General features: G+C 32.6%; 59 protein-coding genes (2 of these 59 running past the window's edge). 39 read left to right on the top strand and 20 right to left on the bottom strand.

What is annotated here, in order from left to right; translation table 11 throughout:
- The 4 genes from DK508_RS01125 to DK508_RS21400 form a co-directional block, all read right to left on the bottom strand.
- On the bottom strand, positions 1-1,154 hold the 5' portion of the coding sequence (locus DK508_RS01125; RefSeq protein ID WP_109298893.1) for a sensor histidine kinase. 640 nt of this gene lie to the left of the window's left edge; 1,154 of the gene's 1,794 nt are visible here — the first part of the coding sequence; its start codon is at positions 1,152-1,154; the stop codon falls past the left edge of the window.
- Positions 1,155-1,157: 3 nt separating this feature from the next.
- Positions 1,158-1,610, bottom strand: a complete 453-nt coding sequence (locus tag DK508_RS01120) for a hypothetical protein (protein WP_109298892.1) — start codon at positions 1,608-1,610, stop codon at positions 1,158-1,160.
- 10 nt (positions 1,611-1,620) lie between these two features.
- On the bottom strand, positions 1,621-2,760 hold the full coding sequence (locus DK508_RS01115; protein WP_160114510.1) for a hypothetical protein: 1,140 nt from the start codon (positions 2,758-2,760) through the stop codon (positions 1,621-1,623).
- Between the two features lie 202 nt (positions 2,761-2,962).
- Complete coding sequence (locus DK508_RS21400; RefSeq protein WP_109298890.1) at positions 2,963-3,154, bottom strand: hypothetical protein; 192 nt, start codon at positions 3,152-3,154, stop codon at positions 2,963-2,965.
- Positions 3,155-3,198: 44 nt separating this feature from the next.
- Between DK508_RS21400 and DK508_RS01105 the strand changes: the two genes are divergently transcribed.
- Positions 3,199-3,585 carry a nucleoside triphosphate pyrophosphohydrolase family protein gene (locus DK508_RS01105; RefSeq protein WP_109298889.1) on the top strand — a complete coding sequence of 129 codons (387 nt, stop codon included), beginning with the start codon at positions 3,199-3,201 and terminating at the stop codon, positions 3,583-3,585.
- A gap of 54 nt (positions 3,586-3,639) precedes the next feature.
- Here DK508_RS01105 and DK508_RS01100 read toward each other — a convergent pair whose 3' ends face one another.
- Positions 3,640-4,707 carry a branched-chain amino acid aminotransferase gene (locus DK508_RS01100; RefSeq protein ID WP_109298888.1) on the bottom strand — a complete coding sequence of 356 codons (1,068 nt, stop codon included), beginning with the start codon at positions 4,705-4,707 and terminating at the stop codon, positions 3,640-3,642.
- A 179-nt stretch (positions 4,708-4,886) separates the two neighbouring features.
- Between DK508_RS01100 and DK508_RS01095 the strand changes: the two genes are divergently transcribed.
- From DK508_RS01095 to DK508_RS01085, 3 genes are all read left to right on the top strand, one after another.
- Positions 4,887-5,390 carry a DUF4920 domain-containing protein gene (locus DK508_RS01095; protein ID WP_109298887.1) on the top strand — a complete coding sequence of 168 codons (504 nt, stop codon included), beginning with the start codon at positions 4,887-4,889 and terminating at the stop codon, positions 5,388-5,390.
- On the top strand, positions 5,390-6,076 hold the full coding sequence (gene mnmD / locus DK508_RS01090; protein ID WP_109298886.1) for a tRNA (5-methylaminomethyl-2-thiouridine)(34)-methyltransferase MnmD: 687 nt from the start codon (positions 5,390-5,392) through the stop codon (positions 6,074-6,076). The genes DK508_RS01095 and mnmD overlap by 1 nt, the downstream gene beginning before the upstream one ends.
- A 99-nt stretch (positions 6,077-6,175) precedes the next feature.
- On the top strand, positions 6,176-7,081 hold the full coding sequence (locus DK508_RS01085) for a TIGR01777 family oxidoreductase (RefSeq protein ID WP_109298885.1): 906 nt from the start codon (positions 6,176-6,178) through the stop codon (positions 7,079-7,081).
- 51 nt (positions 7,082-7,132) lie between these two features.
- Here DK508_RS01085 and DK508_RS01080 read toward each other — a convergent pair whose 3' ends face one another.
- Complete coding sequence (locus DK508_RS01080) at positions 7,133-7,807, bottom strand: YceI family protein (RefSeq protein WP_109298884.1); 675 nt, start codon at positions 7,805-7,807, stop codon at positions 7,133-7,135.
- Positions 7,808-7,968: 161 nt separating this feature from the next.
- Between DK508_RS01080 and DK508_RS01075 the strand changes: the two genes are divergently transcribed.
- The 15 genes from DK508_RS01075 to DK508_RS01005 all read left to right on the top strand — a co-directional run bounded on the left by DK508_RS01075 (position 7,969) and on the right by DK508_RS01005 (position 22,974).
- Complete coding sequence (locus DK508_RS01075; RefSeq protein WP_109298883.1) at positions 7,969-8,514, top strand: nucleotide exchange factor GrpE; 546 nt, start codon at positions 7,969-7,971, stop codon at positions 8,512-8,514.
- Between the two features lie 6 nt (positions 8,515-8,520).
- Positions 8,521-9,630, top strand: a complete 1,110-nt coding sequence (gene dnaJ, locus DK508_RS01070; RefSeq protein ID WP_109298882.1) for a molecular chaperone DnaJ — start codon at positions 8,521-8,523, stop codon at positions 9,628-9,630.
- A gap of 252 nt (positions 9,631-9,882) precedes the next feature.
- Positions 9,883-10,812, top strand: a complete 930-nt coding sequence (locus tag DK508_RS01065; RefSeq protein ID WP_109298881.1) for an ABC transporter ATP-binding protein — start codon at positions 9,883-9,885, stop codon at positions 10,810-10,812.
- On the top strand, positions 10,805-12,106 hold the full coding sequence (locus DK508_RS01060; protein ID WP_109298880.1) for an ABC transporter permease: 1,302 nt from the start codon (positions 10,805-10,807) through the stop codon (positions 12,104-12,106). The genes DK508_RS01065 and DK508_RS01060 overlap by 8 nt, the downstream gene beginning before the upstream one ends.
- Positions 12,107-12,108: 2 nt before the next feature.
- Positions 12,109-13,002, top strand: a complete 894-nt coding sequence (locus DK508_RS01055) for a mechanosensitive ion channel family protein (protein WP_235016240.1) — start codon at positions 12,109-12,111, stop codon at positions 13,000-13,002.
- A 42-nt stretch (positions 13,003-13,044) separates the two neighbouring features.
- Positions 13,045-13,947 (top strand): DUF6268 family outer membrane beta-barrel protein, encoded by a 903-nt coding sequence (locus tag DK508_RS01050; RefSeq protein ID WP_235016239.1) that lies wholly within the window; start codon positions 13,045-13,047, stop codon positions 13,945-13,947.
- Entirely contained in the window at positions 13,947-15,110 is a 1,164-nt protein-coding gene (locus DK508_RS01045) for a sigma-54 dependent transcriptional regulator (protein ID WP_109298879.1), read from the top strand. Before DK508_RS01050 ends, DK508_RS01045 begins: the two co-directional genes overlap by 1 nt.
- 44 nt (positions 15,111-15,154) lie before the next feature.
- Positions 15,155-15,676 (top strand): hypothetical protein, encoded by a 522-nt coding sequence (locus DK508_RS01040; protein WP_160114509.1) that lies wholly within the window; start codon positions 15,155-15,157, stop codon positions 15,674-15,676.
- 108 nt (positions 15,677-15,784) lie between these two features.
- On the top strand, positions 15,785-16,663 hold the full coding sequence (locus DK508_RS01035; protein ID WP_109298877.1) for a PPK2 family polyphosphate kinase: 879 nt from the start codon (positions 15,785-15,787) through the stop codon (positions 16,661-16,663).
- Between the two features lie 40 nt (positions 16,664-16,703).
- The gene (locus DK508_RS01030) at positions 16,704-18,092 is read left to right on the top strand and encodes a M20/M25/M40 family metallo-hydrolase (protein WP_109298876.1); all 1,389 of its coding nucleotides are present in this window, start codon (positions 16,704-16,706) and stop codon (positions 18,090-18,092) included.
- Between the two features lie 24 nt (positions 18,093-18,116).
- The gene (locus tag DK508_RS01025; protein ID WP_109298875.1) at positions 18,117-18,875 is read left to right on the top strand and encodes a peptidase E; all 759 of its coding nucleotides are present in this window, start codon (positions 18,117-18,119) and stop codon (positions 18,873-18,875) included.
- Between the two features lie 76 nt (positions 18,876-18,951).
- The gene (locus tag DK508_RS01020; protein WP_109298874.1) at positions 18,952-19,812 is read left to right on the top strand and encodes a GNAT family N-acetyltransferase; all 861 of its coding nucleotides are present in this window, start codon (positions 18,952-18,954) and stop codon (positions 19,810-19,812) included.
- A gap of 10 nt (positions 19,813-19,822) precedes the next feature.
- Positions 19,823-21,220, top strand: coding sequence for an aminotransferase class V-fold PLP-dependent enzyme (locus DK508_RS01015; RefSeq protein ID WP_109298873.1), 1,398 nt, complete (start codon positions 19,823-19,825; stop codon positions 21,218-21,220).
- 225 nt (positions 21,221-21,445) lie between these two features.
- Positions 21,446-22,411 (top strand): M66 family metalloprotease, encoded by a 966-nt coding sequence (locus tag DK508_RS01010; RefSeq protein ID WP_160114508.1) that lies wholly within the window; start codon positions 21,446-21,448, stop codon positions 22,409-22,411.
- Between the two features lie 29 nt (positions 22,412-22,440).
- A complete protein-coding gene (locus DK508_RS01005) occupies positions 22,441-22,974 on the top strand; it encodes a hypothetical protein (protein WP_109298871.1) in 534 nt (177 codons plus the stop codon).
- Positions 22,975-23,020: 46 nt separating this feature from the next.
- Here DK508_RS01005 and DK508_RS01000 read toward each other — a convergent pair whose 3' ends face one another.
- A complete protein-coding gene (locus DK508_RS01000) occupies positions 23,021-23,386 on the bottom strand; it encodes a hypothetical protein (RefSeq protein ID WP_109298870.1) in 366 nt (121 codons plus the stop codon).
- An 86-nt stretch (positions 23,387-23,472) separates the two neighbouring features.
- On the opposite strand from DK508_RS01000, the gene DK508_RS00995 reads away from it, so the two are divergent.
- The 4 genes from DK508_RS00995 to DK508_RS00980 all read left to right on the top strand — a co-directional run bounded on the left by DK508_RS00995 (position 23,473) and on the right by DK508_RS00980 (position 26,939).
- A complete protein-coding gene (locus DK508_RS00995; RefSeq protein ID WP_109298869.1) occupies positions 23,473-24,843 on the top strand; it encodes an MATE family efflux transporter in 1,371 nt (456 codons plus the stop codon).
- 103 nt (positions 24,844-24,946) lie between these two features.
- A complete protein-coding gene (locus DK508_RS00990; RefSeq protein ID WP_109298868.1) occupies positions 24,947-26,032 on the top strand; it encodes an OmpA family protein in 1,086 nt (361 codons plus the stop codon).
- A gap of 72 nt (positions 26,033-26,104) precedes the next feature.
- Complete coding sequence (locus tag DK508_RS00985; protein ID WP_109298867.1) at positions 26,105-26,332, top strand: hypothetical protein; 228 nt, start codon at positions 26,105-26,107, stop codon at positions 26,330-26,332.
- 28 nt (positions 26,333-26,360) lie between these two features.
- The gene (locus DK508_RS00980) at positions 26,361-26,939 is read left to right on the top strand and encodes a phosphatase PAP2 family protein (protein WP_109298866.1); all 579 of its coding nucleotides are present in this window, start codon (positions 26,361-26,363) and stop codon (positions 26,937-26,939) included.
- An 11-nt stretch (positions 26,940-26,950) separates the two neighbouring features.
- Here DK508_RS00980 and DK508_RS00975 read toward each other — a convergent pair whose 3' ends face one another.
- Entirely contained in the window at positions 26,951-29,191 is a 2,241-nt protein-coding gene (locus tag DK508_RS00975; protein ID WP_109298865.1) for a penicillin-binding protein 1A, read from the bottom strand.
- Between the two features lie 47 nt (positions 29,192-29,238).
- Positions 29,239-30,759, bottom strand: a complete 1,521-nt coding sequence (locus DK508_RS00970; protein ID WP_109298864.1) for a BCCT family transporter — start codon at positions 30,757-30,759, stop codon at positions 29,239-29,241.
- A 340-nt stretch (positions 30,760-31,099) separates the two neighbouring features.
- Here DK508_RS00970 and DK508_RS00965 point away from each other — a divergent pair, with 340 nt between their 5' ends.
- Together DK508_RS00965 and DK508_RS00960 are read left to right on the top strand one after the other, a co-directional pair.
- Positions 31,100-31,384 carry a hypothetical protein gene (locus DK508_RS00965; RefSeq protein WP_109298863.1) on the top strand — a complete coding sequence of 95 codons (285 nt, stop codon included), beginning with the start codon at positions 31,100-31,102 and terminating at the stop codon, positions 31,382-31,384.
- 346 nt (positions 31,385-31,730) lie between these two features.
- Positions 31,731-33,002, top strand: coding sequence for an acyloxyacyl hydrolase (locus DK508_RS00960; RefSeq protein WP_109298862.1), 1,272 nt, complete (start codon positions 31,731-31,733; stop codon positions 33,000-33,002).
- 1 nt (position 33,003) lies between these two features.
- On the opposite strand, the gene meaB is transcribed toward DK508_RS00960, so the two are convergent.
- Together meaB and DK508_RS00950 are read right to left on the bottom strand one after the other, a co-directional pair.
- Entirely contained in the window at positions 33,004-34,080 is a 1,077-nt protein-coding gene (meaB, locus tag DK508_RS00955) for a methylmalonyl Co-A mutase-associated GTPase MeaB (RefSeq protein WP_109298861.1), read from the bottom strand.
- A 74-nt stretch (positions 34,081-34,154) separates the two neighbouring features.
- Positions 34,155-34,718: a DUF2911 domain-containing protein gene (locus DK508_RS00950; RefSeq protein ID WP_109298860.1), complete on the bottom strand. Its 564-nt coding sequence runs from the start codon at positions 34,716-34,718 to the stop codon at positions 34,155-34,157.
- Between the two features lie 535 nt (positions 34,719-35,253).
- On the opposite strand from DK508_RS00950, the gene DK508_RS00945 reads away from it, so the two are divergent.
- From DK508_RS00945 to DK508_RS00930, 4 genes are all read left to right on the top strand, one after another.
- Positions 35,254-35,799, top strand: a complete 546-nt coding sequence (locus tag DK508_RS00945; RefSeq protein ID WP_235016238.1) for an RNA polymerase sigma factor — start codon at positions 35,254-35,256, stop codon at positions 35,797-35,799.
- Entirely contained in the window at positions 35,783-36,400 is a 618-nt protein-coding gene (locus DK508_RS00940) for a hypothetical protein (RefSeq protein WP_109298859.1), read from the top strand. Before DK508_RS00945 ends, DK508_RS00940 begins: the two co-directional genes overlap by 17 nt.
- Complete coding sequence (locus tag DK508_RS00935) at positions 36,381-37,751, top strand: hypothetical protein (RefSeq protein WP_160114507.1); 1,371 nt, start codon at positions 36,381-36,383, stop codon at positions 37,749-37,751. The genes DK508_RS00940 and DK508_RS00935 overlap by 20 nt, the downstream gene beginning before the upstream one ends.
- A 389-nt stretch (positions 37,752-38,140) precedes the next feature.
- On the top strand, positions 38,141-38,779 hold the full coding sequence (locus tag DK508_RS00930; protein ID WP_109298857.1) for a hypothetical protein: 639 nt from the start codon (positions 38,141-38,143) through the stop codon (positions 38,777-38,779).
- Positions 38,780-39,245: 466 nt separating this feature from the next.
- On the opposite strand, the gene DK508_RS00925 is transcribed toward DK508_RS00930, so the two are convergent.
- Positions 39,246-39,596: a DUF6249 domain-containing protein gene (locus DK508_RS00925; protein WP_109298856.1), complete on the bottom strand. Its 351-nt coding sequence runs from the start codon at positions 39,594-39,596 to the stop codon at positions 39,246-39,248.
- A gap of 100 nt (positions 39,597-39,696) precedes the next feature.
- Here DK508_RS00925 and DK508_RS00920 point away from each other — a divergent pair, with 100 nt between their 5' ends.
- The 6 genes from DK508_RS00920 to DK508_RS00895 all read left to right on the top strand — a co-directional run bounded on the left by DK508_RS00920 (position 39,697) and on the right by DK508_RS00895 (position 44,008).
- Positions 39,697-40,332, top strand: coding sequence for an RNA polymerase sigma factor (locus DK508_RS00920; RefSeq protein ID WP_235016237.1), 636 nt, complete (start codon positions 39,697-39,699; stop codon positions 40,330-40,332).
- Positions 40,316-40,714, top strand: coding sequence for a hypothetical protein (locus DK508_RS00915; RefSeq protein WP_109298855.1), 399 nt, complete (start codon positions 40,316-40,318; stop codon positions 40,712-40,714). The genes DK508_RS00920 and DK508_RS00915 overlap by 17 nt, the downstream gene beginning before the upstream one ends.
- A gap of 94 nt (positions 40,715-40,808) precedes the next feature.
- Complete coding sequence (locus DK508_RS00910) at positions 40,809-42,137, top strand: NAD(P)/FAD-dependent oxidoreductase (protein WP_109298854.1); 1,329 nt, start codon at positions 40,809-40,811, stop codon at positions 42,135-42,137.
- 62 nt (positions 42,138-42,199) lie between these two features.
- Positions 42,200-42,892 (top strand): peptidoglycan DD-metalloendopeptidase family protein, encoded by a 693-nt coding sequence (locus DK508_RS00905; protein WP_109298853.1) that lies wholly within the window; start codon positions 42,200-42,202, stop codon positions 42,890-42,892.
- A gap of 172 nt (positions 42,893-43,064) precedes the next feature.
- The gene (locus DK508_RS00900) at positions 43,065-43,403 is read left to right on the top strand and encodes a PadR family transcriptional regulator (RefSeq protein WP_109298852.1); all 339 of its coding nucleotides are present in this window, start codon (positions 43,065-43,067) and stop codon (positions 43,401-43,403) included.
- Complete coding sequence (locus DK508_RS00895) at positions 43,400-44,008, top strand: hypothetical protein (protein WP_109298851.1); 609 nt, start codon at positions 43,400-43,402, stop codon at positions 44,006-44,008. The genes DK508_RS00900 and DK508_RS00895 overlap by 4 nt, the downstream gene beginning before the upstream one ends.
- A gap of 76 nt (positions 44,009-44,084) precedes the next feature.
- Here DK508_RS00895 and secA read toward each other — a convergent pair whose 3' ends face one another.
- The 3 genes from secA to DK508_RS00880 form a co-directional block, all read right to left on the bottom strand.
- Positions 44,085-47,441: a preprotein translocase subunit SecA gene (gene secA, locus DK508_RS00890; RefSeq protein WP_109298850.1), complete on the bottom strand. Its 3,357-nt coding sequence runs from the start codon at positions 47,439-47,441 to the stop codon at positions 44,085-44,087.
- A 233-nt stretch (positions 47,442-47,674) separates the two neighbouring features.
- Complete coding sequence (locus DK508_RS00885) at positions 47,675-47,896, bottom strand: DUF2795 domain-containing protein (protein ID WP_008272287.1); 222 nt, start codon at positions 47,894-47,896, stop codon at positions 47,675-47,677.
- Positions 47,897-48,034: 138 nt separating this feature from the next.
- On the bottom strand, positions 48,035-48,610 hold the full coding sequence (locus DK508_RS00880) for a cob(I)yrinic acid a,c-diamide adenosyltransferase (RefSeq protein ID WP_109298849.1): 576 nt from the start codon (positions 48,608-48,610) through the stop codon (positions 48,035-48,037).
- Between the two features lie 294 nt (positions 48,611-48,904).
- Here DK508_RS00880 and recR point away from each other — a divergent pair, with 294 nt between their 5' ends.
- From recR to DK508_RS00865, 3 genes are all read left to right on the top strand, one after another.
- Positions 48,905-49,525 carry a recombination mediator RecR gene (gene recR / locus DK508_RS00875; RefSeq protein WP_109298848.1) on the top strand — a complete coding sequence of 207 codons (621 nt, stop codon included), beginning with the start codon at positions 48,905-48,907 and terminating at the stop codon, positions 49,523-49,525.
- Positions 49,526-49,552: 27 nt separating this feature from the next.
- Positions 49,553-50,680, top strand: a complete 1,128-nt coding sequence (locus tag DK508_RS00870; RefSeq protein WP_109298847.1) for a glycosyltransferase family 2 protein — start codon at positions 49,553-49,555, stop codon at positions 50,678-50,680.
- Positions 50,681-50,770: 90 nt separating this feature from the next.
- Positions 50,771-52,120, top strand: coding sequence for a dihydrolipoamide acetyltransferase family protein (locus DK508_RS00865; protein WP_109298846.1), 1,350 nt, complete (start codon positions 50,771-50,773; stop codon positions 52,118-52,120).
- 18 nt (positions 52,121-52,138) lie between these two features.
- Here DK508_RS00865 and DK508_RS00860 read toward each other — a convergent pair whose 3' ends face one another.
- Both DK508_RS00860 and DK508_RS00855 read right to left on the bottom strand, forming a co-directional pair.
- Positions 52,139-52,858: a LytTR family DNA-binding domain-containing protein gene (locus DK508_RS00860; RefSeq protein ID WP_109298845.1), complete on the bottom strand. Its 720-nt coding sequence runs from the start codon at positions 52,856-52,858 to the stop codon at positions 52,139-52,141.
- The gene (locus DK508_RS00855) at positions 52,855-53,958 is read right to left on the bottom strand and encodes a sensor histidine kinase (RefSeq protein ID WP_109298844.1); all 1,104 of its coding nucleotides are present in this window, start codon (positions 53,956-53,958) and stop codon (positions 52,855-52,857) included. Before DK508_RS00855 ends, DK508_RS00860 begins: the two co-directional genes overlap by 4 nt.
- Positions 53,959-54,129: 171 nt before the next feature.
- Here DK508_RS00855 and DK508_RS00850 point away from each other — a divergent pair, with 171 nt between their 5' ends.
- A complete protein-coding gene (locus DK508_RS00850; protein WP_109298843.1) occupies positions 54,130-55,617 on the top strand; it encodes an alpha/beta hydrolase in 1,488 nt (495 codons plus the stop codon).
- Positions 55,618-55,701: 84 nt separating this feature from the next.
- Here the strand turns inward: DK508_RS00850 and DK508_RS00845 are convergent, their stop codons facing one another.
- The 3 genes from DK508_RS00845 to DK508_RS00835 all read right to left on the bottom strand — a co-directional run.
- Positions 55,702-56,022: a hypothetical protein gene (locus tag DK508_RS00845; RefSeq protein WP_160114506.1), complete on the bottom strand. Its 321-nt coding sequence runs from the start codon at positions 56,020-56,022 to the stop codon at positions 55,702-55,704.
- A 90-nt stretch (positions 56,023-56,112) separates the two neighbouring features.
- Positions 56,113-57,273, bottom strand: a complete 1,161-nt coding sequence (locus tag DK508_RS00840) for a metal ABC transporter permease (protein ID WP_109298841.1) — start codon at positions 57,271-57,273, stop codon at positions 56,113-56,115.
- A protein-coding gene (locus DK508_RS00835) for a metal ABC transporter permease (RefSeq protein WP_109298840.1) crosses the window boundary here: on the bottom strand, positions 57,266-57,671 show its 3' end. It continues 725 nt past the right edge of the window; 406 of the gene's 1,131 nt are visible here — the last part of the coding sequence; its start codon lies off the right edge, out of view; its stop codon occupies positions 57,266-57,268. The genes DK508_RS00840 and DK508_RS00835 overlap by 8 nt, the downstream gene beginning before the upstream one ends.

Raw genomic sequence — 57,671 nt, 5'->3', positions numbered from 1 at the left:
TCTTGCTCTTTAAGTAGTTTTTCTGTTTTTTGAATTTCAATTTCTCGCTCTTGTTCTGCGATACGTTGTTTTCGTTTAGCATTTTTATTAATCAGGAAAGCAGTGATCCCACCAAATAATAATAGAACAAGAGAGCCAATCATAAAATTCCTATTCTGTCTTCTTTTAGCATCAATCTCAAGATTATCAGCTCTCAGTTTTTCGTTATCATATTTTTCTTTGATACCTGCAATATCAGTATTTTGTTGTGTGTCATTGATGCTGTCTTTCAATTTGTTTAGTTTATCTAAATAGATAGCTGCATTTTTATAATCTTTAGTTTTTTGATAGAGATCACTGATATTTTCATAAAATATTTTCTTCGATTTTGCTCTATTATGTTTTAAAGGAACTGAATCTGCCTTTCTATAATATTGAATAGCTAATTCGTATTTTTTGAGTGATTTGTATTGTTGAGCTTGATTATTGTAATTATATGCCAAACTTTGATGATCATTATATTTTTTTAAAATAGGCACTGCCTTTTTTGTGTAATAAAGTGCCGAATCCAAATCTCTTGGATCTACTGTCTGATGTACTATTCCTATATTCGAATAGTTATACCCAACTCTTACACAATCTTTTTGACGAATGGCAATTTCAATATTTTTTCTAAAATATTTAATAGATTCCCTAGCATTATTTAGATTTAACTGCTGCACAGCCAATCGATGATAGATGGTTCTCAATGCGGTAGAATCATTTTGTTTCTTGGCATATGTGGTAAGTTCACTTACAATTTCTTGATAGTTTTTTTCTAAATTGTTTTGATGACTTAGTATGGATATTAATAGGATATTGCAATCCGCCACATCACTTTCTTTTTTTAAATCACTAAATGTTTTCTTTGCTTCTATAATTGCCTCATAAGCGATATGATGATTGTCTAAGTCTGATTGATAATCTGCATAATAATATAACCATGTAGCTTTATCATACAGGCTAATTTTGGAGGTGTCAATTGTTTGAAATTCAAGATTAATTTGTTTTTGGTCATTGCTTTTAAGGGATTTTAAAAGCGCTCCAAAATCAGTGTCTTGAGAAAAGCTAAAACCAGTAAGGAATAAACTTACTGGTAAAAGGTATTGTACTATTTTTCTTTTTGTTTTGATCATATATTATCCTCCAATAATGATACTACCTTCTTTAGTTTCGGGAGTAGTATCTGGTAATTCATAAGTAGGTGGATTTGGACATGTATTATCATATTCCTTAAACAAAAATGTTAACTTTTTTCCTAAATCAAATTCCGGTTCTTGAATATGATTACCATCAATTTTAAACTTTTGTTCTTTTCTCGTCCCTGATTTGATTACATGAATTAAAATGTAATCAGGGAATTCTATATACATGTTTACATGCCGAGTAACGGCACATATCTCATATAGGTTGGATTGAGGGTTTTCCATATTGATTAGGTGAAGTTTCATTTTTTTAAGTTTCCCATTTTTCACTTTTATTTTAGCTTTTAATTCAACTTCATCATCTTCAAAAAGTATTTGGTTATAGGGAGAATTCATATGCCACCTTCTATTTTGAGGAGGTTTGGAATTGTAGTTTAGTTGTTTCATATAAAAAAGATTAATTGTTATTTATTTTAAATTGATTGACTAATTTAGTTTTAATAATACCATCTTCTATTCCGATATAAACTTCTTGTTTTTGATCAAATAGTTTATTAAAAATATAGAATATATTATTTGCAACGGTATATTGAATTACTTGATCATTTGAATCGAAAACATTTAATAGCTTTGGAGTTAAGGCAAAAATAGAGCCTATTGCTTTAGTTTTTTTACCTTTAATTGTATGCACTAATGCGCCCGAATCACCAGGTCGAGAAAAATGTTTAATGAGAAGTTGCTTTTTAAAAATTTTCCTTCCATTATCGTAATCATCTGAATCTGATATGCGTATTGTGGCATTTAACGAATGTATAGTTGATCTTTTAGGTGTTCTGTTATTGTTTAAGCTTGTTGCTTGTCCTAATTGTTGAACGTTCATGTTTAATTTGGGCCTAGTGATCATTAACTCTGGTTTGCAGGAGAGATTATAGGTTTTTATCATTTTTTCGGCAATTTTCGGATCGAATTTTACAAATGCAACCTCTCTATAAATATCAAACGAATGCCAAAATAAGCTTCCAATTTTATTTGAATCCGAGTCATAAACTTTATCTCCCAGATTAGAAGTTTTGCCTGAAATCACATGCCAATTGGAGATTCCAAATAATTCGTCGGGAAAATCTTTTAATCTAAAAACCGCTCCAAGAGTACCCTTGTCTTTTTGGTTTTTTGAATAGATTGGTTGAGCACCGTATGGAAAAGAAAACCAATCCTTATAATTTATATTTGGGTTTATAATCTCTGTAAAAATTCCCTTTTCGAAAATATTTTTATCTTCTACATCTAATGTTTTTATCTCATCTACTGTAATAATTTTAGTATCTCTTGGTATAATTTTATTTTTGTTTTTTGGAGGTATAGGTAATAGTTTTGGGATTTTATTTTCAGGAAATCTTCCTTCATAGGCCCTTTGTACGTCTATATTCTCATCTAGTTCTACTTTTCCAACACCGGTTACACCAATTTCAATGGTATAGCGATCCGGATATGTTACAGATTTTACCACCGCTAAATACTTTACATATATTGATCTCATTAAGTAATTTTCATAATGTTCAAGAACTCTATTAGCCTGTCGATGATCATAATTATTCATAAAAATTTAAGTTTAGAATGGTAGTGAGTTACGATTATTTAGTTACTCCAAAACTCTACAAAAAACACATGTCAATCCATACCCAATACAGGGTATTTTCCCCGTTTTTAATTAAAAAACCAAAAGAGGTATACAGTCAGAACTTAAATTAAGTACTGATTAAAATTAATTTATAAAACTGAAAATCAGGGGTGTATGTGATTTATTCAGGTTGTAAATACGTCTTTAACGCGAACAACAATAAAATAAAGATAATGAAACCGATCAAAATAAAAAGACTGCCTTTGTAATATTTACGATGTAGTTTAAGGTCTTTGCGATAGCTAAATATCATTAAAATGATAAAAGCGATCACAAAAAAAAGTGCAAATACTAACTGGCCTTGGCTAAACATATTTTGTTATTTTTACGGCAAAGATAAATTATAAAAAAGGATTCATGAAAGATAAAATTGCCGCAGTACAAGAATTTCATTCTGCTTTTAGAATAGGATACAAGAATGAACCTATAGCAGATTTAGGAGAGGCTAAAAATACTTTACGCTTTAACTTAATGAAAGAAGAAAATGAAGAATATCTTGAAGCTGCTCAAAATAATGATCTAGTCGAAGTTGCAGATGCGTTAGGAGATATGTTATATATTTTGTGCGGTACAATTATAGAACATGGTATGCAGCATAAAATTGAAGAGGTCTTTAATGAAATTCAGCGTAGTAATATGAGTAAATTAGGGAAGGATGGTAATCCAATTTATCGTGAAGATGGTAAAGTGTTAAAAGGCCCTAATTATTTTAAACCAAATATTAAAGAGATCCTTGATAGATAAATAAAAAAAACTCCAGAAAATATTCTGGAGTTTTTTTATGTTATTTCTATAGTATTATACCTTATATCTCCACCCAAAAGTATCTTCGGCCTTATTATATTGAATATCCATTAGGGCTTTTTTGAAATGCGAGGCATACGAGTTTTCTTGTTTTTCGATTTCGTAATGTTCACCTTTATATCCAAACGCCTTTACTGGGCTTACTACTGCGGCAGTACCTGCGCCAAAAATTTCTTTCAAACTCCCATTATTTGCTGCTTCAACAATTTCGCTAACTTTTATAGGCCTAACATCTACACTAATACCTTCTTTTTCGGCAATAGCGATTAAACTTTTACGAGTAACTCCATCCAGAATACGATCACTCACAGGAGCTGTAAGTAGGGTGTCGTTTACTCTAAAGAACAGATTCATTGTTCCTGCTTCTTCTACATATTCATGACTGTTAGAGTCTGTCCATATTACTTGCTGGTATCCTTGTTCTTTTGCAAGTTTTGTAGGGTAAAATTGCCCAGCATAGTTACCTGCTGCTTTTGCATATCCAAAACCGCCATTGGCAGATCGACTAAATTTTTCTGCAACAAGTACACTTACATCACCACTATAATAGGACTGAGCAGGAGAGCAAATAATCATAAATCTATATTCATCCGCTTCAGATGCTGATACACTGGCTTGCGTAGCAATTACAAACGGTCTTATATATAATGAATTTCCATATCCTGATTTAATCCACTCCTCATCTAGTTTTAATAAAGTATTTAAACCATCAAAGAAATATTCTTCAGGGAATTCTGGTATAGCCAAACGTTCTGCCGACTTATTAATTCTTTTAAAATTTTCGTCAGGTCTAAATAAAAAAGTATCTCCATTATCGTCTTTGTATGCTTTCATTCCTTCAAAAACGGCTTGTCCATAATGAAAAACACGTGCTGAGGGATCTAGAGTCATAGGTCCATAAGGAATAATTTTTGGAGCTTTCCACTCTCCATCGACATAATCACAAACAAACATATGGTCGGTGAATATTTTTCCGAAATTTAGATTTTCAAAATCTACTTGTCCAATTTTGGATTCACTTGCTTTTGTAATTTCTATTTGCTGCGAAACTGTGTTTTTCATACTGTACTTTTTTAAGTGATCATGCTAGTTTATTTTTAGCATATTCCAGATACATTTGGTCTATGAATAATAATAATACTAACAACTTGCTATAAAGTACGCAAAAATACCCTTTTCTACTAAAATAAGAATTCTTAAAATGCGTAATTTTACACTCACTTATCAATAATTATAGAATAATGAATAAAAATGTATTTTTTTTAACAGTATTGTTGATTACAATTGGAAGTTGTACGAATAAAGAGAAGGTTTCTTTTTCAATTAAAAATACCGAATTGACGAATTTTGATGCATTTGGGGATCAAATCTCATCACAACAGATTTATCACAAAAATGCAATTGCGGAAAAGTATGAAAGCATTAAAGAAGGAGATACTGTAAATATAGCATTTACCAGTACAGTAAATAATGTGTGCAAAGCTAAAGGTTGTTGGATGAAAGTTGCATTGGATACAGATAAAGAAACTATGGTGAAATTTAAAAATTATGGTTTTTTTGTGCCAAAAGATATCGAAAATGATACAGTGATTGTTGAAGGTAAGGCATTTGTAAGCGAAATGTCTGTAGAAGATCAACGACATTTTGCAAGTGATGCTGGTAAAACCAAAGAGGAGATAGCAGCAATAACTACACCTAAAAAAACATATTCGTTCATTGCAGAAGGTGTTTTGATCAAAAAATAATGCAAGAAAAATTAAAACGCGAAATAATAACCACTGCAGATGGCTCTACTACAATTCATTTACCAGCATTAAATGAACAGTATCATTCAAAACATGGCGCTATTAATGAAGCCAAACATGTGTTTATTAAAGAAGGATTACACACTATTTTAGATACTGATGATTTTGAGATATTACATATTTTGGAAATTGGATTTGGAACAGGGTTAAATGCTTTGATTACGTATTTAGAAGGTGAAAAAAGAAACCAGAATATATGTTATGTAGGTGTAGAAGCATATCCAGTGGTTTTTGATGAAGTAAAATTGATGAATTATCCTGTGATACTTAATGCTTCCAACAAAGAAATAGTTTTTGATAAAATGCATCAATCTGTATGGGAGATTCCTAATAGTATTTCTTCTAATTTTGAACTCACAAAAAGGAAACAGTTTTTTACCGATATTGATGATGAAAATACGTTTAACCTTATTTATTTTGATGCTTTTGGAGCGAGAGTGCAACCCGAGCTATGGACTGTTGAAATTTTTTCAAAAATGTATGATGCATTAAAAACTAAGGGAGTATTGGTTACGTATTCGGCAAAAGGTAGTGTGAGAAGAGCAATGCAAGAAGTTGGTTTTGAAGTAGAAAGACTTCCTGGTCCACCTGGAAAGCGCGAAATGCTTAGGGCCACAAAGTCGTAATAAAAGTTTAAGGCTATAATTTTAAACGATTGTTAAACCTATAATAAAGAAATAGGTTTTGTTGTAGTCCAATAGTATTTTGCATGAAATTATAAGCTAATGAAGGTTTTAATTACTGGAGCAACCGGATTAATCGGCCAGGAAATTGTAAAGTTATGTCATCAATCAAAAATTGATGTCAACTACCTCACCACCAATAAAGACAAAATAAAAAGCACAAGTAATTATCAGGGTTTTTATTGGGATCCCAAAAATTATATTCTAGACGAAAATTGTTTTCTTGATGTTGAGGTTATTATTAACCTTGTTGGTGCATCTGTAGCAAAAAGATGGACTCCATCTTATAAAGAAGAAATACTAGAGAGTCGAATTATTTCAACTCATGTATTGTTAGAATCCTTAAAGAAAACAAAGCACACAGTTAGACATGTAATTTCTGCAAGTGCTATAGGTATTTATCCAGATTCTTTTCAAAATTATTATATGGAGAGCTCTCCAGAAAGAGATATAGGTTTTTTGGGTAATGTGGTAACAAAATGGGAAGAAACGATACTTCAATTTGAAACTTTAGGTATAGGAGTAAGTCTACTACGAATAGGCCTTGTTCTTTCTGAAAAGGGGGGAGCGTTTCCTAAAATTAAAAAACCAATTCAATTAGGTGTAGGTGCTGTTTTTGGAAATGGGAAACATTGGCAAAGCTGGATTCATGTTACAGATCTGGCTCGTATGTTTTTATATGTGTTAGAAGAAGAATTAACTGGAGTTTTTAATGCAGTAGCACCAAACCCTGTCTCTAACCAAAAACTGACCAACAGTATTGCTAATAAATTAAATAAGAAAATAGTTTTGCCGGGTGTACCAAGGCTTATTATGAAGCTTTTTTTAGGAGAAATGCACATTCTTTTGTTTGCAAGCCAACGTGTATGTAGTGACAAAATTTCAAAATCTGGTTTTGAGTTTACATATGGTAATATATCATCTGCATTAGATTCTTTACTTCCATAAAAAAAGCCGATTTTATTAAAATCGGCTTGATAATTAAAGTGTTATTGACTTTTAAGAAGTAGGATTGGCAACAATGCTAACTTTTAGTTCGATATCATCATTGATAAATTTATCTCCTAGGTTCTCGAATATAGATTTAGAACTATAATTTACTCCCCAATCTGTTCGATTAATGGTGAATATATCACTAATAAGGGTCATAGAATTATTATTTGTTTTGGTTGTAGCGGCAAACGAAATATTTTTTGTAATACCTTTAATAGTAAGATTACCTGAGATTTTGGCCATTCCTTCGTTTTCTTCAATCCCAGTAATCTCAAAAGTGGCATTAGGGAACTTGGCTACATTAAAGAAATGATCTTCAGTTCCTTTAGCTTCTCCTTTTAAATGGCCTTCAAGGCTTGTTTTCTCTTCACCTTCTAGATCTGTTACAGCAATGCTTAGCATATCTATAACAAAAGACCCACTCTGGATTTTTCCATCTTGCGCAGCTACATCTCCACTGGATATTTTTATAGTACCGCTATGTTGTCCTCCTGGTTTTTTACCAGTCCATTCAATTGTACTAGATTCTCCATTTACTTGATAGGCTAATGCTTTCATAGGTGTTTGTCTAACCTCTTTAACATCAGAGTTTTCTCTTGTTTTTTCTTTTTCACCTTTACATGATACTGCAGTTATAATAATCACTGTGATGGTTAATAGGTTAATCAGTTTGGTTTTCATAAGTTATATATTACGGTTGAAAATAATGTCAAAATTATTTTTTTCTAAAAAGAACGGTCTTAAATATATACTAAAATATTGCAATGACATTATGACATTAATTTAAAAATGGCAGTACTTTTGCTATTTCAAAATCAAAACTTATAATAGGTACGAGTTACATGAGTAAGAAAAATAAAAACACTGAAGATGTAAAAGATCAAGTAGAAGAAGTACTTGATACGCCACAGGAAGAAAATCTAAAGGAAGAAGAGTTAGATATAGAAACACAATTAAAAGAAGAGTTGGATAAAGAGAAGGATAAATTCTTGAGGCTTTTTGCAGAATTTGAAAACTATAAAAAACGTACTTCTAAAGAGCGTGTCGAATTGTTTAAAACTGCAAGTCAGGATGTAATACAATCGATGCTACCCGTTTTGGATGATTTCGATAGAGCTTTAAAAGAAATAGAAAAATCGAAAGATAAAGAATTAAGCAAAGGAGTAGAGCTTATTCATAACAAATTAAAAGAAGCCTTAAAGAGTAAAGGTCTGGAGCAAGTAGGGGTTAAAGCAGGAGATGTTTTTAATGCTGATGATCATGAAGCGATCACGCAAATACCTGCACCTAGCGATGATCTTAAAGGTAAGATTGTAGACGTTATAGAAAAGGGTTATAAACTTGGAGATAAAGTTATTCGTTTTCCAAAAGTAGTAACTGGACAATAATTAGGTATGAAGGAAGATTTTTACGACATATTAGGCATAAGTAAGAATGCTACTGATGCAGAAATTAAAAAAGCATATCGAAAAAAAGCGATAGAGTATCACCCTGACAAAAATCCAGGAGATAAATCTGCTGAAGAAAAATTTAAGAAAGCTGCAGAAGCTTATGAGATTTTAAGCGACCCTGATAAAAAAGCTCGTTATGACCAATATGGTCATCAAGCTTTTGAAGGCGGAGGCTTTGGTGGAGGTGGCATGAATATGGATGACATTTTCAGCCAATTTGGAGATATATTTGGTGGTGGCTTTAGCGGTTTCGGAGGTTTCGGAGGCGGTGGTGGTAGACAACGTAGAGTAAAAGGAAGTAATCTTCGTATTCGAGTTAAGCTTACTTTGGAAGAAATAGCAAACGGAGTAGAGAAAAAGATTATAGTAAAACGTAAAATTCAAGCTCCTGGTACTACATACAAAACTTGCGGGACGTGTAATGGTACAGGGCAGGTAACTCGTATTACTAATACTATATTAGGTAGAATGCAAACTGCCACAACTTGTTCTACCTGTGGAGGAGCTGGTCAAAGTATTGATTACAGACCGTCCGACGCTGATGGTCAAGGATTAAAAGTTACTGAAGAAACTGTAAGTATTAAAATTCCTGCAGGAGTAGAAGATGGTATGCAACTTAAAGTAGCAGGAAAAGGAAATGAAGCGCCAGGAGAAGGTGTTGCAGGAGATCTTTTGGTAGCTATTGAAGAACAGGATCATCCAGACTTACAGAGAGAAGGGAACAATTTGCATTATGATTTGTATGTAAGTTTTTCTGAAGCTGCGTTGGGTGCATCTAGAGAGATTGATACCGTATCTGGTAAAGTGCGTATTAAAATCGAAGAAGGCGTGCAGAGTGGTAAGATATTGAGATTAAGAGGAAAAGGTATTCCTAGTCTTAATGGATATGGTAAAGGAGATCTTTTGGTTCATGTTAATGTATGGACTCCAAAAACATTAAATAAAGAACAACGAGAATTTTTTGAAAAAATGTCAAAGGATGATCATTTTAGACCTAATCCTGATAGTGGAGAAAAGTCCTTTTTTGAGAAAGTAAAAGATATGTTTTCATAATGATTTATACGGTTTTACACCGTTCGAATCATTTACTTTATATTAACTTTTGATTAAGAAAAATTCGTATATTTGAAACATCACTAGCGCATTTAGTGATAATTTTTCTTTTTCATAGCAATTTTTTTCCCATCCTTAATACATGTATTTAGGGTGGGTTTTGTTTTTCTAGAAGCATTTAATTAGCATAAGTTTTTAAGTTTTCGTATCATTCAGCTTTCTTACAAACTACAATTATATTTTTTACTGTATATGGCTAATCTTTTAGAGGTACAAAATGCTACAAAACGATTTGGAAGCTTTACGGCATTGCATGATGTATCTATTCAAGTTCCTCGAGGAAGTATCTTTGGTTTGCTCGGTCCAAATGGAGCTGGTAAAACAACATTAATTCGGATTATTAATCAAATTACATTACCTGATCAAGGGAGCGTATATTTGGATAATGAATTGCTGAAAAAAGAACATATTAAAGATATAGGTTATCTGCCCGAAGAAAGAGGTTTGTATAAGTCTATGAAAGTAGGAGAACAAGCCCTATATCTAGCACAATTAAAAGGCCTGAGTAAAAGAGAAGCAAAAGAAAGACTTACCTATTGGTTTGATAAATTTGATATCACGCATTGGTGGAATAAAAAGATACAGGAACTATCCAAAGGGATGGCGCAAAAAGTACAATTTATTGTTACTGTTCTTCACAGACCAAAACTATTAATATTTGATGAACCATTTAGTGGATTTGATCCTATAAATGCAAATGTAATCAAAGATGAAATCTTACAGTTACGTGATGAAGGCGCTACAGTAATTTTTTCTACTCATAGGATGGAAAGTGTAGAAGAATTATGTGATCATATTGCCCTTATTAATAAATCAAAGAAAATTTTAGAAGGCAAAGTGTCCGATATAAAAAGAGCATATAAATCGAACACTTTTGAAGTTGGCCTTCGTACAGAAAATAGTAATGATCTTTATAATGACTTAAAGAATAAGTTTGATGTTAGCCCTGCTCATTTTAAAACTATTGATGAACAATTAAAATTAAAAATTACGTTAAACCAAAACACAGAGTCAAATCAACTACTTGGATATTTATCAGATAAAGCTCAAGTCATGAGGTTTAATGAAGTTATTCCAGGAGTTAACGAGATATTTATTAAAAGCATCACAGAAAATGAGTAACCTAAAATTAATTATCAAAAGAGAGTTTATAGCACGTGTTCGTAATAGAACTTTTGTGGTAATGACTTTTTTAAGCCCTTTGATCTTTGTTGGGATGATATCTTTGATCACCTGGTTGGCTACATTAAATAATGATGAGATCCGAGAGATTGCATTTTTTGATGAGACAGGTATGTTTGCTTCAGATTTTAAGAACTCAGATAACATAAACTATATTGATTATAGTAATTTACCTCTTAATGATGCCAAGGATTCTGTAATTATCAAAAGTTTATACGGTCTATTATATATCCCAAAGAAAGAATCTAATAGAGAGCTGGCTAAATCTGTACAATTTTATGCAGATGAAGCACCTAATATTTCTATCCTTAATGATATAGAGAATGTTATTGAAGGAAAATTAACAAATCAGAATTTTGAAAGTAAAGGTTTGGATTTGCAAATGATAGAAGACTCAAAGGCAAAAGTTAATATTTTGATTGAAAATTTCTCGGGCGAGAAAACATCCAAAATGACGAATTATATAAAAATGTTTTTTGGTGGTGCAGCTGGTTATTTTTTGATGATGTTTATTATTATTTATGGAAATATGGTAATGCGTTCGGTAATTGAAGAGAAAGCCAATAGAATTATTGAGATTATCATTTCTTCGGTAAAACCATTACAACTAATGATGGGCAAAATTTTGGGTACTTCTTTTGCAGGGATACTTCAGTTTATAATATGGGTCATTTTGGGAAGTATTTTGTTATTTGTTGCTACTTCAATTTTTGGGGTCAATCCCCAACCGGCAGCGGGAATAGATCCATCTTCTGTTTTACAAGAAGATCTTCAGCAAGAAGTACAATTAGTGCTTCAGGATATATTAAAACTCCCTCTTGGTACATTAGTACTTGCATTTTTTGTATACTTCATAGGAGGATATTTTTTATATAGTTCTATTTATGCGGCTATTGGTGCTGCTGTTGATAGTGAAACCGATTCTCAGCAGTTTATGTTGCCGATTATTTTACCACTTATGTTAGGGATTTACGTGGGATTCTTTTCGGTAATCGAAAATCCGCATGGAACGGTTTCTACTGTGTTTTCTATGATTCCGTTAACATCGCCAATAGTAATGTTAATGCGTATCCCTTTTGGGGTAAGTTGGTGGGAGGTTTTGATCTCTATTCTTCTCTTATTTGGAAGTATTATCTTTATGATATGGCTAGCTGGAAAAATATATAGAGTGGGTATACTAATGTATGGTAAAAAACCAAGCTATAAGGAATTATTTAAGTGGTTAAAATACTAGAAATGATGATTCAGGAAGAAATTGCGACACAAGTAAAAGATGTTATCCAAAAAGATATTTGGGGTGCTATTAAGGAATTTCTCAATTATGAAATCTTTCATTTTGGAGCCGATAGTCACCCTTTCATACTTACCGTTAGATTGTTGTTGTTTGTAGTTCTTATTCTCTTGGTAACTTCTTTTTTATTGAAGTTCTTTAAAAGATTAATGACAAGAAAACTTAAAAAAGAAGATAAAAGAAAGTTTGAATCAGTATTTTCTTTTTTAAAATACCTTGTATATATTATTGTACTTTTTGGAGCATTAGATGGTATTGGGTTTAATATCACGGCGATATTTGCTGCTTCTGCAGCATTGTTAGTAGGTGTAGGTCTTGCGCTACAAACATTTATTCAAGACATCTTGTCTGGGATTTTTATTTTTGTTGATAATACAGTACATGTAGACGATATAATAGAAATTGAAGGAAAAGTAGGAAGAGTTGAAGAAATAAAACTAAGAACTACAAGAGCGGTCACTATAGATAATAAAGTATTGATTATCCCCAACCATAAATATTTGTCTTCATCATTATATAATTGGACTCAAAATGGCACAATAACTCGAGAATCGATAGCAGTTGGTGTAGCTTATGGTAGTGATACACAATTGGTTAAAAAACTGTTGATGCAGGCTGCATCATCTAATGATCAGGTGCTAAAAGAACCCGAACCACTAGTGCTTTTTACGGATTTTGCTGATAGCTCATTAAATTTCAAATTGATATTTACTTTAAATGATAGTTTTCAAGGAGCAATACCAAAAAGTGAAATACGATTTGAGATTGATCGCCTATTTAGAGAGAATAATGTAAGTATTCCATTCCCACAACGTGAAGTAACCATTTTAAAGGAATAATATATAGGATATCGAGAAAACAACAACATATACGTCCCAGATATGAAAATCAAGAACCTGATTTTAATAATTTTATTCTTTTATACCTTTTGCGATGCTGTGAGGTCTCAGGATACAGATTTAGCAAGAGTAGAATACGCTTATATCCCACAAAAAGATAGTGATAATGTATACAGTAGAATAAGGTTTTCGGCTAATTACCCTATTAAAATGGGAAAGGAAGGAACATATTTTGTAATAAGTACACAATACAGATATAATAATTTAGATATAAAAGATGCCTTGCCCTTCGAAAACAGAGGAGATTTTAATAATTTTCATACGGTAGGTCTAGAATTGGGATACACTTTTAAAATGAATAATAATTGGCGTTTTGGAGCAAAACTAGGGGGGGCGATTTCTTCAAATTTTGAAGGTTCAGGTATAGAGAGTGATGATTTTAGATATACAGGTTCTATTTATTTGGTAAAGAGTTATAAAAATAGAGAAGCGCCAAGAAGTTCTAGATTAATTTTAGGTTTAAGATATACTACCCCTGCGAGTTTAAATTTTCCGTTACCAATAATAAACTATTTTAATAGATTTCATCCTAATTGGTCGTATTCGCTTGGTACTCCAAAAACAAGTATTAAATATTTTATTAATACAAAAAACACACTTCAAACATTTATAGGGTTAGATCGGTTTTATGGTAACTTGCAGAATAATAGGGCTTTTGTAGATGATAATGGCGAAGCTAAATTAGTAGAAAATGCTTCGATGCTTAACATTATAGGAGCTGTAGGTTATGAATATTTTTTTACGGAACACTTATTGTTCTATGTGTATGGAGGATATACATTAAGTAATGAGATCCGTCTACGTGATGGAGATCAAGAAAATGTATTAACAATAAATGATGAAAATACATTCTACTTTCGTAGTGGAATTAAATTAAAAATATAATGGCAAAAATATTAGTAATTGAAGACGAATCGGCTATCCGAAGAGTTCTAGTAAAGATATTATCTGAAGAAAGTGATAAATATGAATTGTTTGAAGCAGAAGATGGGCTTTCTGGAATAGAAAAAATAAAAAACGAGGACTACGATTTAATACTCTGTGATATCAAAATGCCTAAAATGGACGGAGTAGAAGTACTTGAGGCAGTAAAAAAAATAAAACCAGAAATTCCTATTGTAATGATATCGGGACATGGGGATTTGGATACTGCAGTAAATACCATGCGATTGGGAGCGTTTGATTATATTTCGAAACCACCCGATTTAAATAGATTATTAAATACGGTGCGTAATGCTCTAGATCGTAAAGAATTGGTTGTAGAAAACAAACGATTAAAGAAAAAGGTTTCTAAAAATTACGATATGATCGGGGAGTCAAATGCGATTTCTGAGATCAAAACTATTATAGAAAAAGTTGCAGCTACTGATGCTAGAGTACTTATTACGGGGCCTAATGGGACCGGTAAAGAATTGGTAGCGCATTGGATTCATCAAAAAAGTGAACGTTCTGCAGGGCCAATGATCGAAGTTAACTGTGCGGCAATACCTGGAGAATTGATAGAGAGTGAGCTATTTGGACACGTAAAAGGAGCATTTACATCGGCAAATAAGGATCGCGCAGGTAAATTTGAGGCGGCCAACGGAGGGACTATTTTTTTAGATGAGATTGGGGATATGAGTCTTTCGGCACAAGCAAAAGTTTTAAGAGCGCTTCAAGAAAATAAAATCCAAAGGGTAGGAAGTGATAAAGATATCAAGGTAAATGTAAGAGTTGTTGCTGCAACGAATAAAAATTTAAAGAAGGAAATAGCAGATAATAAATTTAGAGAAGATTTGTATCATAGATTAGCTGTGATCCTTATTAAAGTGCCAGCACTTAATGATCGTAGAGAGGATATTCCTTTATTAGTGGATTATTTTACCAACAAAATTTCGAATGAACAAGGTTCTCCTGCCAAAGCATTTTCTGCCAAAGCAATTAAACAATTGCAGCAATATGATTGGACAGGTAATATTAGAGAACTTCGTAATGTAGTCGAACGCTTGATTATTCTTGGAGGAAAAGAGGTAAGTGAGGAAGATGTTAAACTTTTTGCTTCAAAGTAAGTAGTAGAGTTATCTTTCGACAAATTTTGGATATGCCTTGGATAATGAAAAGAATCCTATTTATTGTATTACTAACTCTTAGTATACAAAACACATCTGCGCAATACGACTCTGGAGCCGTAAATTATGGTTTTGTGGCGATTAAAAGTTTTGGCCTTCAAAATGAAGTAGGTCTTGGCGCTAGAGTAGAGTACGCGTTTAATTGTTATACCACTTTTATGGGTGAATATAATCGTGCGTTTGCCGTGGGAGGTGAGGATGATTATGAAGGCTTTAATGAACTTGCTTTTGGAGTAAACCTTATTTTATTTAATTGGTATCCTACTACCATTACAGCTGGTATGAGTTATGTAGGTAATGATTCTAGTATTTTTGAAGAAATTGAAGATGAGGCTTTTCTTGGTATAAGAACGGGGAATTTTAATCATGGAGCGCAGATTAAAATTAGAGCATTACATCAAATATCAATTCCGGTACATGTTTTTGCAGAGCTTAATGTAAAAAGTTTGGGTAGGCGATATGATACATTTCTTATTGGATTTAGTTACGATTTTAATGCCAGATAAGAAATATTACTTTTTTAAATTCAGTTAAAACTCATTTTTTTAAAACAGAACTATTTTTATTACCATCCAAAACTTTAGTATCTTTCGAAGTATAACACAAATCGTAAAATGAAGAACATACACCACGAAGATTTTAAGGTTACAAACACAATAGAACTATCAAAAATTCCTACAGTTATTGATCTTGAAGAAAGTGATAAGAAAATTGAAAAGGAATTAGAAGAAGTACGTGAAAAACTAGGAGAACTGCAAGATACGTTATATGCTCACGGTAAATATGCTGTTTTGATTTGCCTTCAGGGTATGGATACTTCAGGAAAAGATAGTTTGATTAGAGAAGTGTTCAAAGATTTTAATACTCGAGGAATTATCGTTCACAGTTTTAAAGTACCTACAGATTTAGAATTAGGTCATGATTATTTATGGAGACATTATATAGCATTGCCACAACGCGGTAGGTTCGGAGTCTTTAACAGGACACATTACGAAAATGTTTTGGTCACTAGAGTTCATCCAGGTTATATTATGGGTGAGAATATTCCTAATGTAAATAGTGTTGATGATATTAACGACGAATTTTGGGATACACGTTTTGAGCAGATTAGAAACTTTGAAAAACATATTGCTCAAAATGGTACATTGATCTACAAGTTTTATTTGCATTTATCTAAAGATGAACAAAAAAATAGGCTACTGAGAAGGTTAAATAAAAAAGAAAAAAATTGGAAATTTTCTGCTGGTGATTTAAAGGAACGCAAGTTATGGGATCAGTATATGGATTGCTATGAGGATGCTATAAATAGAACATCGGTGTCACATGCTCCTTGGTATGTCATCCCGGCAGACGATAAACCTGCAGCAAGATATATTGTTGCAAAAACACTTTATGATACCCTAAGAGAGTATAACGATATACAAGAACCTGAGTTGGATGCAAAAACAAAAGCAAATTTAGGAGTATATAAAGAACAATTAGAAAACGAATAATAATTAGAATAAAGTTGCATTGCAACAAGATATATTTACTATGCTCAAGAAAATAATCCCCACACTTTTAGTTGTCATTGCTATGAATGGCTTTGCACAAAATGATGCTAAAGAAGATTCGACCATATTTAAAAAAATATACGATACTTCTTTGTTAAATGGTAAAAGCTATGCTTGGTTAGATCATTTGTCTAATCAAATAGGAGGGCGACTTTCGGGATCTATAAATGCTCAAAAAGCTGTAGAGTGGGGAGAAAAAGAATTAAAAGAATTGGGGATTGATAGGGTATGGTTACAATCAGTAATGGTGCCAAAGTGGACTCGTGGTGTAACCGAGTTTGCGTATATAGAGAGTGAGCCTGGAGTAACAACAAATGTTCCTATTTGTGCATTAGGAGGGTCTGTGCCTACTCCAATAGGAGGTATTAAATCTCCGATTATTGAGGTACAAGGATTAGATGATTTAAGAAAATTGGGAACTTCTGAAATAGAGGGTAGAATCGTTTTTTTTAATCGTCCAATGCAAGCTGATCTAATAGAAACGTTTAGAGCTTATGGAGGATGTGTAGATCAGCGTTATTCTGGTGCAGCCGAGGCAGCAAAGTTTGGAGCCGTTGGAGTAATTGTACGTTCTATGAATTTACGATTAGATGATTTACCACATACAGGAGCTATGAGTTATGGTGATTTATCTAATATGGATAAAATCCCTGCGGCGGCAATTAGCACTAATGGTGCAGATTTATTAAGCTCAATGCTGAAACTTAATCCCAAAATTAAGTTTCATATGAATATGAATTGTCGTTCATGGAAAGATGTAGAATCATTTAATGTAATCGGGCAAATAACAGGTAGTGAATTTCCAAATGAATATATGGTTGTTGGTGGACATCTCGATTCTTGGGATTTAGGTGATGGTTCTCATGATGATGGGGCTGGAGTAGTGCAATCTATGGAAGTCTTGCGATTATTTAAAGAGATTGGTTATAAGCCAAAACGATCAATACGTGTCGTACTATTTATGAATGAAGAAAATGGACTTCGAGGAGGAAAAAAATATGCCAAAGTGGCCAAGAGTAAAAATGAAAACCATGTCTTTGCATTAGAGAGCGATGCTGGAGGATTTACTCCCAGAGGGTTCTCTTTTGATTGCGATGATACTAATTTTGCTCGTGTTCAAGGATGGAAATCACTTTTTGAACCATATCTAGTACATTATTTTGCCAAAGGCGGAAGCGGGGCAGATATAGGTCCGCTTAAAAAAGAGGGAATAGTGTTGGCAGGATTAAGACCAGATTCTCAACGTTACTTCGATTATCATCATGCCAAAAATGATACTTTTGATGCGGTTAACAAACGTGAGCTCGAATTGGGAGCAGCGACAATGACCAGTCTGGTGTATCTTTTTGATAAATATGGAGTGAAATAATCAAAATAAATAAAAATATAGTATATGCGTATTTTATGGTTTTTTACATTTTTATTTTTATTCAATAATGTTGTCGGTCAAGAGAAAAATTCACCTAGTAAAAAACTGTTCGTATATGGAGGTCAAGTAAATAAAGAATTTATAAAATATACAGCCAAACTCACAGGTAAGAAAAGACCTAAAATTTGTTTTGTACCGACAGCTACGGGAGATAATGAGCGATATATGAATTTTTGGTATAACCTATGCTCAGATCTTGAAGTGGAGCCTCATGTCCTAAAAGTTTGGATAAACTCATACAGACAGAAAGAATCTTTTGAAGAGATTCTTACCCATATGGATGCTATAATTGTTGGTGGAGGTAATACTTTGAATATGTTGGCTATTTGGAAAGCTCAACAAATAGATTTAGCTTTAAAAAAGGCATATGATAAGGGGGTAGTATTAGCAGGTGGTAGCGCAGGTTCACTATGTTGGTTTAATGGAGGGACCACAGATTCGAGACCAAAAGAACTTAGTATCGTAAAAGGTTTGGGTTTTTTAGATTATAGTCATTGTCCGCATTATAATTCTGAAGAATCAAGAAGGCCATTGTATCATGATAATATCATGAAAGGAATACTTAAGAATGGATATGCTTGTGATGATAAATCTGGGATTCTTTTTGTAAATGGAAAAGTTGAAAAAGCAGCATCCTTAGATGAAAAGAATAATTCTTATTTCGTATATAAAAAAGATGACAAAATCATAGAAGAGAAAATAGAGGCAGAGATTATTAATTGATTTTAGTTATATAAAAAAGACTACTGACATAAGGTTGTCATCACTTGGGTTTTATTTTGTACTAAACCAATAATAGATGATAGAACATAGGAGTTTAAAAAATACAGATGTAAAAGAAATTCATATAGCCTTTACTGATGCTTTTTCAAATTATGAAGTCCCTTTTAATCTTACATATCAAGAATTAACTTACCTGCTCGAGAGACGAGGATTTAACCAAGAAATGTCTTACGGTTCTTTTTGTAAAGACAAATTAGTTGGTTTTGTATTGAATAGTATCGAAGAGTGGAAAGGAATACCTACCGCTTATGATACGGGTACCGGGATCATTAAAGAATTTCAAGGTAAAGGTATTGCTAAGGACTTATTTGCCTTTTGTATTAAGGATCTGAAAAAGAAAGGTATGCAACAATATCTTCTTGAAGTCATAAAAACAAATACAAAAGCTATTCAATTATACAAAGATCTAGGTTTTCAAATATGCAAAGATTACGATTATTATGTGTTTGCTCAGTCAAAACTAAACTACATTACTTCAAAAAATAGTTTTGATATTAATATTGAGGAAACATCTATGATGAGAAGAAATGAAATCGAACAATGTGCTTCTATAGATCCATCGTGGCAAAATAGTTTTACTTCAATTCATCGAAAAATAAAAAATTTTACCGTTTTAAAAGCTTCAATACAAGGTGAAAGTATAGGATATGGTATTATTGAAAAACATACGGGTGATATACCTCTACTTGCGATTCATCCGGATTTCAGAAATAGAGGTATAGGAACTTCTTTATTAAAACACTTAGGGAGTTTTTCTCAATCTGAGCAAATTAAAATGATCAACATTCAAAGTGATTATAAACCTTTTAAAGAACTGTTTAGGAGTTTGCAAATATCACCTGGTAAGGGGCAATACGAGATGATTTTAAAATTTTAATAGAATATTTATGAATAGGCTACAGAAACAAATGAAACGGGAATTTGAAGATAAAGAATTATTTGAGCAGGCCCGTTCTTACGCTTATGAATATATTGATGGAATAGAAGAAATGAATGTGTTTCCGTCACAATCTAGCTTGAAAAACCTTACTCGTTTTGATGAACCTCTTCAAGAAAAAACCATCCGAGCAAAAGAAATTATAGATCAATTACATGCTTTTGGATCTCCTGCTACTATAGCTCAAATAGGCGGTAGATATTTTGGTTTTGTTAATGGTGGAGCTGTGCCTGTTTCTTTAGGAGTAAAATGGTTATCTGATATATGGGATCAATGTGGCGGATTGTATCTTACATCGCCTGTAAACGCTATGTTAGAAGATGTGTGTGAAAATTGGTTGAAGGATATATTTGATTTCCCTCAGGAAACTGTTGCTGGATTTGTAAGTGGTACATCTATGGCTAATTTATGTGGATTGGCAGCTGCTCGTTTTCACCTACTTCATAAACTAGGGTGGAATGTTCATGAAAGTGGACTTAATGGAGCTCCTAAATTAAGAATATTAGCACATGAGCAAGTACACGCTAGTGTAAAAAAGACCTTGGGGATGCTAGGGTTTGGTACAAATAGTATTGAGTGGTTACCTTCTGATGATCAAGGAAGATTAGTAGTAAAAGAGTTACCCAAATTAGATAATCATTGCCTTATTTTATTACAAGCGGGTAATGTAAATACTGGAGCTTTTGATGATTTTGATACCGTATGTGATTTAGCAAATCAAGTTGGTGCATGGGTACATATAGATGGTGCCTTTGGACTTTGGGCAAGAGCTACAAAAACATTATCCCATTTAACCAAAGGGATGGAAAAAGCATCGTCATGGGCAGTAGATGGTCATAAAACATTAAATACACCCTATGATTCGGGAATAATTATGTGTCGCTATCCAGATGCATTGGTTAGCGCATTGCAATCAACAGGTGAATATATTATTTATAGTAAACAAAGAGACCCGCTTTTATATACTCCAGAAATGTCAAAAAGATCAAGAGCTATCGAGCTTTGGGCAACAATGAAATATCTAGGTAAAGATGGCATTGATCAAATGATTACAACTTTTCATGAAAGAGCAAAACAGTTAGAATTAGGATTACGAAAACTAGGATTGAAAGTTATTAATGATGTTGTTTTTAACCAGGTATTGATCGCTGGGGAAAATGATGAAAGAACAAAAGAGATGATTCAATATGTCCAAGAATCCAAAGAGTGTTGGGTTGGTGGATCTACCTGGCAAGAAAAACAGGTGATTCGTATAAGTATATGCTCTTGGATGACTAGTAAACAAGACATAGAAAGAACGATCGCGGTATTTGAAAAAGCAATAAAAAATAAATGTAGACTTTATTAAAGCGAATTATATTTTTTAGGTTACCTAATGGTAATGGTTAGTTTTTTTCCTCTCCACTTTGGGGGATACCCCCCTTTTATATTTTCGAATAGAAGTATACTTTTACTTCTGTAATCACAACCTCATAGCACGTGTAGAATAGAGTATCTCTTTACATACTCTTATAGTGCTGTTTCGTCTATAAACAATATTATAACACGTAATATTAACTATAAATACGAAGCTATGAATAAAATATTTCAACCGTTGTTATCTAATATAAGATTCTTAGGATTCTTCTGTCTTTCGATTTTTTTTATGTCATGTGACCCAGATGCCGATTTGATAAATATAAATAATGCGTCCTCTAATGAAGTTGGACTTTTGGTTGATGGTCTAAAAGGAGGAGCACAAGTTAATGATGTCACTTATACTGTAAATGGCCCAATACAAAATGTTGGCATTTTTACAGCTCCAGGAAGTAATGGAGAAATTTTTGGATTTAATACTGATCGACCTGTTGCTATTATTGATCCTATGAATTGGACAGCAAATAGAGATGAGCCTAATTTGAATTTTAATAACATTATTCAAATTCCGGTTAAGGTATGGATCGTAAAAGGAAACTTTAATACGCAACGAGCATTGGCTATTAGCCATTGTGTGTATACTGCTAATGTATGGAGCACAGAAAGAATGGGCGTACAGTTTAGTCCTTTTGAAATTGTAGATGCCACGGGTGATCCTGATGCACCTACATATTATAATTTTGATTGTTCATTAAAATCCGGAATAGAAAATGATATAGGCAAGGATGCAGGTAAAATTAATATCTACTACGTAGAAACTGTAGATGGTGGTACTTCTAGAGGGCAAGCTTGCAATATAGGTAGTGATTTTGTAGCTATGGGAGAGAATACGTTTTCAGACCTTTTATCTCATGAACTCGGGCATGATTTTGGTCTTTTTCACACCGATACTAATGCTAATTTTGATCAAACAGGAATTATGCATTCAGGTAGTGTTACTCGAGCTTTCATCACCGAAGGACAATTGTTTAGAGCGCATTTGGTTCCAGGATCAGCTATTAATGCGGTGTACAATGCTAGACCTGGTGAGCCCACAAGAAACTGCGGACATAATGCATCTACAGAAACGTGCCCAAGCATAGATAAAAGAATATGGGCAGATGGTGTTTTTCCTGCAAATTAATATTTTAAAATAACTTAAATTTATAGCACATGTATCTATATAAAATAAAATATTCACTTTTTGCTCTTGGAGTATTACTTCTTGGGTGTATAGGTTATTCTCAGAATAATGAGATCATTCAAGAATTGTTTTTGGGTTGGCAAACCTCAAATTGTAGTATAGGAGAAGAAAAACAACTCATCAAAAAACTTAGAGTAAATGCCGATTTCATTTTACCTGTTCTAATTAGAGGGTTCGAAGAAGGCCCTTCTATAGATTATCTTAAAACAGTTACTCAGGCCGAAATAAAACGATTACGTATTAATCAAGAAACTATCGCTAATCAATCCATAAACACAGGCCTTAGCGAAGAGGATTTAAAAATTGCCAGAGAGATAAATATTGAACAGGAAGAAGGTAGGATTCAAAAAGGGGTTAGGAAAGGCTGGAAAACAAGAGCCTTAACAGGAATAGGATACCTTAATACCGAAGACTCTAAGGCATACATTCAGGAAATTCTGAAAGATGAAAAAAATGAATTTAATCCTTTACTCAAATCAATTTTACATCGTAATAAGAAATAAGATATAGCTACTCCATGAATATAGTATTTGTGGAGTATTATATTTTTTAACAAGAAAAATTACCATTGCAAAACACTGCCATATAAATTATAACGGCTATACCAATGATGATATTTAAAATAGGTAAACTAGCGAATATTATAGATAATAGATGTTTCTTCCGTACAAATAATATCCAAGCCGTAACGATAGCTATAAACGTGACAAACGGATAGGCAATTAAACTTACTACTAATGTGATTGTAGGAATACTATCTTCTGATCCAGGACTATCAAACATCATAGCAGACATCATGATCATTGGCAAAGATGGAAACACTAAGATTCCAAAAATAATACTGGCCACAATTAGATAAACACGGGTGTTGTTTCTTTTTTTTATTTCCTTTGTAGGAACAGAGATCGTTGACATAGATTTGTATTAATAACGTTAAATATACGATAAGTATATTTTAGTTTATTAAGGTTCTAATACCTTTACGCCTTCAAAACTTGAGAATGATAAATCAGTACACTAAGGAATTTCGATATAATCTAAAATTGGCTACGCCCGTTATGATGGGGATGATTGGTCATACTCTGGTTGCATTGGTAGATAATATTATGGTAGGACAGTTAGGTACCGCCGAATTAGCTGCAGTTTCTTTAGGAAATAGTTTTATGTTTATTGCAATGTCTTTAGGAATTGGGTTTTCTACAGCAATTACACCATTGGTTGCAGAAGCAGATGCAGAAAATAATTTTAAAACAGGTAAATCTGCTTTCAAGCACGGTTTATTTTTGTGTACCGTACTAGGGATTATGTTATTTCTTGTAATTCTATTAGCAAAGCCATTGATGTACCTTATGAATCAGCCCGAAGAGGTAGTGGCATTAGCGCTGCCGTATTTGGATTTGGTTGCTTTTTCTTTAATACCATTAATTAGTTTTCAAGCATTAAAACAATTTTCTGATGGTTTATCGATGACTAGATACCCTATGTATGCTACGTTGCTAGCAAATGTGGTAAATGTGGTGTTAAATTATTTATTGATTTTTGGGAAATTTGGTTTCCCTCAAATGGGTATTGTTGGGGCAGCTGTAGGTACCTTAGTATCTAGAGTTGTAATGATTATATTTTTATGGGTTTTTCTAAAAAGAAAAGAAAAATCTTCGGATTATGTTACACAAATTAAATTCTTTGTTCTTGAAAACAGGATGATGAAAAAGATATTAGCATTAGGTTTTCCTTCGGCTTTACAGATGTTTTTTGAAGTTGCAATTTTTACAGCAGCAATTTGGTTATCTGGGATTTTGGGAAAGAACCCGCAAGCTGCTAATCAGATAGCTTTAAACTTATCTTCTATGACTTTTATGGTCGCTATGGGATTGAGTGTTGCCGCTATGGTAAGAGTTGGAAATCAAAAAGGATTACAACAATTTTCTAATTTGAGAAGGATTGCAATCTCTATTTTTTTATTAGGTTTTTTAATTGCCACGGTTTTTGCTTTGGTCTTCGTGGTTTGTAATTCGATGCTGCCTAAGATATATTTAGACGTAGATGATGTAGAGAACTTAGTTGATAATTCTGAGGTTATACGTATAGCATCTAAGCTACTTATTATTGCCGCATTGTTTCAAATTTCTGATGCAATACAAGTTACTGTATTAGGCGCATTAAGGGGGCTTCAGGATGTAAAAATACCTACCTTTATTACTTTTGTAGCCTACTGGGTGGTGGGATTCCCAATTAGCTATTATTTAGGCTTGTATACTGATTATAAGAGCTCTGGTATTTGGATTGGTTTATTGGCGGGTCTAACAACTTCGGCATTATTGTTGTATTTTAGGTTTAATAAGTTGACAAAAGATTTAATCAAAAAGAATTAAATTTTTAAATAAAAACGGGAAAGAAATACGTTTTATTGACTTGATGCGTTTATTTGGTATTAACGAATAATTAACTATCTTTCCAAAAAAACAGAATACAAAAATGAGAGTCCCAAATTCTAAATTTTGTTTACTGCTAGCCATCTTTATACTAATGATTGTGCATAGTGGTAACGCTCAAAACTTTGAGCATAGTAAAAATCAAAATCTTATTCCTAATCCTAGTTTTGAAAACACCAATACGACACTTAAGCGTATTGATATGGAGATGAAGAATTTTGGAATTATGAAGGACTGGAAACCGGCCATTAATTCTCCTGATGCGTATCACCCGCAATTAGAATTAATTCGGTTTGTACATAAATCTCCAAATTTCTTAAAACAGTTTGGTGCACAAGAACCAAGAACTGGAGAAGGAAAAGTAGGTATGTATATTGCAGGAGGAATGTATAAAGAAGGTGTTACTGCAAAATTAAAAAAACCTTTGGGAGCTGGAAAATATTATTATTTTCACATGTATGTGTCTTTGGCAGAAGGGATATCCAATTCATGTACTTCTTCTATAGGGACTTATTTTAGTGCACGAAGCCCAAAAATAACCGGAACATCAAAATTACCATTAAATGTAGAGTCTTCAAAAATGGTATGTGATACCAAAGGATGGGCTAAGGTATGTGGAGTTTATAGAGCAAAAGGTACCGAAAAATATATATCATTAGGTTATTTTTCGGATAGCCCAAAAGGAAAATCTGTAAAAGGAGGAAAATATGATACAGGATATTATTTTGTTGATGATGTTTTGTTAATGGAAATGAAAAATCCTAAAAACCTTGTTGCAGGACAAGTTTGTAATATGGCTCTTGATTTTTCTCCTATCGAATATTTGGTAGGTGAAAGTGAAACATATACAGAAATTCAAAAAGCATTAGATTCTTATATCCAATATGTAACGATATTTAATGTTAATTCGGTTAAAATTATTGGTCATGCCGATGATGCTGGATCCGAATTTGAAAATGAAATCATGTCTGGAATGAGAGCTGCTAATGTAAAGCAGTATATGATCGAAAAAGGAGTTGATGAATCTCTAATTGAGGTTGTCATTGCTGGTAATAGTGAGCCTGTTGTAGCAACGGGTACAGATCTTGATCCAGACTCAAACAATAGGATAGAAATTAAGATCGAGTAGTGCTCGAAAATAATATTCTTGTTTCGTTTAAAAAGATAGTACCTTTACGCAGAATAATTGTAATTGTTTATCATGAATTTTCCAAAATTCTTATTAGGAGATAACACAGATTTCCCTGACGCTATTTTTGTAATCCATACAGAATTCCCGAGATTTATTATTAATCTCGAAAATGATGAGGTAGAGTGGTTAGAGGAGTTTGATAAGAATGATGAAAATGAGTTAATGGAAGAGGCAGAAAACCTATTTCAATCAGCAAATGATTTCTATGATCGTGAAATTGAACGTTATGATGAATAAAATCTTTCAAAATTAGTAATCAGTAGTTATGGAAGAACTAATAGAATTAGATAAAGATCTTTTCTTATTTCTTAACAACTTAGGTAGTTCTAGTTGGGATTGGTTTTGGTTATTTATGACCGAAAAACTGTATCAGATACCACTTTATGTAATATTACTATTCTTTTTTTATAAATATTTCGGTATTCGAGGCACGATAATTACTTTGGTAATTGTAGCTGCTCTTATAGCTGCATCCGATCAGCTATCAAATTTGTTTAAAAATGTATTATTTATGCGTCCAAGGCCCTGTCGAGCAGATGGTGTTGCAGAGTTTGCACGATTTATAGCAGAGCGTTGTGGAAGACATGGATATTTTTCGGCACATGCTGCTAGTTCAATGGCATTAGCTTTTTTTACAGGGTTGGCCCTGCAAAAACGTCTAAAATATATTTTCCCATTTATGGTCGTATGGTCTATTGTAGTTAGTTATAGTAGGATATATGTTGGTGTTCATTACCCTGGAGATATTATAACTGGTATGGCAATAGGTATCTTATTAGGATTTGGTGCATATAAACTACATACTTTTCTAATTATGAAATATGGCGAAACGGTAAAAGTTTGACATTATATTTTCTATCCCTCTCTAAACTTTTTCTTTTTTTTCTTTTTGCTAAATAAACGTTTTAAAAAATTATCTCGTTTTTCTGGCTTACAATCTAAAGAGTTTAAGACATCTGTAGTAGATTGTTCAAATTTACTTTTGGTGATAGGATCAAAAATAGGATCCTGATTCAATTTTTGATATAGCTTGGCAAAAATAGGTAAAGCACTGTTTGCTCCTTGACCTAATGCCGTTGTTTTAAAACCTATATTATAATTATCATTTCCCACCCAGGTTACAGTAACCAATTTAGGAGTAATACCAACAAACCAACCATCTTTATTATCTTGCGTAGTACCTGTTTTTCCTGCAATGTCGTTTTTTAATTGATATGTAGTTCTTAATCTGGTTGCTGTACCGTTTTCTACAGTAGATTTCATCATCTCTAACATAACTTGTCTGGTATAATCTGAATAAGCCGGTGTTTGTGATACCTCTGGTTCGAACGAAACAATAAGATTACCGTGTTTATCCTCAATTTTGGAAATATAATATGGTTTTACAGCTTTTCCTTTGTTTACATAGCTAGCATATGCACCAACAAGTTCTTTTAATTTGATACCATCTGTTCCCAATGCCATTGCTGGTTTTTGCGAAAGAGAATCTGTAATTCCTAACTTTTTTACTTGATCTATTACTTTTGAGATTCCGACTTCATTAAGCACTTTTACGGCAATAGTATTTACAGAATTACTTAGTGCTTTTTCCATTGTAAAATTTAGATGTGGATCTTCTTTTGCTGAGGAATTTTTTGGCGTCCAATTTTCTAAATTAGTGTACGTAATTTCCTTTACTGAAAAATAAGAACAAGGTTTCATCCCGTTTTCGATAGCTGCCGTGTACACAAAGGGCTTAAAAGTGGATCCTACTTGCCTTTTGCTTTGTGAAACATGATCATACTTAAAATAACGATAATCTATCCCGCCAATATAGGCGTGTACAGCCCCCGTAGATGGTTCAACGGCAATCATCCCTGTGTTAAGGAACTTTTGATAATGTAGTAAACTATCTAGAGAAGAACTGTTTTTTATATGGTTACCTGCCCATTCGAATAATTCAATATCTTTTTTGATAGCAAGAGAATCTTGGATTTGAGAATCAGTTAGTTCCAGCGCTTTTAACCTTTTGTAAACCTCTAATTCATTAATTGATTTTTTAATTAGATTACCATTCTTTTTCCATGGTGCAGAATTTCCATATGAAAACTCATACTCCTTCTGTAGTGTGATCATATGCTCTTTCATAGCTTCTTCAGCCATAGACTGCATCTTATAATCTAGAGTGGTATGTATTATTAATCCATCATTAAAAATGTCGTATAAAGTGCTATCTGGTTTTTTGAGGTTTTCAAATATTTTGTAGAGTTCTTTTTTTACTTCTTCTCTAAAATATGGAGCTAAACCAAGATCATGGTTAAAGTATTGATAATCCAGTTCAATACTTTTATTAATAACATGATTAGCACGATTCGTGTTTAGGTACCCATATTTCACCATTTGCTTGATGACAACATCTCGTCTTAATTGACTTCTTTCAGGAAATAGACGAGGGTTATAACTATGGTTTGCTTTTAATGTCCCTATCAAAGTGGCAGACTCAGATAATGATAATTGATTCGTGGTTTTGTTAAAGAATTTCTGAGCGGCACTTTCAATACCATAGGTGTTATCAGGAAAAGGTACTGTATTAAAATAGAGAGTAAGAATTTCTTCTTTAGAATATATTTCTTCTATTCTTTTAGCGACAAAAGATTCTTTTAATTTGTTAATGACAGTAGTAAAGGCTTGATATTTCTTTCTTCCAAATAAATTTTTAGCCAATTGCAGTGTGATGGTACTTCCTCCTCCAGATGATTTGTCACGTAATAAGATAGTTTTAAAAAAAACTCGAAATAGACTTGTGTTGTCAACACCGTCATGCTCATAGAATCTAATATCTTCAGTAGCAATTAGTGCATCAATCAAGTGTTTAGGAAGATCTTGATATGTTATAGGTTGTCTGTCATAAATGTAATATTTACCAATCAAATGACCATCCTTATCTAATACTTGAGTAGCTTCAGCTTGTTTAAGAGAACTAAGCTCATCGTTACTTGGTAGTTTTCCCCAAAAACCAAAGTAGATACTGGCATAAAAGCAAACGCATAAGAATAGGATTACGCTTAGTGTTAAAATAGGCCATTTGATCCATTTTTTTTGCAAATACTTCTTCATTATATATTCCTAGTGTGAACATAGATAACGCTGAAAAAACGGTATTATTAGGCTCTATTTGCCTTTACTTTTTTTCTAAAATCTCTTATGAATAATACAATCATCAATACCATGAGTAAGGAAAATGGTAAAGAGGTTATAATGAGCAATTTCTGCATAGCTATGAGTACATTGATATCTGTTTTTACGTTTCCTAGTAGGATAATTCCAATCGAAAAGATAGTAAGTATAATGCTCCATAAAAGACGATGCATTTTTGAAGGCTCTTGTTTTCCGTTATCCGTAAACATACTCAAAACAAAAATGGCAGAATCCAAAGAGGTAACCAAAAAGCTAATTAGTAAAAAGATGGTAAGTGTATTTATGAACCCTTGTAAGGGGTAGTTTTCAAAGAAAATAAAAATAGAACTAAATACATTATCAAATTGTCCTTGATATACTCCTAAATCCTCAATAATTTCGAAAGCAGATTGGCCAAAAGTTGTAAACCAGAAAAAAGTTCCTAAAGAAGGTATCAGTAGTACACCGAGTATAATTTCACGAAGTGTTCTTCCTTTTGAAATCCGCGCTATAAATATTCCAGTAAAAGGAGCCCAAGCCAGCCAAAAAGCCCAATAATAATAAGTCCAGTCGGTAAGAAAAGTTTCTCCTGGGTTGTATTTACCAATTGCAATACTTAGCGGGATAAAGTCAATTAAATAGTGAAATAATGCTGTGAAAAATTGAACAAACACCGCGGTGATATCGCTCTGTACAAATACAAAAATTAGAAGAGCAAACGTAATATAGATATTCCAAGTGGAGATGATTTTAATCCCTTTATTAACTCCTCTAAAAACTGATATAAAAGCCAGGAATGATATGATTAATAGTACCAAAATAGTACCCGCAAGTCCAACATCTTTTTTTAATAGATGAGTAAGGCCTCCTTCAATCTGGGTGGTTCCTAGACCAATGGCTGCTACTAAGCCAAATACTGTAGTAAGAATAGCTAGGATATCAATACTTTTAAAAATAAAATTTCGAGATTTTTCTGAAGTAATAATATGTTCTATTGAAGAAAAAGCTGTGCTTGAAAGTACTTTTTTAGAATGAACAAATAGATAGTAACCTATAATAATAGCAAATACAGCATAAAAAGCCCAAGCTGTAAATCCCCATTGATAAAAAGTGTATTCTAAAGCAATGGTACTCGAAGAGGTTCCGTTGTCTATAGGTGGATTATTCATCATGTACACAGGTTCTTGCACAGCACGTAATAGTATTCCTGCTCCCATACCAGCACTGTATAACATAGATATCCATGCTAATCTTGAAAATTGTGGACGATCATTGATTGCGCCCAAACGACGTTTTCCCCATTTAGAAAATGCTAAAACTAATAAGAGAATAACACAAAATAATCCTAACCATAAATAAAACCTGCCAAATCTTTGACGAATGTATACCGAAAAAGCTTCAATCCCATTGTATGTTTCTAATGTAAAAAAGTATAAAAAGAACGAAAAAAAAAGCAATATAAATAAGGAAATATATAGCAAACTATTTTTCTTAAAATCTAGTTTCATAAGATGAGCTTTACTTTTATATTAATACGTTTGGAAACATAATTTTTACATCAATTATAAATGTCCTAAAAAGTTTCGAGAATTGTTATTGAAATTAAGAAAAACTTTGTGTTTTTTAACAAGTAAAAAAATCAAAAAATAATCAATTATTTAAAGTTGATTTCTCGCAAATTTCATTTTTTTTAATTAGACTTGTAATAACATATTGAATTAACTATCGTTACTATGCCCGCATTGAAAACTACTTGGGGTAAGTTATAAAAATGGATTCCCAAGGTTTATATTTTATTGATGTTTAAGTACATTTTATTTTATACATACTCACTAAACCTGCAAACCCATGAAAAGAGTAATTGTTGATTATAGAAAGTTAAATAAAAACATTTTAAATCTTCTTGTAGAAAAATTTCCTGATGGTTATGCCGATCGAGATATTATTTCATTTAGAAATCACCACAACGAGGCCATAGAGGCTGTTGAGGTAAAAACAAAGGATACCGTTTATCTGATCAAAATAAGCAAAAGACTGGCTGATACTATGGAGAGTTTTGATGAAGATAATTCTAAACTTAATATCCCTGAAGGAGTAAGCAAAGATCAGGTAGGAGATTTTGCTGATAAATAGAAGATTTGTCGCCTAATTTAATTCATAGATAAAAACGTAATATATAACGTATAGGATTACCTATGTATAATTGTAAATATAATGGCTTCTATAATTGATTTCAACTCTTTGACCCATCCTTTTTAAAATTGAAGTTTTGGACTAAGAAAACCAGTTGTTTTAATGTAAATAAGAAGTGTTTATAGACATGTGCGAAAAATAATTTAATCGAAAATCGTTATATACAAAGTAAAGTTTTCTTTTATTTGTGTCTTTTTAATTTGTTCAAAATCGGTAAGTTGTAAACTTAAATATGTTTGGATCTACTGGATTAGAAGATAATTAATAGATTGATTAAATCGAATACATGGGATATAAAGGGAGTTATTTACTTTTGTTTTTTATCGGAATACAGTTATATGGTCAGTCTGAAAAGAAAAGAGATCAAGGATCTTTTTTTATTACTCCCGAGATCTTAATAGGAAAAACCATGGAAGCAAATACTGGTTTTCCAGAAACTAAATTACAGAAGTCTTTTTTTCTTAGTTTAGGAAGTTATAGTTGGCAATCAGAGCAACGATGGGCGATAGAGTTAGGGTATCCAAAAACCGGTATTTCTTTGGGTGTAACAGATTTTGGAAACATAGAAAAAATAGGAATGGCATATACTTTAATGCCATTTGTCGAAATAGGATTATTTCGACAAAAATCACACAGATGGAATGTAAATATAGGTATGGGAGCTTCTTATATTGATACACAATATGATGTAGATTCTAATCCGCTTAATCTAGCGGTAACAACAAAGGTAAATTGGTCTTTTAGATCATTCTTGTATTATGATGTACTTAGAAAAGAAACCATGAAATGGAGGCTTGGTCTTGGGTACTCTCATTTTTCTAATGGTCATACTCGATTGCCAAATCAAGGACTTAATTCATTTTTGGTAAGTCTATCTACCAATATCGGGAATGAACTTTTATATCAGGAAAATAGCACAATCAATAGAAAACCAGAAAGGAAAAGATATACCGAGAATTATTTTTCTTTTAGAGCTGGTATTGGTCAAAATGTACTTTCTAGAGTTTTTAATGATAAAAAGGAAGTATATTCTGTTGCGCTTTCTGGTGGTAAAATTATAAACAAGACATTTAAGTTTGGAGGAGGGATGTATTATAGACTTTATGAGCATTATTATGATCATATTAATGAGAACAAACAACTTATAGAGGAACAAGTTCCTGAATATCGAGAAAACCCATATCGATATGCGACTAATTTTGGTTTTTTCGGAAGTGCCGAACTTTTGATAGGTCACGTAGGAGTAGAGTTTGATTTAGGAATCAATGTATATAAACCGTTTTACAAAATTGATTGGCAACTTAGTCAAGGGTATTTTTTTGAAGGAGATTATGTAAAACTAGGAGAATTGGATTCGTATTTTAAAGTAAAACGTACGATATCTAGTAGGTTAGGAATAAAATATTATTTGATCAACACTAATAGATCAGTGAAAAATAACATATTCGTATCTGCTCATATTAATGCAAATTTAGGGCAGGCCGATTTTTCAGAATTTAGTTTAGGGTATGTATATCAATTTAACTTAAAAGAAAGTAAAAAAGTAAAATCAAATTAAATTATGATTTCTTACTTAGGTTCAATAAATATCTTGCAGCGGCAAAAGGTGTAATTTTGTGTTGTAATACCAGTTCTATTTGAGAATCTAATTCTGATTGTATAGCAGGATGGTTATAAAAGGAAGTTTTTAATTGTTCTTCTATTGTTTGAACTAGCCAAAATTTGTTCTGTTGTTTTCGGTTTTCTTCAAAAAAACCATTTTTATGGGTGACCTCTAGATATTTTTGAATCAATTTCCAGATTTCTTGTATCCCCGTATTTTTAAGAGCACTACAAACCATAACTTCTGGAGACCAACTGCTTTCTGCTAGAGGATATAAATGTAACGCTTTCCTGAATTGATTTTTTGCTTCTTTTGCCCGGTTTAGGTTATCTCCATCGGCCTTATTAATAACAATAGCATCTGCCATTTCTATAATACCTCTTTTTATACCTTGAAGTTCATCTCCGGCTCCAGCTAGTTTTAATAATAAAAAGAAATCTACCATACTATGCACAGCTGTTTCACTTTGCCCCACGCCAACAGTTTCAATAATAATCACATCATATCCGGCAGCCTCACAAAGAATAATAGATTCGCGAGTTTTTTGTGCAACCCCTCCTAATGAATTTCCAGAAGGAGAAGGACGAATAAAAGCTTTAGGAGATCTTACTAAAGATTCCATCCTGGTTTTATCTCCCAAAATACTTCCTTTTGAAATGGTACTACTGGGATCAACAGCCAAAACGGCTACTTTTTTGCCTTGCTCTATTAATACATTACCTAGAGCTTCAATAAATGTACTTTTACCTACACCAGGTACACCAGTAATCCCTATCCTTATAGAATTATTGGTATATGGTAAGCACTTTTCTATAAGTTGTTGTGCTTTTTTAAAGTGGGTTTGTTGTGTACTTTCTATTAAAGTTATACCTCTGCTCAAACTCGTAGTATCTTTTGCTATAATAGCATTAAAAATATGTTGAACAGATACATTCTTTTGTTGGTTTTTTTTGAATACACCAATGGCCTGTTTATTAGTGCTTGAGGGCACTTTTGAAGATGAGTTATTATGTGGATCGGTATTTTTAGACACAAAAAGACTTTAAGGCAAAGTTATAAATTCCTTTTATGAAATCTATTAAAATATGCACTATGATATGAATGATTTTATTCTTTTATTTTGATAGGAACAGCAATGGCAGTTCTATCCCATGCCAAATACATTAAAGTAAAACCATTTGCGTTTTCAAAATAGATAGAAAATTGTTCAATAATATTTAACAACGGTTGAACCGGAACTTCTAATGTTACCACATCAAATTCTGCTTCTCTCATAGCTTTACCATCTTTAAAATCAACTCCCCATCCATATTCTTTACTATTAAAGATGATTTTCCAAGAATCTGAATTAGGGATCGTCCATAATGTATACGTACCAGCATTAAGTAAAGTACCATCAATTAGGATGTCTTTATCAGTAGTAAATGAAGTAGCTTCGTTAGCACCTGTTCTCCATACTTCACCATAAGGAACCAGATTTCCAAAAATTGCTCTACCTTTTTTAAAAGGTCTATTGTAAAAGACTGTAAAATTGGCATTTCCTGCTATATGTGAAATGACTTCTTCAGGGCTATGCTTCTTGGTTGTAGATTTCAGGATAAGCATACCGGCAAAACCTATAACAACAATACCTAATATAATAAGGAGTGTGCGTTTTAATAACTTAGACATAAACAATACTCATTTAGGTACTAAAGATAGTTTTTTTAAGCATCACAATTACAGCAATTATTTCAATTGTGATGTAAAACTTATTTTGTTAGTTGAGCAATGTTCATAACGTTCATTGCACATGTGTTTCTTAGGGTAGTTAAAATTTTTATAATCGATTCGGATAAGTATTTGTGTTCTATGAGATCATCTATGCGGTTGATTAATGTGTGGGTACAATCTACATTTTTCTCTAATAAGGAAAACACATCTTCGATGTCTTCATCGTTGCAGTAATCGCAGTTTTTTTTTGGTTGGTACATGATTTTTTAATTTTGATTAATAAAAAAGTATGTATGTAGTGGATTCAGAATTGAAAAACTTACTCAAACAGTAGTTAAATATTTATTAAATACCTGATATTCAAATATTTGTTGGTTGTAACGGAATTTTATGTATAATTTTGCAACAATTAGGTATAAGAATTCGTCTATATAGATGAATACGATTTAAGACAGTTTTTAAATAATAATCACTAACCAAAAGTAAGAGAAGTTTGTTACAAAGCGAGCTAATAGAACAGTGTAGGGATAATGACCGTAGAGCACAGATGAAGCTTTATAATAAATACTGTGATGGTATGTATTATGTAGCTTTAAGATTCCTCAAAGATCCATTTGAGGCAGAGGAAGCTATGCAAGAATCTTTCATTAAGGCCTTTACAAGACTTCACCAGTTTACAGGTGATGTGACTTTTGGTGCTTGGCTTAAACGAATAGTAATTAATAAAAGCATAGATATGCTAAAGGCCAAGAAGATGAATATGGTAGCGATTAATGAACAGGTGATGACTACAGTCGAAGAACAAAATGATTGGTCTGTATCAGATTCTGTGACAGTTGAAGAAGTAAAAAAAGCAATAGAGAGATTACCCGAAAAGTATAAATATGCAGTAATGCTATTTTTGATTGAAGGGTATGATCATAACGAAATTAGTGAAATATTAGATATAACATCGGTGGCTTCGAGAACCCTTGTTCATCGAGGTAAAAAACAGCTTCAGGACCAATTAAAACATTTGAGAGATGGCACAAGATATTAGAGAGCTATTAAAACAGGATAAGCAACTCCCTTCTGAACGTATAAATGAAGGACATCAGTTGCGTTTTATGGCCAAGTTAGAAAAAGAACTTCCAGAAAAGACTAAGGTCAGGAAATTTACATATGGTTGGTTGAAAATTGCTGCAAGTGTTGCTATAGTATTTTCAATCTCCTTAACAGCGTATAATCAATTTCAAGGAAACGTCTCTAATGATAATGAAGTGGTAACTACTGATGGTACAGATGCTAAAAATTCTACAATAGTCTTGTCTAAACAGTCTTCGTCTCTGGCAGAAATGTCTCCAGAGTATGAAAAAGTTGAAAATTATTTATTGACTAGTATCAAGTTTCAGTTGTCAGAAATTACTGTCGATGACAAAAATAGAGAGTTAGTAGATAGTTTTAAATTACGGTTAAACAATCTTGATAGAGAATATCAAAACCTTAGTAAAGAACTTATTGAAGTTGGTCCAAACATGGAAAGCATAGAAGCTATGATGGAAAATTTAAAGTTAAGGTTGTCTTTATTAGAAAGATTAAAAGATAAACTTAAAGAATTAGAAAAAATTGAGAATGAAGGTTATGATGAGATACAAGCTTAATATTATTACATTTTATGTTCTCGGGTTTTATAGCGTTGGGGTATTAGCGCAAGATCGCGAAAGTAAGCTTAAGGAAAAGCTTTCTGTTAATTCTGATGTTACTATTAATCTTAATACTAGCCATACTAATATAGTTTTTGAGACATGGAATAGAAATGAAGTATCAGTAGAAGCATACATAGAAGGCAATAATCTTATTGATGGAAATAATAAGCGTATACTCGATAGTTGGCAATTAGATGTGCTTGGTGATGATGAAAATGTAACTATTAATTCTGCGGCAGGAAATTTATGGACAGGTAAAGTAACCGCCTCTAATTTTAACGTGAGTAAAGAACAACTTAGAATGTTAAATCCGGCAATAGCGGATATGTTGGGGCCTCTTATTAAGAATATTGATAATAATCCTATGCCCAATGCACTTTCGGACAATCTTGCTAATGTTAATCTTAAAAATAAAAACTATAGTGAAGAGGAAGAAAAATATATTCAGCAATGGGATAATCAGATACGAGAGAAGTTTAGTGATGAAATAAATCAAGAAAAACAAAAGTGGGCCAAACAACTTGAAGCAAATTCAAAAAACATATCTGGCCAAATGGAGATTCGATTAGAATGGGGAGAGCAATATGGTAAACAAATGGAAGCCTGGGCATCTCAACTGGTCAAAGATATCGAAAAACAGCAAAAAGGAACGGCTAATGTTACGATCTATCAGTATAGTGCCGAAAGATCAAATACCAATACAAGTAAAGTAATCAAGGTAAAAATACCTAAAGATGCTAAACTGAAGCTTAATGTCCGTCATGGTGCAGTACAATTGGCAGAGAAAGCCAAAAATGTTAGAGCTTCATTATCGCACACAAAACTTTCTGCCAATGTGATAGAAGGTAATCAAACTTTTATCAAAGCATCATACTCGCCTGTATTTGTGCGTGAATGGAATAATGGAAGACTTGTTGTAAACTATGTTAAGAACTGTAGGATTCAAAACGCAAAAAACCTTTTGGTAAATGCAGATTCGAGTAATATTTTTATCCAAGAGTTAGATGAGAATGGAGCTATTTCTGCGAGTTTTGGAATGATTACAATTGCAACTTTAGGAAAATCATTTTCGACACTTGATTTGGCAGTTCAGAATAGTGATTTTAAATTAAAATTACCAGATACATCCTTTAATTTATCTTACAGCGGCGCTCAAAGTATAATTTCTTTACCTAAAACTTTAGAAATAAATACAAGAAAGAATTTTGGTAACGTTTTTATCAATGGATTTCAAAACACCCGTAGTACAAATAATATGATCACAATCAATGCTAAGTATAGTAAGATTCTGTTAAATAATAAATAAGTTTTTTCATAATAATTATTGTAGTGTTAATTATAAAAAAGCTTCATTGATTCCGTCAATGGGGCTTTTTTAGTGTTTTGTGCGCTGATATTTTTTTGATTTTTAGTATAATAAATCATAGGAATTACCGTTTGAAGTGGTCTTTTGTCTGTCCTATTGGGCCTTTTATCTATGTTTTTAACACATGACACAATTTAAAATACTAATAATCAAATGGTTAAGTTATATTTTGTTCAATTTTAACATTTTTTGTGTCTTTTATCGAAAATCAAAAACATTTGATCTAAAAGTCTGTTTTTTAGTTTGTTTAACAATATTATAGTAATATCATTGTATGGTTAAACCGTAAGAAGGAAATAACAAATCCATTACAGTAAAAACATAGAAAGATGAAATTGATCGCATATTTTTTTAGCTTATTTTTATTTCTTAACAGTTACGCAAGTGACAAAGATGAAACTCTAAAAGTAGAGAAGGATGGTCTTGTTGTTGTAGTGCTTGACTTTGAAGAAGGAGATAAGATAAAATTATTTGAAGTAGAAACTGGAGATCATATCTTATCTAAGACACATGGTGAAATAGACCTTAGTCAATTACCAGTAGGATCGTATTTACTTGAAAATAATCAAGGAAGATCTGTTATCATCGATCGTCTTGAAGAAGAGTTAAATGTAGATGGAGCGATTAACGCAATACATAATGATTTTCTTGTAGAATTAGATAGTAAAAGAACAATGGTTCCTGCAGAGATTGATGTTGAACAAGAGTACATGCATTATTATGAAAATGCAGAAACAAACCTTTTAGCGATTAATAGAGAAGGAGATATGGTTACTGTTGTTGATTTTGAAGAAGGAGATAAAATAAAATTATTTGAAGTAAAGAATACAGTACATATCTTAACAAAAACTACAAATTTTGTAGATCTAAGTCAATTACCTGCTGGGGTTTATGTTTTAGAAGATAGCAATGGGAATTCTGTTGTAATCGAAAAATTTCTAGACAACGATCAAGTTGCTGATATGTAAGAACAAACTATAACAATTGATATTTCTAAAACCTATCCGTTACGGATAGGTTTTTTTAGTATACAATAATTTGTCTTCACAAGTAAAAATAAAAGTATACCCTAATATTGATACAAATTTTAAAAAGAAGCACGCTATCTTTTTTTAGAATACCGCAATAAAATCCTGAAATAGATTACCAATCACTATTTGTTTTTTTTTGATTACGTATACCTTATGCCCAAGATATAGGTACAGGCGTAGCGGGTTAAATTGTGATATATAAATAGGATTGTGGTTTTTTATCTGTATAGAAGAACCTTTAATGTCATTAAGGAAAAAGAAACATGTGTTTAGGTTTAGTCTAAAGGTAATAGTAGGTAAATACATGGCTTAAACAAAGTGTAGATGATATCGTATAGAATCTAACCCATAAAAAAAGCCGATGTTTTACATCGGCTTTTTTTAAGTAATTGTTTTGGAAGCGCTATTTGTTTAGATTTTTGGTCATATTAAAGCCTGTGAATAATCCAACTCCCGCCATTAAGAAAATAGTACCGGGATAAGCAATATCCTCATCTACTCCTATCGAAAGGTGTAAAATTCCTGCGATAAAGATGCCTACTCCTATACCCATTAATAATAAAGATAGGTTTAGAATAAATACTTTCCATACAGGAGTCATTTTTTTATCCTTACTACTATAAAAAATTGAAGCGTCTGCTCCTTTTTCGATTAAAGCTAATCTCTCTTTGTTTCGGGCTGTCACAAATAAATATACAATTCCGAAAACACATCCAAAAAAGATTAGTGGTATTAGAACTTCTGGTCCACTCATAATTTTAATTTTTTTATGATTAATACTGTTCGTTTTCTTACTAAGACGAAGTGTTTGAGAAAGCGGTTACAAAAAAATATAAAAATGTTTTGTAATTTTTATGTCAGTTAATGTAACCGATAACTATAAAGTATCGTCTTATGGAGAAATGAACCATCAATCAGATCAATATTATATCAATCAAGTTCTTGAGGGAGAAGTTAATGCTTTTTCGATTCTTGTAGAGCGACACCAAGGTTTGGTGTATACTGTAGTGTATAGAATGATCAAGAATAAAGAGCAGGCAGAAGAAGTGGCTCAGGATACATTTGTAAAAGCGTATACATCGCTAAATAAATATAGAGGAGATGCTAAATTTTCGACATGGTTGTACACTATTGCATACAGAAAAAGTTTAGATTTTATTAAATCATCTAAACGAATGATGACCTCAGAATTGATAGAAGACATAAATGAAGGGGATATTGAATCAGTTACCGATGCTTTAGGATATTTGCAGGCGCAAGAGAGAAAGAAAATCATAGAAGAAAGTATTATGAAACTTCCTGAGGATGAGGTGGCTATTGTAACATTGTATTATTTTGAAGAAAAAAGTGTAAAAGAAATTGTAGAGATCGTAGGTTTAACAGCGGATAATGTGAAAATAAAATTGTATCGAAGCAGAAAAAAGTTATATTCGATACTAAAGCATTATGTTTCGCCAGAAATTAGTAGCAAGAATGGAAGAGCAATTTAAGGACATAGCGAGTATTGTTAAAGAAGCAGGTGCACATAACCCTTCGTCAGGTTTTTCGAAGAGTGTGATGAATGAAATACATCTCCTTACGCCAGAAAAGCCTTTAGTCTATACGCCATTGATTTCAAAAAAAATATGGTTTGTATTAGCTTTACTAATGGCCTGTATTACTATAGGAGTGTTTTTATATCCTAGCGGTAATCAATCAATTTTAGATAATACAGACTTGTCTTTTTTTAATTTTGATATGGATATCAAAAATCCTTTAGCAGGGTTTACGTTTTATAAAACTACTTTATACGGAATATCATTTCTTGCAATATTATTTCTTATTCAGATACCGGTATTCAAAAGAAGAATTGACCAAAATTTTTCTCTTTAATAAACTCTTTTAGTTTTTACCTCTATAAAAGATTTTTAAAAACCCTTTACATTCTTTAATTTACATACCTATTTAATTCTAGGGTAAGAAACTTATGCAAAAAAGAGTATGTGTTATTGGGGCAGGTCCGAGTGGGATTACAGCAATTAAAAATTTGATAGATAAAGATGTAGAGGTTATTTGTTATGATCGTAATAATGAAGTAGGAGGTAATTGGATTTATTCTGAAGATGAAAGTCATTCAAGTGTTTTTGATACCACACATATCATAAGCTCCAAAACATTATCACAATACGAAGATTTTACTTTTGATGATTTTGATAAAACCGTAGCAGATTATCCTTCGCATGATGAGCTTAGAAGATATTTTCAGGCCTATGCAAAACATTTTGAGCTCTACTCCTATATAGAATTTAAAACTTCTGTAAAGCGTTGTAATCGATGTGCTGATAATGAATGGCATATTACTATCGTTCAAAATGGTATAGAAAGAACTGAAATTTTTACAGATTTGGTAGTTTGTAACGGACATCATTCTGTTCCTAGAATTCCAAAATATCCCGGAAGTTTTGAAGGTAAATTTATGCATTCTCATAACTATAAAAAAGCGGCTCCCTTTGCTGATAAAAGAGTATTAGTTATTGGGGGAGGTAATTCTGCGTGTGATGTTGCAGTAGAAACTAGTCGAGTTAGTAAGAAAACAAGTATTAGCTGGAGAAGAGGCTATAGGATTATTCCTAAATTCTTTTTTGGCCTACCATCAGATATTGTAGGAGCACGCTCTTCATGGTTGCCCATTAAAATCAGAAGCTGGTTTAATGATCGCTTATTGAACATATTATTGGGTAAAAACAAATTGTATGGCTTACAAGAGGTAAAAACAAAATTTGGTCAAACACATCCAACTATAAATGATGAGTTATTGTATAAAATACGACATGGTAAAGTGCATCCAAAAGTTGATATAGAAAAATTAGATGGTAATACCGTTTATTTTAAAGATGGAACTACCGAAGATATAGATGTAATTATAGCCTGTACTGGCTATATTTTGAAGCATTCATTTTTTGATGAATCACTTATAGATTATAGTGATGGCCCGGTACCTTTATATTTAAAAATGTTTCATCCTGAGTATCATGATGTATTTTTCGTAGGAATGTTTCAGCCTCTTGGTTGTATTTGGCCTGGATCAGAATTGCAAAGTAAAATTTTGGCCAATCATCTGGCTGGCAATTGGAAAATTCCAGCTAATATTAAAAAATTATGTAAACGAGAAATAACACATCCTCATTACAAACAAATTAATACACCAAGACATACCATTACCGTAGATTATCATGCATTTAGAAAATCGTTGCTACGAGAACTACCCAAAAACTGGAAATCTAAACAGGTTAAAACCATTCCGCAAAGTGCGTAAGCTTTTGAGTGCTATATTCTCTGATACTTTTTCTATTTAATTTATAATACTTATTTTCTCTTATGAATACCCATAATCTCCCGAATTTTATACATAGTTTATCTCAAAATTTTACACCTGTTGTTTCTGCAATATTCTTGAAAGAAGATTATGTCGCCATAGATTTATCCGAAACTAATACAGCGCTGGATTCAGTTAATGTTTCTTCTTCTGTAGAGTTTGAGGATTATATTAGTGAATATGTCAAAATAAATGAAGCTAAGGTCGCATACGGAGGGTATAATGAAGTAAGAGGAATTTATCGAAGAAGTACTCATTTTAATCAAGAAAACCCAGAGACAGAACGTAATATTCATTTGGGAATAGACATATGGTGTAATGCTGGTACCGAAATATTAGCACCATTGGATGGAAAAGTACATAGCTTTAAAAACAATACTAATTTTGGTGATTATGGGCCAACTATTATTCTTGAACATGAATGTAAAGGAATACAGTTTTTTACTTTATATGGGCATTTGAGCTTACCGTCAATTGAGAAGTTGATTATTGGTCAAGCCGTAAAAGCAGGTGATGTAATAGCTTATTTGGGAGATGCATCTGTTAATGGAGATTATGCTCCTCATTTACATTTTCAAGTTATACTAGATATGCAGGGGTATTTTGGAGATTATCCAGGTGTGTCAAATAAAAAGGATTTAGAGTTTTATCTACGAAACTGCCCAGATCCATCTTTGTTACTAAAAATAGAGTAACTATAAGCTCAATGATAGACTATCGCTGTGTAGTATATGTCTTTCTTCTTTAGGGTAAATATTTTTTATTGATTATACTTTATGAGTCTAATACCTTGATCAGTATGTAGGGATATATGAAAATTTAATACCTCGTATTATGATGTATTGTATTTTTATGTATATTTGATCTATGTATTCAAAAGAACTACTTAAAGGAACATTGTCTGTAATTATCTTGAATTTATTGGCAGAAAAGGGGAGAATGTATGGTTATGAGATCTTTCAACAGGTCAAAGAACGCTCTGATGGGAAAATTTTATTGAAGGATGGCTCCTTGTATCCCGCCCTTCAAAAAATGAAAAAAGACGGCTTACTTACTTGTGAAGAAGAGTATATAGGTAAAAGGGTAAGGAAATATTACGTATTAACATCTCAGGGAGAAAAGGAGAAAGTGTTAAATATTGAAGAGCTAAAAGATTTTATAGAAACTATAAACAAAGTTATTTTTCCGCAACTGAGAATATCATGAAATTAACCGAAGAACAAGAAAGCAGGATTGTTGAATTTGTAGATACTCAGGGATTGAAATTAAAATCTCTACGTGATGATATTTTGGATCATTTGTGTTGTGTGGTAGAGAGCGAACTAAATCAAGGAAAGTTATTTGATGAATCATTAGAAAATGCTATACAGGAATTAGCGCCAAATGGTTTAATCAACGTAGAACGTAAAACATTATTTTTATTAAACTCAAAACGAATAATTATCATGAAAAAGTTTATGTATTTAATTGGATTTGTGGGGGCGTTAACCCTAACGATAGGGGTGACATTTAAGTTGTTATGGTACCCTGGTGCTAATAAGTTTTTTACAATTGGATTTCTTTTATTACTTCTGGTATTTGTGCCGATGTTAACTTTTGATAAATATAAGGTTGCTATCGCAAAAGCACTTTCCGAGAGATTAAAGATTATTTTAGGATGTGTCTCGGGTATTATTGTTGGATTATCTGGATTGTTTAAATTTATGCATTGGCCAGGAGCCGAAATATTACTGTTGACTGGGGCTTTTATTTTTGCAATTGGTTTTCTACCCTTTTTATTCTTTACAATGTATAAAAAATCAATAACGTAAATAAATATAAATAAGCAGAAATAAAAAAGCCTGAAAGTATACTTCAGGCTTTTTTTAAATCAGTATGTAATTAATTTTATTCATTTACTAGTACCCATTCTCCTTTTTCAATTAATGGGATTGCTTGCTTGTATTTCATCGTTTTATTTTCTCCACTCATAACATGTTTGATAGTAACTCTATCGTTTCTTCCAATTTTTGGTTGTTCACGAATTATGGTCTCGGTTACTTGTGGTCTTTGTTGTGTTTGCCCTGCAGCTCTATTTTGTGCAGCACGCTCATCCATATTGGGTATTTCTTCTTTAGAAGTTTCTAAGTTTTCTTTTCGTCTAACTTGACGAGCTTCAGAAATATCTTGAGTATTACCTGTAGGTAATTCTCCTTTAAATAAGAATGAAATTACATCTTTATTTACTTCTTCGATCATAGATTTGAACAATTCAAAAGCTTCAAATTTATAGATCAATAATGGATCTTTTTGCTCGTGAACAGCAAGCTGCACACTTTGCTTTAATTCATCCATCTTACGAAGATGCGTTTTCCAAGCGTCATCGATAATGGCAAGGGTAATATTTTTTTCAAAATCAGTGATCAATTGTTTCCCCTTAGACTCATATGCTTTTTGAAGATCTGTAGCTACATTTAAACTCTTAACACCATCTGTAAAAGGAACAAGGATTCTCTCGTATTTACTAGATGGATCTTCATATACTTGTTTGATTACAGGATATGCCATTTCAGCATTTCGTTTCATTTTATCCTGATAATGCTCATAAGCAGCTTTATAAATTTCTCCTGCAATTTTTTGCGAATCCATTTTCTCAAACTCATCAGCACTAATTGGGCTGCTCATTGAGAAATAACGAATAAGTTCAAATTCAAAATTTTTGAAATCTTGAGCAACTTTATTGCTTTCGGTGATCACTTCAGAAGTGTCATAGATCATATTGGCCAAATCAACACGCAAACGTTCCCCAAATAAAGCATGATAACGACGTTTGTATACAACTTCACGTTGAGCGTTCATCACATCATCATATTCTAGTAATCGCTTACGAACACCAAAGTTATTTTCTTCAACTTTTTTCTGAGCTCTTTCGATCGATTTTGAGATCATAGAATGTTGAATTACTTCGCCTTCTTGTAATCCCATTCTATCCATCATTTTTGCGATACGTTCAGATCCAAATAATCGCATAAGGTTATCCTCTAGAGATACGTAAAATTGAGAACTACCTGGATCTCCTTGTCGACCGGCACGACCACGTAACTGTCTATCTACACGACGAGAATCATGACGCTCTGTACCAACAATAGCAAGACCACCTGCGGCTTTTACCTCGTCGGTTAATTTAATATCTGTACCACGACCCGCCATATTGGTTGCAATAGTTACGATACCGGGATTACCCGCTTCGGCAACAATATCAGCTTCTTTTTTATGCAATTTTGCATTCAATACATTGTGCGGTACTTTACGAATGGTTAACATTCGCCCTAATAATTCAGAAATTTCTACAGAGGTTGTACCAATAAGTACAGGTCTACCTGCTTGAGATAATTCGGTAACTTGATCAATAACTGCATTATACTTTTCACGTTTGGTTTTATATACCAAATCTTCCATATCCTTTCGAGCAATCGGTCGATTGGTTGGTATTTCAACTACATCTAACTTATAAATTTCCCAAAGCTCGCCAGCTTCTGTAACTGCGGTACCTGTCATACCAGATAATTTTCCGTACATACGGAAATAGTTCTGAAGAGTAACTGTGGCAAAAGTCTGAGTGGCATCTTCGATCTTTACATTTTCTTTGGCTTCAATCGCTTGATGAAGTCCATCACTGTAACGACGGCCATCCATGATACGACCAGTTTGCTCATCTACAATTTTCACCTTGTTATCCATTACTACGTACTCAACATCCTTTTCAAATAATGAATATGCTTTTAGTAACTGTCGTAAAGTATGAATACGTTCACTTTTTACACTATAATCTCTAAATAAGTCTTCTTTCTTTTCAGCTTCCTCTTCTTTGGATAATTCTAATTTTTCAATTTTAGCAATCTCCATTCCGATTTGAGGTAATACAAAGAAATCTGGATTTTCTTTACCCGAAAGATATTCAACACCTTTATCGGTAAGATCAATCTGATTGTTTTTTTCTTCTATTACATAATACAGGTCTGCATCGATCTTGTGCATTTCACGATTGTTATCCTGCATATAGAAATTCTCAGTTTTTTGAAGTAAAAGCTTTACACCTTCTTCACTTAAAAACTTGATTAATGCTTTATTTTTGGGAATACCACGATATACCTGTAGTAATTTAAACCCACCTTCTTTATTATCTCCTTCTTTAATGAGTTTTTTAGCTTCAGCTAATACAGTGGTAAGAAATTTTTGCTGTACCGTTACAATATCTGCAATCTTAGGTTTTAATTCATCAAACTCATGAATATCACCTTTAGGGATTGGTCCAGAAATAATTAAAGGAGTACGCGCATCATCAATTAATACTGAATCTACTTCATCAATTATAGCATAGTTATGTGGGCGTTGTACAAGGTCCTCGGGAGAATGAGACATGTTATCACGTAGATAATCAAATCCAAATTCATTATTAGTTCCGTAGGTGATATCGGCATTATATGCTGCTCTTCGCTCTGCAGAATTTGGCCTGTGGTTATCAATACATTCTACAGTTAATCCATGAAACTGAAAAATAGGAGCCATCCATTCGCTATCACGACGGGCAAGATAATCGTTTACCGTTACAAGGTGTACTCCATTTCCTGATAATGCGTTTAGATATACAGGAAGAGTTGCTACCAATGTTTTACCTTCCCCAGTTTGCATCTCTGCGATCTTACCTTCATGCATCGCAACACCACCAATTAGCTGCACATCATAATGGATCATATCCCATTTCACTTCTTTACCAGCAGCATCCCAGCTCGTAGCCCAAATTGCTTTATCATTGTCTAAAGTGATATAATCTTTGGATCCAGAAAGTTCTCTGTCATAGGTAGAAGCAGTAACTTCGATAGCATCATTATGGGTAAAACGCTTTGCCGTTTCTTTAACTACGGCAAAAGCTTCAGGTAAAATATCGTTTAAGGCCTTTTCTGTGGTCTCGTATGCTTCTTCTTTCAGTTTGTCGATTTCAGCATAGATATCTTCCTTTCTATCGATATCCTCTGTAGCATCAGCCTCTTCTTTAAGATTCTCGATTTTGGTGTTAATTTCCTTACGAGCTTCGTTTATTTCATTTTTAAAGAATTCCGTTTTAGCTCGCAATTCATCATTCGAAAGGTTTTCAACTTCCTTTTCTGCTCGTTTTATCAATTCAACTTTTGGTTGAATCTCACTTATATCTTTTTTGGACTTATCTCCAACAAATACTTTTAATACAGAATCTAAAATTCCCATAATTTATGGTGTGTGTGTTTAATGAGATCTTAATTTCAATATGAAACAAACTGAATATCAGACTATACGTAGATATTCTTGTAAGGTTCCAAAACTTGGAATCTATTGTCATCTCAGGGCCTAAATGCCTATATTATACAATACTTTCAAGGGATATAAATATCCCGAAAAGTGGCGTAATTTACGCAAAAAAAAAGCCTCTTGCGAGACTTTTAATACTATTTCATTTTTTTTTAATATTCATCCTCATTCCAAAGATAATCTTCGTCTGTAGGATAATCAGGCCATATTTCCTCTATAGAGTCATACGAGTCTCCCTCATCTTCAATTGCCTGTAAATTCTCTACAACTTCCAAAGGTGCTCCAGTACGAATTGCATAATCTATTAACTCGTCTTTTGTAGCTGGCCAAGGTGCATCACTTAAATAAGATGCTAATTCTAAAGTCCAATACATATGTTTACTGGTTTAATTTTTTGCAAAAATAATTTTTTAGTTTAAAAAGTCAAGTAAAAAATTAATTATTTAAACAATAATTATAAGAACGTGATTTTCCGGGTACTTCCCTTATTAATTTTGCAGTTATAAAATATGTTAAGAATTCTTTGTCGGAATCCACTTAATTTCATCTGCTTTTAAATCGTGTGACAACTTTCGTGCCAGTACAAAAAGATAGTCAGATAGTCGGTTTAAATATTGTAATGAAGCAGGCTCAAAAGGTTCTATTTCATACAATGCAGTGGCCAAACGCTCGGCTCTTCGGCATACACAGCGGGCAATGTGACAGAATGACACAGTTTGGTGCCCACCAGGTAATACAAAATGTGTCATTGGTGGTAGTGATTCGTTCATTCGATCAATTTCCTTTTCAAGTAACTCGATGTCTTCATTTGCAATAGTTGGAATATTTAATCTTTTTTGTCCACTTTTTAAAATTGCTTTTTCGGGATCTGTAGCTAATACGGCTCCAACAGTAAATAATTTGTCTTGTATGTTTATTAAAACTTTTTTATTGATCTCTTCAATTTTTTGATCTCGGATCAAGCCAATATGCGAATTTAACTCATCAATAGTCCCGTAGCTATCGATACGGATATGATGTTTAGGAACTCTAGTACCACCAAAAAGAGCTGTAGTGCCTTTATCCCCTGTTTTAGTATATATTTTCATATGTAATTTGTGTTTCTAGCTGTTTTTTTCCTTCTTTTTTAAATAATTGTTTTTAAAATTACGTTTTCCACGCCCATAGAGTTTATTCTTGTTTCGTTTGGTGTTCCAGGATACAAGGACAAATAGTATAGCAATTCCGATAACCATCAATATAAGCTGGGTTTCTTCAGAAAGAGAATCAAACATTATTTTTTACTTTTAAAGTAAAAGTAGAAAATTGCTTTTAATTGGGTTGTAAGATTAATGGGGTATTTTCAAAGTGATGTATTTTAAAAACATTAAATTTGTTGCGAAATGGAATTCTCTTCAAAATTATTAGAAAACGCAGTATATGAAATGTCGCAACTGCCAGGTATCGGAAAACGTACAGCATTACGATTAGTACTTCATTTACTTAGACAACCAGAAACTCAAACAGCTCATTTGGTTACAGCTTTAGGTACGTTACGACAAGAAATTAAATTTTGTAAAAAGTGTCATAGTATTAGTGATGTAGATATTTGTGATATATGTAGTAATGTTAACCGTAATCAAGAAATTATCTGTGTAGTAGAGGATATAAGAGATGTTATGGCTATCGAAAGTACAGGGCAATATAGAGGTTTATATCACGTATTGGGGGGTAAAATAAGTCCTCTTGATGGGATTGGGCCTCAAGATCTACATATTAATTCTTTGATTGAAAAAGTTAAATCAGGAGAAGTGAAAGAACTAATTTTTGCTTTAAGTGCCACTATGGAGGGAGATACCACTAACTTTTACATGTATAGACAGTTAAATGGGATAGAGGTTAAAACATCGACTATTGCTAGAGGGATAGGTGTAAATGACGAGCTGGAGTATGCTGATGAGGTTACCTTGGGGAGAAGCATAATGAATAGAATTCCTTTTGAGAATGCATTAAAAAACTCCTAAAATTAATTAAATGCAAGAGTCAATTTTCTGAAACTGTCCATTGTCATAGTAAGTTTTAATGTTCGCTATTTTTTAGAACAATGTGTGCTTAGCCTTAAGGCGGCAACTTTGCCAATAAATTCAGAAATTATTGTTGTTGATAATAACTCAACAGACGATAGTTGTAAGATGATTAAGGATGATTTCCCAGATATTATACTTATTGAAAATAAAATAAATGAAGGTTTTTCTAAGGCCAATAATCAGGGTGTTGCTGTAGCCAAGGGGTTGTATGTTTGTTTTCTAAATCCAGATACTATTATAGCCGCAGATACATTTATAAGATTACTTAATCAAGCAAAAGAATTACCTAACGTAGGATTATTGGGGCCGAGACTAATAAGTGGAACGGGGAATTTTCTTGAAGAAAGTAAACGCAATATTCCATCACCCTTAACTTCCTTTAGAAGGTTTTTTAGATTAAATCTGGGTAATGTAAAAAGTTATTATGCTTATCATATTCCCGACACTGGTATAGGAGATGTAGATGTGTTAGTTGGAGCGTTTATTTTAGTCAAAAAAGAACTATTTGATAGTGTTGGAGGTTTTGATGAGGATTATTTTATATATGGAGAAGACATTGATTTATCGTATAAAATAAAAAAGAAGGGGTTGCAAAATTATTATATCGGTAATATTGTAGCCGTACATTACCGGGGAGAAAGTACTGATCGTAATGCAATTTTTGTGAGACGTTTTTATACTGGTATGAGATTGTTTTATAAAAAACACTTCAAAAGTAATATTGTTTTGGATATTATAATTTCTGCTGGGATTCGTTTTATCTCTATGATTCAATCTTTTAAGAATTTCAGCAAAGAAAAAAGAAAAATAAATGCTTATTATTTAATTACTGAAAATGAAACATTATATCGTCAAATTACAAAAATTGGACTCCCAGATGTAAAAATGATTACAACAATCCGAAAAGAAGATTTGGGAGATAAAAATATCGAGATTATCTTTGATAACGATTTTATGACTTTTGACGAAATTATTGAACAAATGCAGTTTTTGAAAAAGAAGAATGTATCTTTCAAGATTCGACCTAAAAAATGTAATTATATAATAGGCAGTAATTTTAGTGATGGAAAAGGTGAAGTATTAATGTTTTAAATAAACTTTAATAAAGAAAAACTAATTTTACAGCTTATTTTTAATTAAATTCGCAAAAAATATAACTAATAAACACTTTGGATTACGGATATGGCAAAATTTGAGCTAAAACTTCCAAAAATGGGTGAGAGTGTTGCAGAAGCAACAATAACAACTTGGTTGAAAGAAGTTGGAGATACTATAGAACTAGATGATGCGGTTGTAGAAATTGCAACTGATAAGGTGGATAGTGAAGTACCTAGTGAAGTAGAGGGTGTACTTTTAGAAAAGCTTTTTGAAGTAGATGATGTAGTACAAGTTGGTCAAACTATTGCTGTTATTGAAACCGAAGGTGAAGGAGATCCTAGTACCGGTGAAGAGGCTACAGTAGTAGAAACTACCGAAACTCCAAAGGAAGCTGTAGTTATAGAAACGCAAATAGCAGAAACTGCAGATGTAAGATCGGGTGGGGCTGTTGATTTTTCTGAAGGGAGTAAGTTTTATTCTCCACTAGTTAAAAATATTGCAACAGAAGAAGGTATTTCGCTTGCCGAACTTGAGGCTATAGCGGGTACCGGAAAAGATGGACGTGTTACCAAAAATGACATTCTGCAATATGTAGAAGATCGGAAAAATGGTAAAGTTGCAAGTACGCCAGTTGCATCATCAGCTACGAAAGAAGTAAAAGCTACGCCTGCAGCAGTAACTAAGAAAAAAGAAACTCCAAAAGCAGCACCAGTTGTAGCTTCTGGGGATGATGAAATTATAGAGATGACAAGAATGGGTAAACTCATAGCGCATCATATGGTTGAATCTGTTCAAACATCGGCTCATGTACAATCTTTTATTGAAGCAGATGTTACCAATATCTGGAATTGGAGAAAGAAAGTGAAAGGCGATTTTATGAAAAGAGAAGGAGAGAACCTTACATTTACTCCTATCTTCATGGAAGCAGTTGCCAAAGCTATTAGGGATTTTCCTATGATTAATATTTCTATATCTGGAGATACGATTATAAAAAAGAAAAATATTAATCTTGGTATGGCTGCGGCATTACCAGATGGTAATCTTATAGTTCCTGTAATTAAAAATGCTGATCAGTTAAACCTGGTGGGTATGACTAAAGCAGTTAATGATTTGGCAGGACGTGCTCGTAGCAATGCGTTAAAACCTGATGATATTCAAGGAGGTACTTATACAGTAACTAATGTGGGTACTTTTGGAAGTATTATGGGTACACCGATCATAAATCAACCTCAAGTAGCAATTCTTGCTCTTGGTGCAATTAGAAAAGTACCAGCAGTAATTGAAACTCCTGATGGAGATTTTATTGGTATCCGATATAAGATGTTTTTATCACATTCTTATGATCATAGAGTTGTTAATGGAGCCTTAGGGGGACAGTTTGTACAACGCGTAAAAGATTACCTAGAAGCTTTTGATGTTAATAGGGAATTCTAGATCGGGAAAATCAATCGACTAATTGCTTTGTAAAAAAGCCATTATTTGTTTTTTGTATGAAATCCCAATTGGGATTTCGGTACCAGCGATTTCAATATCGTGAGAAGTGTATGCTTTAATTTTTTTTGAGTTTATAATGTATGAGCGATGAACTCTTAAAAAATAATTAGGCAGCTTTTTTTCGAATAGGCTAATTTTGTCCTTAGTTGTGATTTTTTGATCATTGGTTTGTATTCGTATATAATCTTTGAGGCTTTCTACAAACAATATTTCTTCAAATAGCACTTTTACGTATTTTCGATTGGTGTTTACATATATGAAAGATTCATCTATACTCTCAATTTTCTTAGGCTCATTATAAGTAATAGGAGTGTGTTCTAGTTTATCAAAATATTTATTGATAGATTTAAAAAAACGATCCAGAGTAATCGGCTTAACTAGATAATCTACAACATCTAATTCGTAGCTTTCTACAGCATAATCCCTATATGCTGTTGTGAATATAACACTAGGTGGATGCTGAAGCGATTTCACAAATTCGATACCACTAAGCCCTGGCATCTGAATATCTAAAAAAATTAAGTCAATAGATTGGGTTTTTAAAACTTCAAAAGCTTCCAGAGCATTCCATGAAGTTGCAACAAGGTTTAATTGAGAAAATCGCTTAATGTGCTTTTCTAATAAACCAACAGCAAGAGGTTCATCATCTACAACTAGACAATTGATGTTTTTATTCATAATTTAATCTTAAGATTGACTTGGTAGGATTTTGATTCTTCAATTATATCTAAGTCGTATTGATTGGTATACACCAATTCTAACTGACGCTTAATATTGCTTACTCCTATTCCCTTTTTATAATCCATTTCATCACTTTGTGGTACACTTGCTTTTGTATTAAATACATTAAAATACAAAATGTTTTGTTTTACCTCTAGTGATATTTTAACAATAGCAGATTCTACAATACTACTTACCCCGTGCTTAAAAGCATTTTCAATGATAGAAATTAATATTAAAGGAGCAATTACAACTTGCGAATCATCTATATTAGATTCAAAAGTTAATTGTAATCGATCTCCGTAACGTAATTTCTCTAAGTCAACATAATGATTTAATAATTCTATTTCTTTTCTAACTAATACCTTGGGTTCATTACATTGATAGAGCATATAATCTAGCATTTCTGATAATTTAGCTACAACTTCAGGGGCATGGTCTGATTTATCCAGTGTTAATGCATAGAGATTATTAAGTGTGTTGAATAAGAAATGAGGATGTATTTGTGCTTTTAGATAATTAAGTTCGGTAACTGTTTTTTCTTTTTCTAATATTTCTATTTGACGTTTTTTTACCGAATGATCTTTAAAGGTTTTAACTATAATGAATAAGATAGTGTAGTAGTATACCCTAAAAAAGTATCCAAAGAAAGTATATTCGAATTCATAAATTATTTGCCCAATAGACTCTTTGGGTGCAGTTGATCCGGCTAATGTTTCGGCGACATATATATTATTGATTCGATACAAAATGCTGAATACAACGGCGGTAAGGATAAAGGAAAAAGTAAATTTGAAATATTTTTTCCGTTGCCAAAATTTAGGGATTTGATAGTATATAAAAAAGTATGTAGCTATCATTTTTATGGGCAATGCAACAATTCTAAAAATAAAAGCTTCTCGGATTTCAGTTATAGTGTCATCAGAAGTTATCGGAGCAATTAATACGACTATTACCCAAAATAAAATATGAGTTAACGTACGATTTTGAGATACTCGATCTAAAAAGTTAGTTTTTCCTTCCATTATGACCGAAAATAAAGAAAAAACACTTGTCATTTTTTAATATCGACGAATTAGTAGTTTCTCCATCTCAATTCATGGATTTAACCTTTCAATTAGATATAGATAGCTTATTGGTTATATCCAGCATGTATATACATCAATTGGTCGTTTTTTTAAATAGTGATTCTGAATTAAGCCCATATTGCATTCAAAAAACAACATATCATGAAACATGTATTCTATTTTTTATCCTTCATTTTTTGTATTCATTTTTGTTTGGCTCAAGAAGGAAATCAAAGGTTGATGCTTAAAAAACAATCTTTTAAGAGCGATTCTGGAAAAAAAATTGAAGCTTATGTAGGTAAACTCAAAGTTTTAGAAAATCGCAATAAAGAAAACTCCGAAGAAATTGACATTCATTTTATCCAACTAAAAAGTACAAATCCAAACCCGAAAGCTCCGGTAATTTATTTAGCTGGTGGTCCAGGAGGGAGTAGTACATGGCAAGCCAAAGATCCTTATTCTTTAGAAAACTGGTTGCCTTATTTGGCACTGGGAGATGTTATTCTTTTAGATCAAAGAGGAACTGGTCGTGGTACAGAAAGAGTCTTGTACATATGGAAAAATGACATTCCTCAAGATGTTCTGGTAAGCGAAGAAAAGGCCAAAGAATATTTTGATGAGGTAAATCGTAATGCTTTAATAGATTTTGCTAGACGTAAAGTGGATTTAGAAGGGTATACTACTATTGAGAATGCCAAAGATATTGATGAGCTCAGAAAAGCGTTAAAGTATGATAAAGTATCCCTGTTGGGCTTTAGTTATGGAACACATTTAGGTCAAGCTTATATAAAGTATTTCAAAAAGCAGATAGAAAATGCAGTGTTAATCGGGGTAGAGGGTAGTGATCATACTTTTAAGTTGCCTTCGACTATGGATACTCAGTTTTATAAGATAGCAATGCTTTCTAATCAAGATCAAAATGTAAATATAGAAGTACCCGATTTGGTAGAATTATACAAAAGGGTCGTAAGGAAAATAGAAAAAGAACCCATAACATTAGAAGTGATTTCCCCATTAACAAATTCACCGATGAAAGTAGATATAGGGCCTTTTGGCCTAAATTTAATCTTGAGATTGGATATTGGTGATCGCAGTGATTTACCTGTTTTTCCGAGATTGCTTTATACAATTGATCAAGGAGATTATTCGATTTTGAAATGGTTTGTTCAAAAACGTATTCGACTTTTATTTGGGGTACAAGGCATGTCTGTAACCATGGATAAGGCTTCTGGAGCATCTGCAAATAGACTACAGCGTATAGCAGAAGAGAAAAAGAAGAGTATTTTTAAAAATATTGTAAATGTATCTTTAGATTCGAATTGGCCGGCTCCAGATTTAGGTAGCGAGTTTAGATCTCCGCTTATCAGTAATACTCGAACTTTGTTTATGAGCGGTACATTGGATTTTAATACACCTCCGCATCAAGCCGAAGAGGTGAGATGGGGGTTTTCTAATAGTAGTCATATAATTATTGATAATGCAGGGCATGAACAGATTCTAACACATCCAGAAGCAGGATCTGCGATTATTCGTTTTCTAAAAGGTGAAAATGTAGATGATGTAGCCTTATCTTACCCAAAATTAAAGTTTATCCCGGTAGTAGGAGATACCGGTAAGTTATCACATCCTTCTATGCAAAAAAAGAAGTGATAATTTAATGTTTTATTCTAACAGATAAAAGAATTCCTATTTGGGGATTCTTTTGTTGTTTGATAGTTTTTACAGCGAGTAATTTTAATTGGGTAATATAGTGTCTTTTTTTACTGTTTTTTTACCACGATCTATATCTATGGTTTCGAGTTGATCATTTACAATAAGGTTGTACGTGTAATATGACTCTACGTCTGTTAACGGAATAAGAATGAGCATTTGAACCTTGCTTTTTGGAGGAATTTTTTTTATGATAGGTCGTTGGGCACTCCTGCGATAACCAGTTGGATTTACTTTCAGGAACACGCTTTTTTCATAATCAGTATCATTTTGAACGTGTAAAATGGTTCTTTTTTTTAATTTTTCTTCGACCAATCGAACTGGCTTATCTTGAGTAAAGGTCATGATATTGGATAAGAACATAAAAAGAAGTACTAGCGTAAAGTTCTTTTTTATGGATATCAAAATTATCATATATAAAGTAAAAGTACTTGTTTAACCTCTAAACAAAAAGAAACGATCTTTCATATTTTCAATTTCAGAATTCTTATTAGTAACAATATAGTCAATAGCTTCGGTAGTAAATTTTTTACCTTTCTTTGTTAAAGAGACAATGTCATTATTTATAGAGATCATATTGTTTTTAAGAGCTAAATCTAATACAGATTTGGATTGTACTTTTTGCCAGTTAATATGTTCATTAAGGTGTTTTACATGTCTCTCTTCTTCTTCCTTATGATTTCCTAAATGAAGAAGAAATGTAAGCAAAGATACCTCAATACGCTGTTGTCGTTGTCGATAAAGCACTGAGAATAATCCTTTGTTAGGAGCAAATAAATATACTATCAAAAAAACTATCCCTAATACTGTTGTCATGGATCCAGAGATAGAGGTATCTAGGGCGTGAGCCATCCAATATCCAGAAATGGCACTTCCCACTCCAAAGGTAACAGCCAATAAGAGCATTTTCTTGAGGTCATTTGTTAATAGGTAAGCGGTTGCTGCCGGAGCTATCATTAAGGCAATAACTAATATAGCTCCTACGGCATCAAAAGCCCCTACAGTGGTAATCGATGAAACAGTCATCAGTCCATAATGCATTATTACGGGAGATAATCCCAAGGCAGATGCAAGACCAGCATCAAACGTACTTACTTTTAGTTCTTTAAAAAATGCAAATAATAATCCTAAGGTGATAATGAGAATTGATCCGATAATCCAAAGAGATTTTGGTCCCATGTCTATACCAGAGATCATAAATCTATCAAAAGGGGCAAATGCAAGTTCACCGAGCAATACAGCATCGACGTCTAGATGAACATCATTGGCATTTTGGGCAATTAGTATAATCCCAATACTAAATAATGCTGGAAACACCAATCCAATTGCAGTGTCTTCTTTTACTAATCCTGTTTTTTGAATAAACTCTACCAGTACAACCGTAAGTACTCCGCTAGCCGCTGCCATTATAATTAATAGAGGGGATGATAAATCATGCGTGATAAAAAAACCAACAACGATTCCCGGTAAAATAGAATGACTGATAGCATCAGTAATTAGTGCCATTTTGCGTAACACCAAAAAAGTACCCGGGATGGCACAAGCAATCGCAACCAGACTGGCAATTAGTTGTATTTCAATTTGTGCATTACTCATCTTCTTCTTTGATTAATTGATCATATAGATTTGCTGCGGTATGATAACCCGATTCGGTCATAGACCACATATTCCCTTCGATTTTCACATAGTTTTTATCTTCTAACTTTTGAAGTGATTTTCGCGTAAACCCTTGAAAATTGTTCAAGATTTTGATAGCATGTGGATGCGCTATGTTCTCGTGAGTACTCGCAATATTGTACATAAAGGATAATGTTTTATGTAATTGTAAATCGTTTCTGTTTTTTCTAAAACGTATTTCTCTAAATAATAAACCACGTCCAGGTGAGAAAATAAAAGAAAAAAGAACAAAAACACCTGCTACTAGTACAATTACGGGACCTGTAGATAAATTATTGTGACTGGCACTGATGGCTGTACCAAATACCCCAGAAAAA

The organism is Aquimarina sp. AU474 (genome assembly GCF_900312815.1).
In the GTDB taxonomy this organism is placed as follows: domain Bacteria; phylum Bacteroidota; class Bacteroidia; order Flavobacteriales; family Flavobacteriaceae; genus Aquimarina.
The sequence above is the reverse complement of the archived record's forward strand: the minus strand, read 5'-3'. Positions and strand labels throughout refer to the sequence as shown.

Excerpts from the sequence above, each read along its gene's own strand:
- DK508_RS01120 (WP_109298892.1), bottom strand. The coding sequence starts at position 1,610 with ATGAAACAACTAAACTACAATTCCAAACCTCCTCAAAATAGAAGGTGG.
- DK508_RS01115 (WP_160114510.1), bottom strand. The coding sequence starts at position 2,760 with ATGAATAATTATGATCATCGACAGGCTAATAGAGTTCTTGAACATTAT.
- DK508_RS21400 (WP_109298890.1), bottom strand. The coding sequence starts at position 3,154 with ATGTTTAGCCAAGGCCAGTTAGTATTTGCACTTTTTTTTGTGATCGCT.
- DK508_RS01105 (WP_109298889.1), top strand. The coding sequence starts at position 3,199 with ATGAAAGATAAAATTGCCGCAGTACAAGAATTTCATTCTGCTTTTAGA.
- DK508_RS01100 (WP_109298888.1), bottom strand. The coding sequence starts at position 4,707 with ATGAAAAACACAGTTTCGCAGCAAATAGAAATTACAAAAGCAAGTGAA.
- DK508_RS01095 (WP_109298887.1), top strand. The coding sequence starts at position 4,887 with ATGAATAAAAATGTATTTTTTTTAACAGTATTGTTGATTACAATTGGA.
- mnmD (WP_109298886.1), top strand. The coding sequence starts at position 5,390 with ATGCAAGAAAAATTAAAACGCGAAATAATAACCACTGCAGATGGCTCT.
- DK508_RS01085 (WP_109298885.1), top strand. The coding sequence starts at position 6,176 with ATGAAGGTTTTAATTACTGGAGCAACCGGATTAATCGGCCAGGAAATT.
- DK508_RS01080 (WP_109298884.1), bottom strand. The coding sequence starts at position 7,807 with ATGAAAACCAAACTGATTAACCTATTAACCATCACAGTGATTATTATA.
- DK508_RS01075 (WP_109298883.1), top strand. The coding sequence starts at position 7,969 with ATGAGTAAGAAAAATAAAAACACTGAAGATGTAAAAGATCAAGTAGAA.
- dnaJ (WP_109298882.1), top strand. The coding sequence starts at position 8,521 with ATGAAGGAAGATTTTTACGACATATTAGGCATAAGTAAGAATGCTACT.
- DK508_RS01065 (WP_109298881.1), top strand. The coding sequence starts at position 9,883 with ATGGCTAATCTTTTAGAGGTACAAAATGCTACAAAACGATTTGGAAGC.
- DK508_RS01060 (WP_109298880.1), top strand. The coding sequence starts at position 10,805 with ATGAGTAACCTAAAATTAATTATCAAAAGAGAGTTTATAGCACGTGTT.
- DK508_RS01055 (WP_235016240.1), top strand. The coding sequence starts at position 12,109 with ATGATGATTCAGGAAGAAATTGCGACACAAGTAAAAGATGTTATCCAA.
- DK508_RS01050 (WP_235016239.1), top strand. The coding sequence starts at position 13,045 with ATGAAAATCAAGAACCTGATTTTAATAATTTTATTCTTTTATACCTTT.
- DK508_RS01045 (WP_109298879.1), top strand. The coding sequence starts at position 13,947 with ATGGCAAAAATATTAGTAATTGAAGACGAATCGGCTATCCGAAGAGTT.
- DK508_RS01040 (WP_160114509.1), top strand. The coding sequence starts at position 15,155 with ATGAAAAGAATCCTATTTATTGTATTACTAACTCTTAGTATACAAAAC.
- DK508_RS01035 (WP_109298877.1), top strand. The coding sequence starts at position 15,785 with ATGAAGAACATACACCACGAAGATTTTAAGGTTACAAACACAATAGAA.
- DK508_RS01030 (WP_109298876.1), top strand. The coding sequence starts at position 16,704 with ATGCTCAAGAAAATAATCCCCACACTTTTAGTTGTCATTGCTATGAAT.
- DK508_RS01025 (WP_109298875.1), top strand. The coding sequence starts at position 18,117 with ATGCGTATTTTATGGTTTTTTACATTTTTATTTTTATTCAATAATGTT.
- DK508_RS01020 (WP_109298874.1), top strand. The coding sequence starts at position 18,952 with ATGATAGAACATAGGAGTTTAAAAAATACAGATGTAAAAGAAATTCAT.
- DK508_RS01015 (WP_109298873.1), top strand. The coding sequence starts at position 19,823 with ATGAATAGGCTACAGAAACAAATGAAACGGGAATTTGAAGATAAAGAA.
- DK508_RS01010 (WP_160114508.1), top strand. The coding sequence starts at position 21,446 with ATGAATAAAATATTTCAACCGTTGTTATCTAATATAAGATTCTTAGGA.
- DK508_RS01005 (WP_109298871.1), top strand. The coding sequence starts at position 22,441 with ATGTATCTATATAAAATAAAATATTCACTTTTTGCTCTTGGAGTATTA.
- DK508_RS01000 (WP_109298870.1), bottom strand. The coding sequence starts at position 23,386 with ATGTCAACGATCTCTGTTCCTACAAAGGAAATAAAAAAAAGAAACAAC.
- DK508_RS00995 (WP_109298869.1), top strand. The coding sequence starts at position 23,473 with ATGATAAATCAGTACACTAAGGAATTTCGATATAATCTAAAATTGGCT.
- DK508_RS00990 (WP_109298868.1), top strand. The coding sequence starts at position 24,947 with ATGAGAGTCCCAAATTCTAAATTTTGTTTACTGCTAGCCATCTTTATA.
- DK508_RS00985 (WP_109298867.1), top strand. The coding sequence starts at position 26,105 with ATGAATTTTCCAAAATTCTTATTAGGAGATAACACAGATTTCCCTGAC.
- DK508_RS00980 (WP_109298866.1), top strand. The coding sequence starts at position 26,361 with ATGGAAGAACTAATAGAATTAGATAAAGATCTTTTCTTATTTCTTAAC.
- DK508_RS00975 (WP_109298865.1), bottom strand. The coding sequence starts at position 29,191 with ATGAAGAAGTATTTGCAAAAAAAATGGATCAAATGGCCTATTTTAACA.
- DK508_RS00970 (WP_109298864.1), bottom strand. The coding sequence starts at position 30,759 with ATGAAACTAGATTTTAAGAAAAATAGTTTGCTATATATTTCCTTATTT.
- DK508_RS00965 (WP_109298863.1), top strand. The coding sequence starts at position 31,100 with ATGAAAAGAGTAATTGTTGATTATAGAAAGTTAAATAAAAACATTTTA.
- DK508_RS00960 (WP_109298862.1), top strand. The coding sequence starts at position 31,731 with ATGGGATATAAAGGGAGTTATTTACTTTTGTTTTTTATCGGAATACAG.
- DK508_RS00950 (WP_109298860.1), bottom strand. The coding sequence starts at position 34,718 with ATGTCTAAGTTATTAAAACGCACACTCCTTATTATATTAGGTATTGTT.
- DK508_RS00940 (WP_109298859.1), top strand. The coding sequence starts at position 35,783 with ATGGCACAAGATATTAGAGAGCTATTAAAACAGGATAAGCAACTCCCT.
- DK508_RS00935 (WP_160114507.1), top strand. The coding sequence starts at position 36,381 with ATGATGAGATACAAGCTTAATATTATTACATTTTATGTTCTCGGGTTT.
- DK508_RS00930 (WP_109298857.1), top strand. The coding sequence starts at position 38,141 with ATGAAATTGATCGCATATTTTTTTAGCTTATTTTTATTTCTTAACAGT.
- DK508_RS00925 (WP_109298856.1), bottom strand. The coding sequence starts at position 39,596 with ATGAGTGGACCAGAAGTTCTAATACCACTAATCTTTTTTGGATGTGTT.
- DK508_RS00920 (WP_235016237.1), top strand. The coding sequence starts at position 39,697 with ATGTCAGTTAATGTAACCGATAACTATAAAGTATCGTCTTATGGAGAA.
- DK508_RS00915 (WP_109298855.1), top strand. The coding sequence starts at position 40,316 with ATGGAAGAGCAATTTAAGGACATAGCGAGTATTGTTAAAGAAGCAGGT.
- DK508_RS00910 (WP_109298854.1), top strand. The coding sequence starts at position 40,809 with ATGCAAAAAAGAGTATGTGTTATTGGGGCAGGTCCGAGTGGGATTACA.
- DK508_RS00905 (WP_109298853.1), top strand. The coding sequence starts at position 42,200 with ATGAATACCCATAATCTCCCGAATTTTATACATAGTTTATCTCAAAAT.
- DK508_RS00900 (WP_109298852.1), top strand. The coding sequence starts at position 43,065 with ATGTATTCAAAAGAACTACTTAAAGGAACATTGTCTGTAATTATCTTG.
- DK508_RS00895 (WP_109298851.1), top strand. The coding sequence starts at position 43,400 with ATGAAATTAACCGAAGAACAAGAAAGCAGGATTGTTGAATTTGTAGAT.
- secA (WP_109298850.1), bottom strand. The coding sequence starts at position 47,441 with ATGGGAATTTTAGATTCTGTATTAAAAGTATTTGTTGGAGATAAGTCC.
- DK508_RS00885 (WP_008272287.1), bottom strand. The coding sequence starts at position 47,896 with ATGTATTGGACTTTAGAATTAGCATCTTATTTAAGTGATGCACCTTGG.
- DK508_RS00880 (WP_109298849.1), bottom strand. The coding sequence starts at position 48,610 with ATGAAAATATATACTAAAACAGGGGATAAAGGCACTACAGCTCTTTTT.
- recR (WP_109298848.1), top strand. The coding sequence starts at position 48,905 with ATGGAATTCTCTTCAAAATTATTAGAAAACGCAGTATATGAAATGTCG.
- DK508_RS00865 (WP_109298846.1), top strand. The coding sequence starts at position 50,771 with ATGGCAAAATTTGAGCTAAAACTTCCAAAAATGGGTGAGAGTGTTGCA.
- DK508_RS00860 (WP_109298845.1), bottom strand. The coding sequence starts at position 52,858 with ATGAATAAAAACATCAATTGTCTAGTTGTAGATGATGAACCTCTTGCT.
- DK508_RS00855 (WP_109298844.1), bottom strand. The coding sequence starts at position 53,958 with ATGACAAGTGTTTTTTCTTTATTTTCGGTCATAATGGAAGGAAAAACT.
- DK508_RS00850 (WP_109298843.1), top strand. The coding sequence starts at position 54,130 with ATGAAACATGTATTCTATTTTTTATCCTTCATTTTTTGTATTCATTTT.
- DK508_RS00845 (WP_160114506.1), bottom strand. The coding sequence starts at position 56,022 with ATGACCTTTACTCAAGATAAGCCAGTTCGATTGGTCGAAGAAAAATTA.
- DK508_RS00840 (WP_109298841.1), bottom strand. The coding sequence starts at position 57,273 with ATGAGTAATGCACAAATTGAAATACAACTAATTGCCAGTCTGGTTGCG.